The sequence below is a fragment of the Micromonospora sp. SCSIO 07396 genome, from assembly GCF_053667945.1.
The window spans coordinates 6,785,059-6,842,729 of record NZ_CM132210.1 but is presented as its reverse complement, the minus strand read 5'-3'; the positions used below and the strand labels follow the sequence as shown (position 1 = coordinate 6,842,729).

40 protein-coding genes and 2 pseudogenes (1 of these 42 running past the window's edge) are annotated in these 57,671 nt (G+C 67.2%); 11 read left to right on the top strand and 31 right to left on the bottom strand.

All coding sequences use genetic code 11. The features are described 5' to 3' along the window. From ACWCHM_RS30195 to ACWCHM_RS30185, 3 genes are all read right to left on the bottom strand, one after another. On the bottom strand, window positions 1-421 hold the 5' end (the start) of the coding sequence (locus ACWCHM_RS30195; protein WP_454220815.1) for a fatty acid desaturase family protein. 575 nt of this gene lie to the left of the window's left edge; only the first 421 of its 996 coding nucleotides appear in the window; it begins with the start codon at window positions 419-421; its stop codon lies beyond the left edge, outside the window. Between the two features lie 3 nt (window positions 422-424). After that, window positions 425-1,438 (bottom strand): amidinotransferase, encoded by a 1,014-nt coding sequence (locus tag ACWCHM_RS30190; RefSeq protein WP_454220813.1) that lies wholly within the window; start codon window positions 1,436-1,438, stop codon window positions 425-427. 141 nt (window positions 1,439-1,579) lie between these two features. Then, window positions 1,580-2,593 carry an aldo/keto reductase gene (locus tag ACWCHM_RS30185; RefSeq protein WP_204961856.1) on the bottom strand — a complete coding sequence of 338 codons (1,014 nt, stop codon included), beginning with the start codon at window positions 2,591-2,593 and terminating at the stop codon, window positions 1,580-1,582. 265 nt (window positions 2,594-2,858) lie between these two features. On the opposite strand from ACWCHM_RS30185, the gene ACWCHM_RS30180 reads away from it, so the two are divergent. Then, window positions 2,859-3,710 (top strand): alpha/beta fold hydrolase, encoded by an 852-nt coding sequence (locus tag ACWCHM_RS30180; protein ID WP_454220811.1) that lies wholly within the window; start codon window positions 2,859-2,861, stop codon window positions 3,708-3,710. On the opposite strand, the gene ACWCHM_RS30175 is transcribed toward ACWCHM_RS30180, so the two are convergent. Beyond that, window positions 3,634-5,733 (bottom strand): BTAD domain-containing putative transcriptional regulator, encoded by a 2,100-nt coding sequence (locus ACWCHM_RS30175; RefSeq protein WP_454220810.1) that lies wholly within the window; start codon window positions 5,731-5,733, stop codon window positions 3,634-3,636. The two genes, ACWCHM_RS30180 and ACWCHM_RS30175, sit on opposite strands and share 77 nt — an antisense overlap. 845 nt (window positions 5,734-6,578) lie before the next feature. Between ACWCHM_RS30175 and ACWCHM_RS30170 the strand changes: the two genes are divergently transcribed. After that, window positions 6,579-9,884 (top strand): non-ribosomal peptide synthetase, encoded by a 3,306-nt coding sequence (locus ACWCHM_RS30170; RefSeq protein ID WP_454220808.1) that lies wholly within the window; start codon window positions 6,579-6,581, stop codon window positions 9,882-9,884. 132 nt (window positions 9,885-10,016) lie between these two features. Here the strand turns inward: ACWCHM_RS30170 and leuS are convergent, their stop codons facing one another. The 3 genes and pseudogenes from leuS to ACWCHM_RS30155 all read right to left on the bottom strand — a co-directional run bounded on the left by leuS (window position 10,017) and on the right by ACWCHM_RS30155 (window position 13,273). Further along, window positions 10,017-12,482: a leucine--tRNA ligase gene (gene leuS / locus ACWCHM_RS30165; protein ID WP_307821484.1), complete on the bottom strand. Its 2,466-nt coding sequence runs from the start codon at window positions 12,480-12,482 to the stop codon at window positions 10,017-10,019. Between the two features lie 110 nt (window positions 12,483-12,592). Continuing rightward, a pseudogene (locus ACWCHM_RS30160) lies at window positions 12,593-12,691 on the bottom strand (IS5/IS1182 family transposase); the annotation flags it as partial. 207 nt (window positions 12,692-12,898) lie between these two features. Beyond that, window positions 12,899-13,273 carry a VOC family protein gene (locus ACWCHM_RS30155; RefSeq protein ID WP_204961861.1) on the bottom strand — a complete coding sequence of 125 codons (375 nt, stop codon included), beginning with the start codon at window positions 13,271-13,273 and terminating at the stop codon, window positions 12,899-12,901. 159 nt (window positions 13,274-13,432) lie between these two features. Between ACWCHM_RS30155 and ACWCHM_RS30150 the strand changes: the two genes are divergently transcribed. Next, window positions 13,433-13,972, top strand: coding sequence for a TetR/AcrR family transcriptional regulator (locus ACWCHM_RS30150; RefSeq protein WP_454220806.1), 540 nt, complete (start codon window positions 13,433-13,435; stop codon window positions 13,970-13,972). Between the two features lie 158 nt (window positions 13,973-14,130). Here ACWCHM_RS30150 and ACWCHM_RS30145 read toward each other — a convergent pair whose 3' ends face one another. Further along, window positions 14,131-15,276, bottom strand: coding sequence for an aromatic ring-hydroxylating oxygenase subunit alpha (locus tag ACWCHM_RS30145; RefSeq protein WP_454220804.1), 1,146 nt, complete (start codon window positions 15,274-15,276; stop codon window positions 14,131-14,133). Between the two features lie 149 nt (window positions 15,277-15,425). On the opposite strand from ACWCHM_RS30145, the gene ACWCHM_RS30140 reads away from it, so the two are divergent. Both ACWCHM_RS30140 and ACWCHM_RS30135 read left to right on the top strand, forming a co-directional pair. Then, entirely contained in the window at window positions 15,426-15,833 is a 408-nt protein-coding gene (locus ACWCHM_RS30140) for a PaaI family thioesterase (RefSeq protein ID WP_204961864.1), read from the top strand. A 314-nt stretch (window positions 15,834-16,147) separates the two neighbouring features. Further along, the gene (locus tag ACWCHM_RS30135; protein ID WP_454220803.1) at window positions 16,148-17,083 is read left to right on the top strand and encodes an NYN domain-containing protein; all 936 of its coding nucleotides are present in this window, start codon (window positions 16,148-16,150) and stop codon (window positions 17,081-17,083) included. 201 nt (window positions 17,084-17,284) lie between these two features. Here the strand turns inward: ACWCHM_RS30135 and gap are convergent, their stop codons facing one another. The 11 genes from gap to ACWCHM_RS30080 form a co-directional block, all read right to left on the bottom strand. Beyond that, window positions 17,285-18,295, bottom strand: a complete 1,011-nt coding sequence (gene gap / locus ACWCHM_RS30130) for a type I glyceraldehyde-3-phosphate dehydrogenase (RefSeq protein ID WP_454220802.1) — start codon at window positions 18,293-18,295, stop codon at window positions 17,285-17,287. 4 nt (window positions 18,296-18,299) lie between these two features. Further along, window positions 18,300-18,884, bottom strand: coding sequence for a TetR/AcrR family transcriptional regulator (locus tag ACWCHM_RS30125; RefSeq protein WP_454220800.1), 585 nt, complete (start codon window positions 18,882-18,884; stop codon window positions 18,300-18,302). A gap of 148 nt (window positions 18,885-19,032) precedes the next feature. Further along, window positions 19,033-19,833: an alpha/beta fold hydrolase gene (locus ACWCHM_RS30120; protein WP_454220798.1), complete on the bottom strand. Its 801-nt coding sequence runs from the start codon at window positions 19,831-19,833 to the stop codon at window positions 19,033-19,035. Between the two features lie 18 nt (window positions 19,834-19,851). After that, a complete protein-coding gene (locus tag ACWCHM_RS30115; protein WP_454220796.1) occupies window positions 19,852-21,072 on the bottom strand; it encodes an MFS transporter in 1,221 nt (406 codons plus the stop codon). 79 nt (window positions 21,073-21,151) lie between these two features. Then, window positions 21,152-21,970 carry an SAM-dependent methyltransferase gene (locus tag ACWCHM_RS30110; RefSeq protein ID WP_204961870.1) on the bottom strand — a complete coding sequence of 273 codons (819 nt, stop codon included), beginning with the start codon at window positions 21,968-21,970 and terminating at the stop codon, window positions 21,152-21,154. A 12-nt stretch (window positions 21,971-21,982) separates the two neighbouring features. Beyond that, complete coding sequence (locus tag ACWCHM_RS30105) at window positions 21,983-22,228, bottom strand: hypothetical protein (protein ID WP_204961871.1); 246 nt, start codon at window positions 22,226-22,228, stop codon at window positions 21,983-21,985. A 78-nt stretch (window positions 22,229-22,306) separates the two neighbouring features. After that, window positions 22,307-23,158: a class-II aminoacyl-tRNA synthetase family protein gene (locus ACWCHM_RS30100; RefSeq protein ID WP_421489833.1), complete on the bottom strand. Its 852-nt coding sequence runs from the start codon at window positions 23,156-23,158 to the stop codon at window positions 22,307-22,309. After that, window positions 23,155-24,054 (bottom strand): diiron oxygenase, encoded by a 900-nt coding sequence (locus ACWCHM_RS30095; RefSeq protein WP_454220793.1) that lies wholly within the window; start codon window positions 24,052-24,054, stop codon window positions 23,155-23,157. The genes ACWCHM_RS30100 and ACWCHM_RS30095 overlap by 4 nt, the downstream gene beginning before the upstream one ends. After that, window positions 24,051-25,202 carry a serine hydrolase domain-containing protein gene (locus ACWCHM_RS30090; RefSeq protein ID WP_454220791.1) on the bottom strand — a complete coding sequence of 384 codons (1,152 nt, stop codon included), beginning with the start codon at window positions 25,200-25,202 and terminating at the stop codon, window positions 24,051-24,053. Before ACWCHM_RS30090 ends, ACWCHM_RS30095 begins: the two co-directional genes overlap by 4 nt. A 1-nt stretch (window position 25,203) precedes the next feature. Further along, window positions 25,204-29,646 (bottom strand): type I polyketide synthase, encoded by a 4,443-nt coding sequence (locus tag ACWCHM_RS30085; protein ID WP_421489830.1) that lies wholly within the window; start codon window positions 29,644-29,646, stop codon window positions 25,204-25,206. 58 nt (window positions 29,647-29,704) lie between these two features. Continuing rightward, a complete protein-coding gene (locus tag ACWCHM_RS30080; protein ID WP_454220789.1) occupies window positions 29,705-31,528 on the bottom strand; it encodes a non-ribosomal peptide synthetase in 1,824 nt (607 codons plus the stop codon). Between the two features lie 797 nt (window positions 31,529-32,325). Here ACWCHM_RS30080 and ACWCHM_RS30075 point away from each other — a divergent pair. Together ACWCHM_RS30075 and ACWCHM_RS30070 are read left to right on the top strand one after the other, a co-directional pair. Next, window positions 32,326-33,243 carry a UbiA family prenyltransferase gene (locus ACWCHM_RS30075; RefSeq protein WP_454220788.1) on the top strand — a complete coding sequence of 306 codons (918 nt, stop codon included), beginning with the start codon at window positions 32,326-32,328 and terminating at the stop codon, window positions 33,241-33,243. 99 nt (window positions 33,244-33,342) lie between these two features. After that, window positions 33,343-34,020, top strand: a complete 678-nt coding sequence (locus ACWCHM_RS30070; RefSeq protein WP_454220786.1) for a helix-turn-helix transcriptional regulator — start codon at window positions 33,343-33,345, stop codon at window positions 34,018-34,020. A gap of 27 nt (window positions 34,021-34,047) precedes the next feature. Here the strand turns inward: ACWCHM_RS30070 and ACWCHM_RS30065 are convergent, their stop codons facing one another. Genes ACWCHM_RS30065 through ACWCHM_RS30055 form a run of 3 tightly spaced genes read right to left on the bottom strand, consistent with a single transcriptional unit; the run spans window position 34,048 to window position 35,601 of the window. Continuing rightward, window positions 34,048-34,629 (bottom strand): transposase, encoded by a 582-nt coding sequence (locus ACWCHM_RS30065; RefSeq protein WP_454220784.1) that lies wholly within the window; start codon window positions 34,627-34,629, stop codon window positions 34,048-34,050. Then, complete coding sequence (locus tag ACWCHM_RS30060; RefSeq protein WP_454220782.1) at window positions 34,608-35,099, bottom strand: helix-turn-helix domain-containing protein; 492 nt, start codon at window positions 35,097-35,099, stop codon at window positions 34,608-34,610. Before ACWCHM_RS30060 ends, ACWCHM_RS30065 begins: the two co-directional genes overlap by 22 nt. A gap of 31 nt (window positions 35,100-35,130) precedes the next feature. Continuing rightward, the gene (locus ACWCHM_RS30055) at window positions 35,131-35,601 is read right to left on the bottom strand and encodes a DUF4304 domain-containing protein (protein WP_454220780.1); all 471 of its coding nucleotides are present in this window, start codon (window positions 35,599-35,601) and stop codon (window positions 35,131-35,133) included. A gap of 216 nt (window positions 35,602-35,817) precedes the next feature. Between ACWCHM_RS30055 and ACWCHM_RS30050 the strand changes: the two genes are divergently transcribed. Beyond that, entirely contained in the window at window positions 35,818-36,261 is a 444-nt protein-coding gene (locus tag ACWCHM_RS30050; RefSeq protein ID WP_454220778.1) for a DUF4279 domain-containing protein, read from the top strand. A gap of 42 nt (window positions 36,262-36,303) precedes the next feature. Here ACWCHM_RS30050 and ACWCHM_RS30045 read toward each other — a convergent pair whose 3' ends face one another. The 3 genes from ACWCHM_RS30045 to ACWCHM_RS30035 all read right to left on the bottom strand — a co-directional run bounded on the left by ACWCHM_RS30045 (window position 36,304) and on the right by ACWCHM_RS30035 (window position 38,779). Then, window positions 36,304-36,684 carry an Mth938-like domain-containing protein gene (locus tag ACWCHM_RS30045; RefSeq protein ID WP_281902019.1) on the bottom strand — a complete coding sequence of 127 codons (381 nt, stop codon included), beginning with the start codon at window positions 36,682-36,684 and terminating at the stop codon, window positions 36,304-36,306. 255 nt (window positions 36,685-36,939) lie between these two features. Beyond that, complete coding sequence (locus ACWCHM_RS30040; RefSeq protein ID WP_454220776.1) at window positions 36,940-37,311, bottom strand: hypothetical protein; 372 nt, start codon at window positions 37,309-37,311, stop codon at window positions 36,940-36,942. Window positions 37,312-38,314: 1,003 nt separating this feature from the next. Then, window positions 38,315-38,779 (bottom strand): transposase, encoded by a 465-nt coding sequence (locus ACWCHM_RS30035; protein ID WP_454223223.1) that lies wholly within the window; start codon window positions 38,777-38,779, stop codon window positions 38,315-38,317. Window positions 38,780-39,067: 288 nt separating this feature from the next. Between ACWCHM_RS30035 and ACWCHM_RS30030 the strand changes: the two genes are divergently transcribed. Continuing rightward, on the top strand, window positions 39,068-39,871 hold the full coding sequence (locus tag ACWCHM_RS30030; protein ID WP_454220774.1) for a DUF6308 family protein: 804 nt from the start codon (window positions 39,068-39,070) through the stop codon (window positions 39,869-39,871). Window positions 39,872-40,014: 143 nt separating this feature from the next. On the opposite strand, the gene ACWCHM_RS30025 is transcribed toward ACWCHM_RS30030, so the two are convergent. Then, on the bottom strand, window positions 40,015-40,860 hold the full coding sequence (locus tag ACWCHM_RS30025) for an ISAs1 family transposase (RefSeq protein ID WP_454223222.1): 846 nt from the start codon (window positions 40,858-40,860) through the stop codon (window positions 40,015-40,017). Between ACWCHM_RS30025 and ACWCHM_RS30020 the strand changes: the two genes are divergently transcribed. Continuing rightward, complete coding sequence (locus tag ACWCHM_RS30020) at window positions 40,778-40,999, top strand: hypothetical protein (RefSeq protein WP_454223245.1); 222 nt, start codon at window positions 40,778-40,780, stop codon at window positions 40,997-40,999. The genes ACWCHM_RS30025 and ACWCHM_RS30020 overlap by 83 nt on opposite strands. Window positions 41,000-41,033: 34 nt before the next feature. Here the strand turns inward: ACWCHM_RS30020 and ACWCHM_RS30015 are convergent. The 5 genes and pseudogenes from ACWCHM_RS30015 to ACWCHM_RS29995 form a co-directional block, all read right to left on the bottom strand. Then, window positions 41,034-41,237: pseudogene (locus tag ACWCHM_RS30015) on the bottom strand (transposase family protein); the annotation flags it as partial. 246 nt (window positions 41,238-41,483) lie between these two features. Beyond that, window positions 41,484-42,263 (bottom strand): transposase family protein, encoded by a 780-nt coding sequence (locus ACWCHM_RS30010; protein ID WP_454220772.1) that lies wholly within the window; start codon window positions 42,261-42,263, stop codon window positions 41,484-41,486. Between the two features lie 59 nt (window positions 42,264-42,322). After that, window positions 42,323-42,601: a hypothetical protein gene (locus tag ACWCHM_RS30005; protein ID WP_454220770.1), complete on the bottom strand. Its 279-nt coding sequence runs from the start codon at window positions 42,599-42,601 to the stop codon at window positions 42,323-42,325. A gap of 30 nt (window positions 42,602-42,631) precedes the next feature. Further along, window positions 42,632-48,634, bottom strand: coding sequence for an RHS repeat-associated core domain-containing protein (locus ACWCHM_RS30000; RefSeq protein WP_454220768.1), 6,003 nt, complete (start codon window positions 48,632-48,634; stop codon window positions 42,632-42,634). Window positions 48,635-49,203: 569 nt separating this feature from the next. Then, window positions 49,204-55,683: a carboxypeptidase regulatory-like domain-containing protein gene (locus ACWCHM_RS29995; protein WP_454220766.1), complete on the bottom strand. Its 6,480-nt coding sequence runs from the start codon at window positions 55,681-55,683 to the stop codon at window positions 49,204-49,206. 472 nt (window positions 55,684-56,155) lie between these two features. Here ACWCHM_RS29995 and ACWCHM_RS29990 point away from each other — a divergent pair, with 472 nt between their 5' ends. Next, the gene (locus ACWCHM_RS29990; protein WP_454220764.1) at window positions 56,156-57,625 is read left to right on the top strand and encodes a tyrosine-type recombinase/integrase; all 1,470 of its coding nucleotides are present in this window, start codon (window positions 56,156-56,158) and stop codon (window positions 57,623-57,625) included. The last annotated feature ends 46 nt before the right edge of the window (window positions 57,626-57,671 follow it).

Here is a 57,671-nt window from a genome sequence, read left to right as displayed (position 1 = left end):
CTCCACCGACGGCGTAACTGATCAACGGCGCATGCTCACCCGCCTTACCATCCCGGTAGGTGGAGCTGAGGTCTCTGGTGGAACCGTCCGGACCCTTGACATCGTTGTTGAAACGGTGATGGTTACGCACGTGCGTCAACTGGTACGCCTGCACCGATTGTCCGACGTTGATCGAATTGATCAGCGAGACAAGCGCGTTGAGCCGTCCGGAAACGAACCACGGCTGGTGGGTGAAAAGGTGGGTGACCACAATGATGTTGTAGGTGATCAGAAAACAGGTACCGACGGCCATCGCCGCCCGCTGGCCCGTTGCGGCAGAATCCCACGCGGCAGCGAACCAGAACATCGCCAGCAGGTGCACGACGCTGTAGGCGACCAGGATCGAGTCGAGCGGTGAGTTCTTCCACACCCGCATCGTCATCTCCTAAAAGTAGGACTGCAGGCTCCCGCGTCGGCGAACGTCGACGGTTGCGCAGTGAAACGATCCGCCGAACGAATTGAAGTGACGGAAGTCGCACTTGACGGGCGTGAAGCCGTGCTTCTTGAGTACCGAGATCATCGGCTCGTCCTGCCGTTCGACCAGCACCCGGTTCTCGTCGAGTGACAGCAGGTTCATGTTGATCCATTTGCTGGTGAAGTACAGCGGGTGCGAGTCGGGCATGACGGGTTGGGGCGCCGGAATGATCTCCCAGTCCTTGAACAGCTCGGGCACCTGTGGCACCCGCTCCGGATTCACCAACAGCTTGCCGGGGGCCAGCGGCATCAGCGTCGCGTCGATGTGCATCGGGTGCGCGTCGGCGAATTCGAAGATGTGCAGGCGGTATTCCTCGCCGAGGTGCCGCGCCAGCCACTGCACACCGAAATCGTTGGTGACGTGGCTCTTCTGGCCGATGATGTCACGGCCACACCGGATGAAGTCCGCGGCGTCGAAGGTCGGCTCGAACTCGGTCACCACGAGCCGCTGCGGCTCGCCGGCACCGGGCTCGGCCCAGTCCAGGTCGTACTGCTCGTCCTTGAGCTCCGGTTTGGGGGCGGTGCTCCAGCGGGCACCGTTCCTGAAGTATTCCTTGATCAGTGGCCGGTAGGCGAGTGTCTCGTAGTAGCGCGACCGCCACGCCGTCGGACACTCGATGATCTGATCACCCAACACCAGCAGCACGTCTCGGGGCATCGCCGCGTACATGCCGGTGCTCGTCCAGTCCAGGGTCGTGTAACCGCGTCGTTGGGGCAGGGGCTCCGGGCGGCGGACGGTCACCCCCTCCGCCTCCAGGAGGCGGGCCAGCCCGTCCAACTCACGGCGCGCGGCTTCCACCAGTTCCAGGGGGAACGGCCGGCCGGCCCGATCGCGGAAGGTGCCGTGATGTTGTGCCGGCAGCACCGCCGAGAGCGTGAGGTGCCACGGGGGGAAGGTGGCGTCGTCGACGATGCCGACGATCACCTCCTCCAGTGGGTCCCACTCGTTGTGGGACATCACCGGGTTCGCCGGCTCGCACGAACGGGAGGCCCCGGGATACGGGACGGGTGACGGGTCGATCTTCAAGGGGGGCTCCTCCATGGGCCTCACACGGCCGGGTCGCCGTTACTGCGTCGGCCTGCGGACGGTGCGGTACGGCGCGAAGGTCTGCCGGTCGCCGGACCACGCGTGCCGGGGCGCCACCTCGTCCAGCCGCTCCAGGTCGGAGCGGGAGAGGTTGATCGTGGCGGCCCGGACGTTCTCTCCGAGACGGCTGCGACGGGTCGTCCCCGGAATCGGCACGACGTCATCGCCCTGCGCCAGCAGCCAGCTCAGCGCCAACTGGGCGGGGGTCACCTGCAGCTCTGCGGCGAGCTGCCGCATCCGGTCGAGAATGGCCCGGTTCCGGGCCAGGTGCTCGCCGTGCAGTCGTGGGTCGAGATGCCGGTCGTCGTCGGCGGTCAGCCGCTCCGTACCCAGGTCCGCGCCGGTCAGGAAGCCCCGGCCGAGCGGGCTGTACGGCACCAGACCGACGCCCAGACGCCGGGCCGCCGGAACCACGTCGTCCTCCGGGTCGCGCCACCACATCGACCATTCGAACTGCACAGCCGTGATCGGATGTACGGCGAAGGCCCGCGTCAGCTCCTCAGGACCGGTCTCGGACACCCCCAGATAGCGAACCTTGCCGGCGGTGACCAGCTCGGCCATCGCGCCGATGGTCTCCTCGATCGGCACCTGCGGGTCGATCCGATGCATGTAGTACAGGTCGATGTGGTCGACGTTCAAGCGCGACAACGAGGCGTCGCAGTATTTCGGAATGTCCTCCGGCCGGCAGGAAACCCGCGCCGGGCCGCCCGGCACGTCCCGGACGATGCCGAACTTGGTCGCCAGCACCACCTCGTCGCGCCGCCCCGCCAGAGCGCGTCCGACCAGGCGCTCGTTTCCACCTGCCCCGTAGCTCATCGAGGTGTCGATCAACGTGACGCCGAGGTCGACGGCACGTTGGATCGTGGCAATGCTCTCCTGCTCGTCGGCCGGCCCGTAGTCCTGCGACATACCCATGCAGCCGAGGCCGACGGGAAAGGTCGACAGACCCTGACGACCGAGCGACCGTGCTGCGTTGCCGACCCTGGTCTCCATGCGCGCCTCCGGACGAGGTAGAGATGCGGCCGGTGAGCCAGCCGCGCAGCGTTCGATCGCCTGTCTCGATGCTGCACCAGAGACCTGACGTCGAGTCGACAGCGCTGCGATGCCCCGGCCACCGCCGGGACGCTGATCAGTGATGCGACGCAGGCCCGCACGCGGGTTCGGTACGGCCGTTGTAGCGCCTACGGGGTGAGGGCCGCCCGGGTACGGGATCGCCCCCGCGGCACAATGCCTGCACTTCCGAGGGATTGGAGATCCGATGCCAGGGGTGGAGAGTGGAGGGACCCGGGAGGGCTACGTCGTCGTCAACGGCGTCCGCACGTACTACGAGGAGCGCGGCAGCGGCGAGCCGCTGCTGTTCCTGCACGGCGGGCTGTGCACCGCGGAGATGTGCCAGCCGCAGACCGTGGCGCTGGCCGCGCAGTACCGCGTGCTGGTGCCGGAGCGCCGCGGGCACGGCCGTACGCCGGACGTGCCAGGCCGGTTGTCGTACGAGATGATGGCTCGCGACACGACAGCGTTCATGGATGCGCTCGGCATCTCCACCGCGCACCTGGTGGGCTGGAGCGACGGCGCCCTGGTCGGGCTCCTGGTCGCCATGGGTGAGCCCGAGCGGGTCCGCCGCCTGGTGTTCATGGGACAGGCGCTGAACCTGGATGGCCTGCGGCCCGGCACGGTGGAATACATGTCCGGTCTGACCGCGAGGGCGATACCCGCCTACACCGAGGCGTACGAGAGGTTGTCGCCCGACGGTCCCGATCACTTCGCCGTGGTGCTCGACAAGCTGAAGCGGCTGTGGTGCGCCCCGACCGGGTTGACCCTGGATCGGCTCGCCGGCGTACGGTCACCAACCCTGATCCTGATCGGCGACAACGACATCGTCGACGTGGCGCACGCCGCGGCGATGTACCAGGCGCTGCCGGAGGGCCGGTTGGGGGTGGTGCCCAACGGCTCCCATCACCTGCCGATGGAAAGACCGGACGTAGTGAACCAGTTCATGCTCGCCTTCCTTTCCGAGGACGAGCCCGCACCGGTCACGCCGCCGCGAGTTCGGCAGCGTACGCATGCATCAGACGGTGCAGTGCGTACCGTCGGGGACGGTACTCCTTGATGAGTTGCCCACGGGTCAGCTCGCCGAGGTGCTGGCGGATCCGGTCGACCGGGCCGCCGACGAGGGCGGCCGCGTCGGCCAGGCCGATCTCCGGCTCGCGACGGGTGCCCAGGGCCCGGAACAGGCCGGCGGTCGCCCCGTCCAGCGCGAGGTACGACCAGGAGAACACCCGACGCAGATCGGTCGCGGCGTCGCCGTGCCGGAGCGCGTCGAGCACACGTTCCGTCCGCAGGTCCTCGACCAGGTAGGCAAGGGGCAGGTCGGCGTTGGTGGCGGCTCGGGCAGCCACGATGGCCAGGGCTAGCGGTAGCCGGGCACACAGCTCGATCAACTCGTTCGCCGCATCGGGCTCCACGGCCAGCCGGTCGGCGCGGAGCCGGCTGCGCAGCAGGGCCCGCGCCTCCCCCACGCTCATCAGATCGACCAGCAACGGCGTCGCCGCTTCGATCACCGCCATGCCGGGCAGGGAATCCCGGCTGGTGACCACTATGAAGCAGTCGGCAGAGCCGGGCAGGAGCGGGCGGACCTGCTCCGCGTCGCGGGCGTTGTCGAGCACGACGAGCATCCGCCTGCGCGCCAACAGGCTGCGGAACGCCACCGTACGCTCGGCCAGCGTCGGCGGCACCGGCGCTCGGCTGTCCAAGGACCTGATGAAGCTCTCCAGTACCTGGCTGGACTGGGCCGGGGTGGCATCCGGTCCGAATCCGCCCAGATTCGCGTAGAGCTGCCCGTCGGGGAACCGGCGGGCCACCTGGTGTGCCCAGTGCACCGCCAGGGTGGTCTTTCCGACGCCCGCTGTGCCCGAGATCAACGCGATCGGTGTCCCCGTGGTCTGGTGGCATGCCGCCTCCAGCATCGCGTCGAGTTGAGCCAGAGCCGCCGCCCGGCCGACAAAGCCGAACGAGTCGGGTGGCAGTTGGGTGGGTACGGTCAGGGTGGTGTCGTCGGCACGATCCGTCACCTCTATCGGCGACGGCGGATCGGCGGGCGCGTCCTCGCCCGGAGTGTGGCCGCTCAGGATCGTCTGGTACACCTTTTGGATATCGGGTGCCGGGTCGACGCCCAACTCACCGGCGAGTCGTTCGCGCAGGCCGGAATACACGCCGAGAGCGGCGGCCGGTTGGCCGGTGGCGGCCAGCGCGACCATGAGCCGCGCGTGCGCCGGCTCGTGCAGCGCATTGGCCTCGACCATCCGGTACAGCAAGGGCAACGCCTGCTCGTGCTGGTTGATCGCGGCGGCCGTGTCGGCGTAGTCGAGGATCGCCGCATGCAGCTGGCGCACCAGGGCAGCGACCGGCGGCTCAAGGTGTAGGACGGGCAGGTCGGCCAGCGGGTCTCCGCGCCACATGGCCATCGCCCGCTGGTATGCCTTGAGGGCGGACTCCAACTGGCCGTCATACCGATCGCAACGGGCCCGTTCGAGCTCGCTCTCGAAGACAAGGTGGTCGATCTGGTTGTCCTCCACCGAGAGCAGATAGCCGCCACGGTTGGCGAGCAGCACACCGCTACCGCTCCCCGGAGAGCGGCTGGACCGCAGCTTACGCCGCAGTCGCGAAACCTGGGACCGCAACAGGTCCACGGCCGTTGGCGGCGGGGTGGCGCCCCAGATCAGTTCCACCAGCGATTCGACGCTCACCACCGTGTTGGGTCTGGCCGCCAGCGCGCCCAGCAGGATCCGTTGCGGCTCCGAGCCGAGGTCCACCGGCACCCGGTCCACCTCGACGGTCAGCGGCCCGAGCACCCTGATGAGCAGGTGGTGGGCGAGCAACGGATCGCCCTGACCCAGCCGCATCAACTCGTGCGCTTCCGCCGGGGACTGGCACAGCACGGCCACGATCCGACGCAGCGTGCTGGCGCGCGGCTGGGTGACCCGGTCCTGCTCCAGGTCACGCAGGGCCCCGAGGCTGATCCTCGCCTCCGCCGCCAACTCCTCCTGAGTCCGGCCGACCCGGCGTCGCAGTGCCCGGACCCGCTGCCCGACCGAGTCCGGCGAACCCGCGGCACGCCGTTGGGTGGCGCTCATCGGCCGATACCCCGCCGAGCCCCGACACCCTTTATCGGCGGTTCAGATTCGGAATAACCAGACTTGCCCGAATAATGGCAAAATGCGCTCAGCATATTGCTACCCCCGTGCTCTGCTGATTCGGTTGCAGACATTACAGTTGATCTATGCTTATGTCAATGAGAGGAAGGTCCCACCACTCCGACGATGGCCGGCGGCATAACCTTCTGCACGGTGTAAACTCGGACTGGTCCGGTGGGCGTTAGGAGACTCCCCACCGACCTAAAGGGATGTCTCGAAATCCCAACCTCGATCATTCATCGCTGAGGTCGGCGCTTTCGGCCCTGCGTTGTTGATCGCTGTTGTTCGATGCGGTTAGGTCGAGGGCGTGCCTGCGGGCCGCCTGTCGTGGCGGTGGGCGTGATCCCCTTGTGGTCCTCCGGTTGTCGGGACAGGGCTGAGCTGGTCGGCCGGGGACGGGAAGCGCCACGATCCGACCACCACCCGCGACGCCCCGCCCCGGTGGAGACCGACCACGGATCCACCCCGACATACTGCCGGCCGGCCGACAAGGCGTACCCGTCCGAGGCCCATGGCCGCCGACCTCCTCAACACCGTCCTGGCCGGCCGACCACCGACCCGGTTCCAGGCACGCCTTCACCCTGACCTTCAGGCACCAGCGGATCGCTTTCCCGTACGGCACCGGCAGTGAGTCCGTAAGTCGCCCGTACCGATGCGCCACCGATCGCCATGAGCAGTGTTTTCAGTCGTCCGTTCGGAGCCGCTCGTGTCCCTTCCCGGTCAACTTTCCGGGCGTGGGGGTCTCCATGATGGGAACGGGGCCACGGATCCGCAGGGGAGGAACGGTGGGGCAGGGGCGCGACATCGACCAGCCGATGACATGGCGACTGCCAATCCACCTCCAAGCGTTATGGCGGCAGCTTCGGCTGTTTCCGCAATCCCCGGCGGAACACCTGTTCCGCGGCTACGTGCTGTCTGGTCCGCTCGATATCGAACGGTTGCGTGATGCAGTTGGGTGCGTCGTCCGACGGCACGCGATACTGCGCACCACCTTTCGTGAGCACGACGACGGTGCGCCGGTCGCCATAGCCTGCGACGAAAGCGTCGTCGACTTCGCCGTCATCAACGAAGCCGGCAGCCCCCGCAGCACGTGGCAGGAGATCCTCCGCCGGCACGCCCATCAGGCGACCTGGCAGCCGTTCAACCTCGACACCGAGCCACCTCTGCGGACCCGGGTGGTACGGCTGGGCACCGACCGACACGGTCTACTGCTGATCATGCACGGGTTGGTGGCCGACGAACGGTCCGTGGACATCATCTGTGGGGAGATCTCGACCTTCTACCGAGCGGGGACGAAGCGCGACGTGGCCACGCTCCTGCCACCACCGGTGCAATACGCCGCCGTGACGCTCCACCCGGGCACTGCTGCCGTCCCCCCGCGCCCGGCCGCACCCCACCAGGGGCAGCCTTGGCCGGCCGGCACACCGGAGCCGGTCCGGCTGCTCGCCGACCATCCACGGCGGGACATTCCCGACGCGGCCGGTCGGCGACGTAGGTTCAGCGTCGCGCATGGCACCCTGACACGGTTGACCGCTGCGGCCGGTCCGGGGATCGAGCCCGGGGCGGCCCGGCCCGAAGACCACGACGCGGTGCTGCTGGCCGTGGTCTGCATCCTTCTGGGCCGGCTCAACGGGCAGCGCGACATTCTGCTCGGATACCTGGTGGACGGCCGCAACCAGGCCGGCGACGCCCCGTTGATCGGTCGACTGGCCGGACCGGTACCGGTCCGGCTGGACCTGTCCGGCGTCAGACGTCTCGCCGACGCCGTCGACCTGGCCGCCGACGTGCTGGCCTCTCGGTCCACCTCCGCTGGTGTGGCCGCCGGCTCACTCTCGGGCGCAGCGTCGGAGACCTGGCCGATTCTTCCGGTGACGGTAGACATCGCGGCGGAGCGGCCCCACCCGATCCGGCTTCCCGGAATCACGGTACGGCCGCTGGATCTCGACGATGTCATCGCTCGATCCGAGCTAGCCCTGACGCTACGCCGAGGGTCACACGGGGTGTCCGGCACGATCGACTATCAGGCGGCCCGCTTCAGCGACGCCACCGTCGCCCGATGGTCGGGACACCTGAAGACGCTGATCGCCAAGCTCGCGGACGATCCACGCCGACCGCTGGACGAAACGTCGATCCTGTCCGCAGCGGAACATCGTCGGCAGATCACGGAGTGGACAGCGACGGCACGGGAGCACCCCGTGCAGACCGTCCCGGAACTCGTCGCCCTCCGGACAGCCACCTGCCCGGATGCGATCGCCGTGATCGACGGGCGGGAGGCGATGACCTACGCGCAGCTCGCTGAGCGCGCCCGCCGGCTCGCCGGGCGCCTGCGTACGCTGGGGGTGGGTCCGGACGTGCCGGTGGCGGTACGTCTGCCGCGCACTGCGGACCTGGTTGTGGCGCTGCTGGCCGTCCTTCAGGCCGGCGGAGCATACGTGCCGGTGGACACCGGCTATCCCGTCGTGCGGCAGGAACAGATCCTGACCGACAGCGGGGCCCGCGCCGTGATAACCACAGTCGAGCTTGATGACCACCTGCCGCACCCGGCCGACCGGGTGGTCTTACACGTCGACCGGGACGCGTCCGCCGACGAATCGCCGACCGTAGGTGATCCCGGTCCGCATCCCGATCCGGCCAACCTCGCCTACATCCTGTACACCTCCGGATCGACCGGGCGGCCCAAGGGTGTCGCGGTGCCCCACGCCGGGCTCAGCAACCTGGTGGCATGGCACGTCGAGCGCTACGGGCTGACGGCAGGTGACCACACCACACAGGTGGCCGCAGCGGGGTTCGACGCGTCGGTGTGGGAGATCTGGCCCACGTTGACGGCCGGCGCAACCCTGCACATTGCCGACGACGAGCACCGGCTGCGGCCGGACCTGCTGCTCAATTGGCTGGCGCGGCAGCGGATCACCGCCAGTTTCCTGCCGACGCCGCTGGCCGATAAGGTCCTGCGGTTGCCGCCGCCCTCCGGTCTGGCGCTACGCGCGCTTCTCGTCGGGGGAGACGTGTTGCGCGGGAGACCTCGCCCCGACTGCGGATACACGGTGGTCAACCACTACGGTCCGACTGAAGCCAGCGTTGTCACGACAATGGCCGTTGTCTCGCCGGCAAGCGCCGGTACGTCGCCCGACCGCCCCCCTCCGATCGGGCGTCCGATCGACAACCTGCGAACCTACGTGCTCGACGACAACCTACTTCCGGCCCCCGTCGGGGTTCCGGGTGAACTGCACATCGCCGGTGCCGGACTGGCCCGCGGCTATCTCGGGCGGCCCGGCCACACGGCCGAGCGGTTCGTCCCCGACCCCTTCTCCCCGGTGCCGGGCGGACGTCTCTACCGCACGGGCGATCGGGTCCGGTACACGCCCACCGGGGACATCGAGTTCCTCGGCCGGCTGGACCACCAGATCAAGCTCCGGGGGCACCGGATCGAGGCCGCGGAGGTGGAGGTCGCGCTCCGTGCGCACCCGGGCATCGAGGACGCCGTGGTGACACCGTACGAGGACGAGCAGGGCCAGACCCGCCTCGTCGGCTACATCACCGGACCGGGCGCGGCCGGGCTCGCGACCGATACGTTGCGCGAGCATCTCGCCAACCGTCTACCCGACTACATGATTCCCTCCACCTTCGTCCCGCTGGACCAATTGCCGAACACGGCACATGGCAAGATCGACCGGCATTCGCTGCCCCCCGTCCGGACGGCCACCCGGACGGTCAGGCAGCATCCCCGAGACGCCGTCGAGGCGGTGATCGCCGCCACCTGGACCCAGGTCCTGGGCCAAGCTGGCGACATCGATGTCCATGACGACTTCGTCGCTCTCGGTGGTCACTCGTTACTCGCCGGGCAGGTGGTCTCCCGGGTCAACGCGATGTTCGGTGTCGACCTTTCCATCCGGGCCCTGTTCGACGCGTCGACGGTGGAGACCTTCGCGACGGTGGTGCGGCAGACCGGTGGAGCCGACCGGGTCACCGACGTCGCCCGGCTCATTCAACAGATCGACCAACTCTCCGACCACGACGTGGCGAGACTGCTCGTCGAGGTCGGAGAGGACAGCGGCGACGCGAATAGGATCCACCACGACGGCAGGGCATGAGGGACGGCACCCGGGACACCCTGATTCGGCGGTGACCACAGCAGTGTCCCGGTCGCTGTCCGGCGGGCATCAGCGGCTCGCTCCATACCGCGCATACGGATGCCGCCGTGCACGCCGAGCTGTGGTGCCGACTCAGTGCGGTGCGGACACCACATTGACCACCCGGGGCGGGCGGACGATGACATTCGCGACGGCAGCCCCCTGCAGCACGTGCCGGACCTTCTGCGAAGCCAGCGCAAGGCTGCGCAGCGCATCCGCGGAAACATCCACCGGTACGTCAATTCGATCCCGCAACTTGCCGTCCACCTGGACGATGCAGGTGATGGTTTCCGTCGCGACCAGATCCGGATCCGCCTCCGGCCAGCCGGCCCAGCAGACTGAGGGTTGCCGGCCAAGCCGCTCCCACGCCTCCTCGGCCGTGAACGGTGCAAAGCAGGAGAGCATGCGCGTCAGGGACTCGGTTCCCTCCCGCACCGCCGGGTCGGCCGGTCCGCATCCCCGATCGACAGCCCGCCGCAGCACCGAGGTGAGTTCCATCAAGCGGGCGATCGCCACGTTGAGCCGCTTGCTCTCCATCATCGCGGTCGCGTCGTTGATCAGGCGGTGGACTGCCTGACGTACATCCCTGTCACCCTGAGCTGGATCGGCATCGATGGTCGCCGGATCAACCTCGCCAGCCAGCCGCCACACCCGGGTCAGCCACTTCACGGCGCCGGTTGGTGACACGTCCGCCCAGTCGATGTCCTCCTCAGGGGGGCCAGCGAAGACCATTGTCACCCGGACCGCGTCCGGGCCATACTGCGCGATCTGATCCTGAAGGTTGACCAGATTGCCGAGGCTCTTGCTCATCGCCTTACCGTTCATGATTACCTGGCCCTGGTTGGTGAGCCTTACGAACGGTTCGACGAAGGGCAGATGCCCCAGGTCGTGAAGAACCTTGGTGAGAAAACGGGCGTACATCAGATGGCCGGTGGCGTGTTCCTTGCCGCCGATGTACTCGTGCACCGGCAACCAGCGTTGGATGCCGGCCGGGTCGAAGGGCCCGTCCTGGTAGTGCGGGTTGGGATAGCGCAAGAAGTACCACGACGAGTCGACGAAAGTGTCCATCGTGTCGGTGTCGCGATGCGCGGGCTGGCCGCAACTGGGGCACGCGACCTCGACCCAGTCCTTCGCGCTGGCCAACGGCGACTGCCCGGTATCGGACCGCAACTGGTAACCGGACTCTGGCAACCGGACCGGCAACTCTTCGTCCGGCACCGCCACCTCGCCGCAATTTTCGCAGTGGACGATGGGAATGGGCGTCCCCCAGTATCGCTGCCGCGACAGCAGCCAGTCGCGCAGCCGGTAGGTCACGGCTGGTTCGCCGAAGCCCCGCTCGGCGAGTTCACGCACGATCGCCGCCGCTGCGACGTCGGATGACATGCCGTCGAAATGGCGGGAACGGACGAGCGTGCCGCCGCCGGAGGTCGCCGCCCCGGTCTCGGCTGGTTCGGGCTGCCCGGTGTCCACGACCACGCGCACCGGAAGTCCCAACGCCCGGGCGAAATCGAGATCGCGCTGGTCGTGTGCCGGCACTGCCATGACCGCCCCGGTGCCGTAGCTGGCGAGCACATAGTCCGCAGCGTAGATCGGAATCTGTTCCTCGTTGGCCGGATTGATAGCGTAGCGGCCGAGGAAGACCCCCGTCTTGGGTCGGTCGGTGGCGAGCCGGTCAGCCTCCGAGGTCGTCCGCAGCCCGGCCCGGTACGCCTCGAACTCCGCTCGTCGCTGCGGCGCGCACAACTCGTCGGCGAGCGGCGAATCGGCCGCCACGACGAAGAACGTAACTCCAAAGATCGTGTCCGGGCGGGTCGTGAAGACCCGCACCGGCTCGTCCCGTCCAACGATGGCGAAGTCGATGTGGGCGCCTTCGGACCGCCCGATCCAGTTCCGCTGCATCGCCAGCACGTCCGCCGGCCAGGTTTCCTTCAGCTCACTCATGTCGTCGAGCAGGCGCTGCGCGTACGCGGTCGTGCGGAAAAACCACTGTGTCAGGTCACGCGTCTCAACCTGGCTGCCGCACCGCTCGCAACAACCGGCGACGACCTGTTCGTTGGCCAACACGGTCCGGTCCACCGGGCACCAGTTGACCGGGGCGGAACGGCGGTAGGCCAGACCACGCTCGAACATACGCAGGAACAACCACTGGTTCCACCGGTAGTACTCGGGGTCAGACGTGTGAAAGCGAGTGCGCCAGTCGAACGATACGCCCAGCTTACGAAATGACTCCGCTTGGACCTCAATATTGCGATACGTCCAGTCGCGCGGGTCGAGATTCCTTTTGAATGCCGCGTTTTCGGCAGGGAGACCAAACGAGTCCCAGCCGATGGGATGCAACACGTTCATCCCTCGCATGCGAAGGAACCGAGCGATGCCGTCACTGATCGAGTACACCTCGGCGTGGCCCATGTGAAGATCGCCCGATGGGTACGGGAACATGCTCACGACATAGGAGCGGGGCCGATCGTCGGGGAGCCCTTCCGCCTCGAAGACGCGCTGATCAGCCCAAACCTTCTGCCACCTATCAACGGAAGCATGGGGGTTATAGCTCTCCTCCACGTGCGCTGACTCCTCACGGCTCAATGGGTACGCGGATCGGCAACGGCTCGCCCCATGCCACTGTAGGTCAGTATCTCGGCGGGCTGACGAGCAGGGTCAATGAGTCATTCTCATCCTGCGTAGCGGTCGGCTTCGACGTGGTGCAGGACGAGGACGGCCTGCATGATCGCGGTCGCTCGGTGTGGGCAGCAGCGTAGCTTGACCAGGATTGGACGGAACTGCCACTGTGGCGCACCGACCACGGTGTCGACGTCCAGGCGTTCGGCGCGGATGTCGGCGAGCCGGTCGGCGCGGCGGCCCGCCGACGATGACGGTGTTACCCCGTTGCCGCAGTCGTACGGCGAGGCCGAGTCCGATGCCGGAGGTGGCGCCGGCGATGAAGAGTGTTGCCGCTGATTTTCATCTACCCGGGCCGTTCAGTGGCCGATGGAATAGAGGTTGATGAGGTTGCCGTCGGGGTCGCGCAAGAGCATCGACCGGTTGCCCCACGGCTGGGTGGTGGGTTCCTGAACCCAGTCGGTGACCTGCTCGCTCAGGCGGGCGCGTTCGGCATCGACGTCGTCGACCTCGAACTCGAGGATCGCGGACCGGTTGGCGGCGGCCTCGGCCGCTCCGTTGTTGTAACGCTTGACCGCGGTGCCGTCGGCCAGCGCGACGATGCCGCCCTCGGTGTGCAGTTCGGCATAGTCGGGCCCGAAGGGCGTCACCGGCTCGGTGTTCGTCAGCGCGGCGTAGAAAGCGACCAGGGCGGGCAGGTCGTCGGTAACGAGACGGACCGAGGCGAACTTCATGGCGTTCTCCCGACTATCTTCGGTGAGCCGGACCATCCAGCCCTCAGAAACGCTACGCTACCGTAGCGTACTGTTTCCGGTCATGAAAGATGGGGAGATCACAAGGTGGCCCGATCCGGGGACTCCGTCGACGTCCGCGTCCAGCGATCCAAGGCGGCAGTGCTCGCCCAGACGTACGAGCTGCTGACGGCCGGCGGCATCGGCGGCGTCAGCATCGACGAGGTGTCACGACGTTCCGGCGTGGCCAAAACCACGATCTACCGCCACTGGCCGTCGCGTGCCGCGCTGCTGGTTGAGGCCTGCTCGACGATCGGGTCGACCTCAGCGGTTCCCGACACCGGCAGCTTCGACGGCGATCTCACCGCTTTGACCGAGGAACTGGCCGAGCAGCTGCGAAGTGCGCGCTGGGCGACGGTTCTTCCCTCTATCGTGGATGTTGCCGAGCGGGATCCCGAGTTGGCCGGGCTCCATGCGGATCTGCATTCCCGGTTGCTGGCTCCGTTCGGTGTGGTGACCGAACGCGCGCGAGCTCGGGGTGAGCTCACTGCGGACCGTGGACCGGCTGACGTCACCGCCGCCGTCGCCGGCCCGCTGTTCTACCGTCGCTGGTTCTCCCGCGAGCCACTCGACGCGGTGTTCGTCGCGCGCGTCGTCGAGGATGCCCTCGGCCTTCTCGGCGTTCAGCCTCGCCCGGCATAAGGGGCGGGTACCGAAGGCCCTCATCGTTGGCTTTCTTGGAGGTTTCGCGAGGTCGGGGCGGTTTCGCCGGTGCCCTTCCGCCCCAGGGGCGGCCGTGACCGGGCGAGCGCGGCGCGAACGGCCCCGACGCCAGCGCGTCGGGGCCGTTCGTCGGTTTCTCAGCGCAGGCGGTCGTCGATGCTCTGCTGGAAGATGGCGAGCAGACCCTCCGCCAGGCCCAGGGTGTGCACCTCGTTGGCACCGTAGCGGAGGTTCTCCTGGACGTCCTCGGCCACCGCGAAGTCTTCCCCGCCGAACACCACGTCGTTGGTGAAGGCGAAGCGCTTGGCCAGCGCCGCCTGTCCCTCCTCGCCCGGGAAGTCGGCGGCCCGGTACATCATTTCGTGGGTCCAGATGGTCCGGTCCGGTGCCTCCGGCCAGAAGATGTTGATCGAGACGTAGTCCGGGTGCATGATGAAGAAGGTGTTCGGGAAGAGCACGTAGTAGACCGAGGCGTATTCGAGGATTCGCCACGAGTCGGGCTCGGTCGTCAGGGCTTCCTCGATATTCGACCGGGCGGCGCACATGCGGATGTGCGGACCGTCCTCAAAATAGGAGAGCACGCCCTTCCGGAATGCCTTCGACAGGGTGTTGCGGTGCAGATACGGGACGTGGTAACCCTCGAGATAGGTCTTGATCAGCAGTTTCCAGTTCGCATTCTTCACCACCTTGGTCTTGCGATACCGGACGAGTTGGTCGACCTCGAATTCCACCAGGTCGTCCAGCATCCGGCCCAGGTACGCCCGCAGGTCGAGGTTGCCCGCCGGGTCCGGGTGCACCCAGATCAGGCCGCCCGCCTCGGTGACCGGCAACTCCTTCAGGCCGTACTGGTCGGGGTCGATGCCGGGGAAGTCCTCCTGCCGGCTGATCGAGCGTAGCGAGCCGTCGAGGTCGTACACCCAGTTGTGGAACGGGCAGACGAACGCCTTGAGTTGCTTCTCGTCCCCCTTCACCAGTCGGGCGCCCCGGTGTCGGCACTGGTTGAGGAAGGCGCGCAGCCGGCCCTGCCGATCGCGGGTCACCACGTAGGGGATCCGGTTCCAGTCGCTCAACAGGTAGGAACCCGGTTCGGCGACGTTCGAGACGTGCCCGGCCACCAGAGGGTAGTCGCGGAAGACGCCAGCCAGTTCGCGGTCGAGGATGTCGGCGTTCGTGTAGTTGCTCACCGGCACCTCGACGACCCGGCCGAGCATTTCCTGATCGCGGCCCTGTTCGCGCAGTGCGAAAAGGCCCTTCATAATTTCTACCTGTTCCTGGTGATTCATCAGACACGTTCCTTAGATCCGGGGCCCGCCGCCGGTGGGCGGCGGGTCGATGTGCCCTGTTAGAATCCAATCGGGAGTCGTCAGCACACTTTTCACCGATTATCGCTGGTGAGCGCACCCTGTCAATGTGGCCGGTGTCCGGAGGAACGATGGATCTCGAGCAGTTCGCGCACAGCGTGTTCGACGCGCAGCCGTTCAGTCAGTACCTCGGCGCGCGGCTCACCGGGGTCGGTCAGACCAGCGCGGAGTTGTCGGTGACCATCACCGACCAGCTCAAGCAGCAGCACGGGTACGTGCACGGCGGCGTGCTCAGCTACCTGGCCGACAACTCGATCACCTTCGCCGGTGGGCTGGCACTGGGCGGCAACGCGCTGACCTCCGAATTCAAGATCAACTATTTGAAGCCAGCCACGGGGGCGGTCCTGGTCGGCCGCGCGGTGGCCAAGGGCGTCGGCAAGCGGCAGGCCGTCTGCCAGTGCGAGATCTACTCGGTGCAGGACGACCAGGAGACCCTCTGCGCGATCGCCCAGGGCACGGTGGTCTCCGCCCGGTCGTAGTTCTCGACTGACGGTTCCGGAGACCAACGACCGCGGCGGCCCAACAGCTCGGGGCTTGGTCAACTGCGCCAGCGCCGGCGGCCGGCTGCTGGGCGTCGTTCCTGAAACGATCCCTCATCGCCGGCTTGGCCGTCCGCTTGGTCCTGTCCTTGATCAATGCGTGGTGCTACGCCCCGACCCCAGGACGGCGCGATGTCAAGATCGCGGATGCCATTGCCTGCGGGCACCGCAGCTGCACCGCTGGGCTGCGGCCTCGATGGTTGCGGCACGGGGGTGGCATCCTGTGGATCGTGAGGCCTAAATGCTCCCTGTACGTGGACGTCGGTTACCTGCTCAGCGCCGCAGCGGTCCGGGTGACGGGGACGTCGCTGCGGAACGGGATTCAGGTCGACTACGAGTCACTGATCGACGCGCTGGTCCAGCAGTCCGAGGCGCTGTCGGAGCTGCCGATGTTGCGCGTGCACTGGTACGACTCCGCGAAAGACGGTGTACCCGACGGCTCGCAGCAGTTCATCGGTGAACTACCCAACGTCAAGCTGCGACTCGGCCGGTTCGGCGTGGACGGCCAGCAGAAGGGTGTCGACCTGCGCATTGGGCTCGACCTGGTGATGCACGCACGCAACGCGGTTGCGGACGTCTTCGTCCTCGTCTCGGGCGACGACGATCTGACCGAGGCCGTGGAGGAGGCCCAGGTGCACGGGGTACAGGTCATCCTGCTCGCCGTCCCCAACGGGCAGGACCGGCCCCATGGCATCAGCCGGCATCTGATCCGGGCGGCCGACGGGCTCAAGATCATATTCCCGGACGCCATCGACACCGCCGTGACGAAGATGGAGACACCCTCGGCGGTGCCGTCACCGATGGCGGTGTCGCTGGGCGGGCACCAGCGCGCCAAGGCCCCGTTGACGGACTTCACCGCACAGGACGGCTCACCAGCACCCCACCTGTCATCCGCGCCCGCCGCCAGCGGAGCCCTGGATGTCAGGACAGGCACGACGAATCACGAGGAGCCTCCTGACCTCGCCGAACAGATCGGCTCGGTCGTCACCAACGTCCTGACGACTTTCCGCAGTTCCGCCACGCCGGAGGCCCTGGCGGAACTCACCGCCGGCAAACCATCGATCCCACGCGACATCGACAAAGCCCTACTGACCGACCTGTCGGAACGGCTCGGTGAAGTCGATCTGAGTGAAGCCGTGCGACACCAGCTTCGGGCACGGTTTTGGGAGCAGTATGACCAGGCATGGTAACGCTTTGTTAGGTTCTGTGGCGTTTGCTGCGGTGTAAGGGTTTCACGGGTTGGTGGCAGGTGAGGCAGGTGCCGGTCCAGGTCCCGCGGAGCCGCCGGTAAACCGGGGAACCTCACCACCTGGCGACGACAAACCAGATGCCTGGCTCACAGCCTCGATTCATTGCCTCCCTGCCGATCTGACGTCGTGTGGTCTTCGGCGTCAGGCCACTGCGGTCGCGGCGATCCGCTCGGAGAATTCGACGAGACGGTTGGAGAATGCCCACTCGTTGTCGTACCAGCCACACACCTTGACCTGGTTGCCGACGACCGCCGTCAGCGGCGCGTCGAAGATGGACGAGTAGGGGTTGCCGACGATGTCCGCCGAAACCAGCGGCGCCTCGGAGTACTGAAGGTAGTGCCGTAGCCGCGGGGAGTTGGCCGCCTCGCGGAACGCCGCGTTGACCTCCTCGACATCGGCACTCCGACGGAGGACCACGGTGAGATCGGTGACTGAGCCCGCCGGAATGGGGACGCGTAGAGCGGCCCCGGTGAGACGCCCGTCGAGTTCCGGGATGACCTTTCCGATAGCCTTCGCCGCACCCGACGACGTGGGAACGATCGACAGGGCTGCTGCGCGGGCCCGGCGAAGATCGGAGTGCGGGCCATCGTGGAGCCGCTGGTCGCTCGTGTAGGCGTGGACCGTCGTCATCAGTCCTGATTCGATGCCGAACGAGTCGTTGAGCACCTTCGCCAACGGCGCGAGCGAGTTCGTGGTGCACGAGCCGTTGGAGAAGACGTCGTGGCCTTCCGGATCGAGCCTGTCGTCGTTCACCCCGAGCACGATCGTGGGCACGTCCCCCTTGGCCGGGGCCGAGATGATGACCTTCCTCGCGCCCCCTTTGAGGTGGGCCGCCGCGGCGGAGCCGTCGGTGAAGTGGCCGGTGGACTCGATGACGACGTCGGCACCCACCTCGCCCCAGGGGATGGCGGCCGGATCGGACTGTGCGAAAACCCTGATGCGCGTGCCTTGAACAACTATCGCGTCGCCGTCGAAGGCGACATCGTCGAGGTGGCCGGAAACCGAGTCCCACTCGAGCAGTGCGGCCAGCGTACGGGCGTCGGTGAGGTCGTTGACCGCGACCACCTCGACGTCGGCGTTGTTCGCCAGGGCAGCGCGCAGATAGCTACGCCCGATCCGTCCGAACCCGTTGATGCCGATGCGTACCGTCATGGCTTCAGTTCCTTTCTTGGTTGAGCACGGAAGGCGACGCGGCCCGGAGCAGGTCGATGGCACCGGCGCGGGCGTCGTCGAACGGGCCCGGATCCTGCTGGGCGATAGCGAGCACGTACCCGCCCTGCAGGACGGCCATCAGGGTGTGGGCGAGTTGCTCGGGGTTGAGGTCGTCCCGCAGTTCGCGTGCGGCGATCGCTTCCCGCAGCACGCCGACCAGGTTGGCGTGTGCCTGAGCGAACGCGCGCGACACCGGGGCAAGTAGCACCGGGTCCTCCCGGACCTGCGGATCCTGGGTCATCCGGCCGACCTTGCAGCCCTTGAGGACGTCGCGTGGGCGCATCAGGTACGCCTCGATCCGGGCCATCGGGTCGCCCAGGCCGTCGAGTTCAGACCCGGCCGGCACCAGGTCGTCGACGTTACGCTCAAGCGCGGCGAGCGCCAGATCCCGCTTGGTCGGGAAGTGGTGGTACATGCTGCCCTGGCCGACGCCTGACCGTTCGCGCACGTCGCGCGGGCTGGTGTCGGAGTAGCCGCGCTCCCACATGAGTTCACTCATCGTGTCGACCAGGAGCTTCCTCGAATCCACCGGACCAGTGTACCTACTAGTAGGTACAGGTGCCCCGGAACGGCCCGACTGAGTCGTCGTCGCTGACCAGCCAGGGCGGTCAGGCCCATGCGGTTGCGCCAGCCGGAGGTCCACGCGGCCCTACACGCCAATCGGACAGGACCCGGAGTCAGGCGAGGAACTCTTCGATGATCTTGAGGAGCTCTGCCGGCCTCTCCATGGCTGCGGCGTGCCCGCAGTCCAGCTCTACGTACTCGCTACCTGCGATGGCGTCGCGGAACTCGCGGGCGTAGCGGACGGGCACGAGCTGGTCCTGCCGCATACCAACGACAAGCGTGGGGCACCTGATGTTGCGCACGTGCTCACTGATGTCCAGCCTGTTGATCAGCTCTAGCAGGGCGACCAGGCCCTCCGACGGCATCAGGCCCGACCGTAGCCGCAGCCGCTCGCCGGGGCTCATCGAATCGATGAACGTGTCCGAGACGACGTGTAGGAGAGTGAACTCGGCGAAGGCATTCCCGTCGAGCTTGGCCAGACTCAGCCAGGTACGCATGAGCAGCCGCTGCCAGGGCTGGCGGAAGTGCTCGAACCCGCCCAGCAGGACCGCCCGGCGTACGAGATCCGGCCGTTTGCCGGCCAACGCGGCGGCGACGACGGCGCCCGTGGAGATTCCAAAGACGTCCGCCGGGCCTTCTGCACCGGCCTCGAGCGCCCCCGCCACCTGGTCGACCAGCATGTCGACGGTGAGCTCGTGCGGGGGGAGCGGGGTGAGGTTGCTGCCCGAGTAACCCGGCACGATCGTCCGACGGCGCCCGGTGAAGTGCTCCAGCAGGCTGGCGAAACTGGTTTCCGGGTGCCCGGTGCCACCGTGCACAAGGACGAGCTCCGGGCCCGGTCCCTCCCCGGCGACGTGGTAGCCAACCGGGATACCCGCGACGTCGACACTGCGTTGCGTCGTGATGCTCAACATGCGCTTTCCTCTCGTTGTCTACTTCGCGGCGGTGGCGACTGCCCCGGGTTCGGCGGCAGCCTCCCATCGCGGCCGGGACAGCGCCCACGTGAGCAGCGCGGCCAGCCCCGCGAAGCCCGCTGCGGCTGGCAACAAGGTGGCGGCGCCGGTGGTGGAGATCAGACCCGCGCCGATGACGCCGGACAGGAACTGGCCGAGATAGCCGGTCGAGGTGTTGAGCGAGGTGACCAACGGTGCCCCGCCGGGCGGCGCGAACGCGATGATGCGGTACTGCTGTGGCCCGATGACCGAGTAAGACACGACGCCGCTGAGCGCCTCGGCGACCACCACGAGGAGGAACTGGTCTCGGACCGCGAGCATCAGCAGGCACACCACAGCGATGCCCACGGTGGCACCGATGACGACCTGGCGCGGGCCGTACCGGTCGGCCAGCCACCCCGCCGTGAGGTTGCCGGCCGTCGCGGCGACGCCGAACACCAGTAGCAGCAGGGCGAGCCGGGATTCGTGGCCGTCGAGGGCCGGCGCGAAGACGGCGCTCATGTAGGTGAAGGGCAGGAAGACCCCGATGAACGCGAGCAGTGTGACGACCAGGATCCGCAGCACCCGCCCGTCGGTCAGCGGCGTGAGGCGCTGTCGCAGGGACGCGCTCCGGTCGGGCTCGATCGCCGGAACCAGGAAGCTGAGTACGACCGCGACGACTGCGGCGACCCCGGCGACGAACCAGATCGCCCGCTGCCAGCCCCACGCCCCACCGATGAGCGTGCCCAGCGGCGCACCGAGCACCAGCGACAGGGTGGCCCCGGCGGTCACCATCGAGATCGCTCGACCGCGGCGTTCCTCGCCGGCGAGGAACGCCGCGGTCGCCACGGCACTCGCCACGAAAAGCGCCGCACCGCATCCGGCGAGCACACGTGACGCGAGGACCAGCCAGTACGCGTGCGCCGAGGCGGTCACGGCGTTGCCGACGGCGAGCAGCGCGATCCCGGTCACCAGGGTCCGGCGACGCGGCCAGCGCCCGGTCAGTACGGCGAGGACCGGGCCCAGAAGCGCGTACGCGATGGCGAAGGCGCTCACCATCTGGCCGGCCGCCGCAATGCTGATCCCCAGCGTTTGGTGGATTTCCGGCAAGAGGCCGACGATGATGAATCCGTCGGTTCCGACGACGAACGTGCCGAGCGTCAGAACCAGTATGCGCGCCTGCCAGGGCAGGCCACCGGATCTATTTCCAGACTTGATCATCTCACTACCATATTCAGCGAAGTAACGTGATTTTCTGAGATTCGGGGTCGCGCCGTTTCGAGGCCAGCGGGAAAGACGTTCAGGAAAGATCGGCGCTGACCAGCCAGCTCCGTGGGACGCCGCGTGCCTCGCGCGGCGCGACCGGGTACGGCCAACGCCCTTCGCCGGCGCCCGGCTCGCCCGGCTGCCGCAGGTCCCGGACGGTCCAGCCGTGCGCGGCCAGAAACTCCGCCGGATGGTCGGTGCCGAACTGCCATGGCGTGCCATCGTCGCGCAGACGCTGCAGGAACGACTGGGTCATCGGGTGGCGCAGCAGCGCTGCGCTGGCCAGATCGAGAACCAGGCGGCTGCCCGGCTGGCTCGCGCCGGCCACCCCCCTGAGCAGCCGCCCAGCCTGCGCCTCGGTGAGGAAGAAGATCAGCCCTTCGGCGATCCACAACGTACGCTCGTCGGGCACGAACCCTGCCGACGTCAGCACCGTCAGCCAGTCGCCGGCCAGATCGGCCCCGATCGACACGATGTTAACCTGCGGCTCGGCGTCGAGCTCGGCCAGGCGCCGCTGTTTCTCGTCGAGCAGGGCATCGTGGTCGACCTCGTACACCGTGACGCCGGGCGGCCACCTGAGGCGGTGGGTGCGAACGTCCATGCCGTTGGCGAGCATAACGACCTGCTGGATGCCGGTTTCGGCGAGTAGGCGTACGAGCGCGTCATCGATGTAGCGGGTGCGCACGGCGACGAAGTCGACCACCCCGGCGCCCCGGTAGTGTTCGAGCAGTTCGAAACCGCGCGGCTCGGCCAACTGCCGGGCGTACTCGTCGCGGACGATGCCGTCGGGCCGCTCCGTCTCCTGTGCGCGGGCGGCGGCGGTCCATTGGGCGGTGTAGGAGATCTGGTCCACCGGTTCACCTTTCTATGCGGCCAGGAAATGCTTCTGGATGGCGGAGAGGGTGCGAACCTCACCGATGTCGAGCGTGTCCATGTCGATCTCGATACCGCTTACCTCCGAGATGAGAAAGACGAACTCGACGAACGACAGCGAGTCGACGAGGCGATTGTCGATCAGATCCTCGTCGGCGGCGAGTTCGACGCGGTCCTCGTGCTTGGCGAGGATCCATTCCTTGATCCGGTTGATCGGGGTCGTTGTCTGCTGGGTCATCTCCGAGATTCCCTTCACCTGTCGACATGGCGGCGGCCACCGACGATCAGCACGATGTCCATATCGATCCGCAGGGCGCTAGACGGACTGCCGCTCACGAATCGTCCGTTCGACCATCTCGTGTGCGCGACCGGCCGACCTATACCGATCGGTCAGCACGCTCACCCACCGCTCCAGCCCGAAAGCGACGCAGCCGGTGAAGGCCGTGCTCCCGGTCGTGCCATCCGGCAGGTCGATGCCGATGCGGCAGCGCTCGCCGAAGAAGTTGCGATGCGTATTGACCGAGGCGATCGCGAGGCCGTCGACGCTGAACTCGTACTTCACCGGCTGCATCCGCTGGAGCAGGGCGCGAGCGCCGCCCTTCTCGAAGAAGGGGTCGGAAGCAGCGTCCACGGTGAACTCCAGCGAAAGCTCGCCGAGCAGTTTCTCGATTCTGCTCCGGTAACGGGCGATCACCTCCTGCGTGTGCTGATACGACCCGAGCGCAACGATCTCGCGCATCTGGAAGGTGAGTAGGCGACGTAGGCCATCGAAGTGCTCCTCGCTGCGAAAGCAGCGGTTGACGAGCGTCACCAGGGTGTCCGCCGGCACGATTCGGTCCTGGAAGTAGAGGTACGCGCCGAAGCAGGTCGCCGTGGACAGCCCAAGCCGGGCAGGGGCGACCTGGTCGGCTGCGAAGTGGTCACCGTCGGGACCGGAAACCGGTGCGCGCAGGCCGCCGGCGACCAGCGCGAGATGCGGAAAGTTGGTGTAGACGTCGAAGTTCGCCAGCTCGTCCACGGCATAGACCGGCGGCGCGGAGAGCTCGAGGCCACCCTCCTCCGTCGCCCAGCCGCGGAAGGTGTCGTCCAGCAGCCGCAGCAGGGCGGTCTCGGCAGGCCCCAGGATGGCCCGGCCGCCGGTGATCCGGTGGCACCCCGCGTCGCTCATCGGACGGCCCCGGTTCCCGCCGCGCCGACCGCGACGAGTCCGTGCCGGGTCAGGAACGAGTTGGTCTTGCGGAACACCTGCGCCTCGAACTCAGCCCGACGCGGGTCGTCGAGCAAGCGTCGCCGTATCTCCAGGGGGTTGGGGATGCCTGCGTCCTTGTAGACCTGCGGGTTGTACAGCGACTCGAAACTGTAGGTCAGGTAGCGGCTCAGGTAGTCGGCGACCTGGGCCAGTTCCTCCGGCGTAGCCCGCTCGCGGAACCCGTCGAAGAGCAGCCGGACCAACTCCCGCCCGAACGCGATGTGGCGGGACTCGTCTTGGTGGTGAATCTGGTTGATCTTCCGAATGGTGACGTCCAGGCGGTCGTCGAGCGCCATCTTGGCGTTGAAGTGGTCCACCAGTTCCTCGAAGATCAGGATGCGGGCGAAGACGAGCAGACTCGCCGCGTCGCTCGGCGGAATGGTCTCGGCACCACCACGCGGCTGCTTGTAGAGCTTGCCGCCATAGCGCAGGCAGAACTGGGCGAAGAACCACATATGCTCGTTCTCTTCACCGATGAAATGGTGGAAGAACTCCGACGGCGTAGCGAACTCGACGGTGTGTATCCGGCGGGTGACCTCGATGAGCAACTCGCGGATCCCGTGCACGTTGAGGCTGTAGAAGTTGAGACTCTCGTACTTCGAGAGCCGGTACAGCTGTTCCTCGCTCAGCTCGCGCGCGACCTCCGTGTCGTACGTGGTCGTCAGCTCGGGGCTCATCCACCACGCACGCTCCGGGAGTGCTTGTGGCCACTCGAACATCTGGTAGGGGTTGTAGTAGTCCTCGACAGACTTCGAGCTGAGCCGGTTCAGGACTTCTCGGAGCCGCTCGCTGGTGTCGATGAGCGTAGACGTCATGATCGACATACCCTCCTGGTTCTTGCCGATTCCAGGGCCAGCCGGCCCAGCCGGTCCATGCGGTCGTCGGTCCTCGTGTACTGGTCGATTCGGCGGTTGAGCTGAGTGGTCGTGTACGCGAAGGCCAGGTTCTCGGCCGGCACGGCGAAGACCAGCGCACAGTCCTGCCCGTAGTGACCGAACGAGTCGACCGTCAGACCCGCCTGCGGTAGGTGGGGGCCAGGCAACATGAACCCGAGCGCGTACGCGCGCTCCCGGGCGAAGACCCGGTCCGGCCCGCGCCGCCGTAGCCGGGTGGCGCGTCGCAGGGTCGACTCGTTCCACAGGCGTACGCCGTCGACGGTGCCGATCGTGGCGGCGAGGATCCTCGCAAGTGCGCTTGCGGAGGAGACAGCGTTGCAGGCGGGCACCTCGGCGCCCAGGTACCGCAGAGAGTTCTCCACACCCGTCAGGTTCGGGTTGCGCTGGGAGCGGCTCAACAACGAGGTGCGGTCGCCGAGCAGGGCCAGGATGTCCGCGGCGGTGCTGGTGCCGGTCGGCTGTGTCTGGCGGAACGGTGCGAAGCGAGTCAGGTCGTTGATGCCGATGCGAACCTCGGCACCGAGCCGCTCGCGGAAGTGCTCCTGGAAGAGCTCGTCCACACGCTTGCCCGTGGCCCGCCGCAGGAATTCGCCGACGCCCCACCCGAAGGTCAGGTCGTGGTAGCCGTGGTCGGTTCCCGGCTCCCAGTAGGGGCGCTGCGCCGCGAGGGCATCAACGGCCGGATACCAGTCAAGCACGTCATCGACGGAGAGCCGACGATCGACGCCTACCAGACCCGCCTGGTGAGCGAGGAAGGTGGCCAGCGTCAGCGAGGTCTTGCCGGCCGCGGCGAACTCCGGCCAGACCTCGGCCATCGGGGAATCGATGTCGATCGCGCCCCGCTCGTGCAGCGCGTGCGTGATGACGGCAAGCAGGGCCTTGCTGACCGAGCGTACGTTCTGCACCTGGTCGTGTGTGCGCTGCGCGGAGCGCAGCCGGACCCGCTCCTCGCCGTCCACGTACACGCAGAGCTCGCTGTGGGAGTCCAGCCCTTCACGGTGGATCCGGTCGAACTCCTCAGCCAACGGGAGGAACTCTTCGGTGTGGGTGCCGACGATGTGTTCCAAATCAGGCCCCCTCCCGCATCCGCCGCTCGATCTCCTCGGCCAGCTCGCCCACGGTTGGTCTGTCGAAGCAGATCGAGGGAGGCAGCGGTACCGACAGACGGCGCTGCAGCCGGTTGCGGATGGTGAGGGCATTGAGTGAGTCCATGCCCGCCCGCGCCAGGTCGAGCCCGTCGATCTCGTCGCGGTCGAAACCCAGTTCCCGCGCTACGACCTCCACACAACAGGCCAGTACGTCCTCCGGGGCCGCCTCGGGCGCGGCGACGGTGAGCGCGGGCAGCGCACCGGTCAGGTCGCCGGTGAGCGGGTTGGAGGCGAGGTGGTGCTCCGGGTCGAGATCCTTCCAACGGACCGCCAACAGCCCCACCTGTCCCGAAGACCGGCTGGCCATCACGGCACGCAGCAGTGGGCGCCCCTCGGCGCTGGTGAACGTGCCGAGGCCCTGCTCGTCGAGCCGGAGCAGGAACGCGGTTTTACCGGCCAGATAGCCGACGTCCGACCAGGAACCCAGGTTGATCGACAAGCCAGGGAGGCCGAGTGCCCGACGATGCCCGGCCAACGCGTCCAGGTAGGCGCAGGCTGCCGCGTGCGCCGCCTGCCCGGGATTACCGAACAGCCCCGTGAAGGAGGACGTCATGACAAACAGGTCGAGGGCGGGCGCGTGCTCGGCGGCACTACGGTGCAGGTTCCATGCACCCTCCACCTTCGGTGCCAGCACCCCTTCGATGCCGCGCCAATCCGTCCGGTCGATGGTCGCATCGTCGATGACGCCCGCCGCGTGCACGACGCCCCGGATGCCCGCGCCCGTCCCGCCGTAGCTGACGAAGAGCCGGTCGACCTGCTGTGCAGAGGTGACGTCCACCCTCTCGGTCAGGATCTCCGCCCCAAACTCCTCGGCCAGTCTCCGTAGCCGCCGCTCCTGCTCCGGGCGGGGTGCCGACCGGCCACCGAGGACCAACCGCCGGCCACCGAGCTCCAGCAGCGCATGCGCGCACTCCAGGCCGACACCGGACAGTCCGCCGACGACCAGATACCAGCCCTCCGGATCGAGACGGGACGGCCCGGCCTGCACGGGCACCGGGGTATGCCGGAGTCGGGGCAGCAGCACCCGGTCACCGCGCAGCGCCAACTCGGCGTCACCGGAGCCGACGGTGAGGGAACCGAGGACGGCGGCGAACGACGACATCGTCGCGGTCCACCGTTGCTTGGTCGCGGCCGCGTCGAGATCAACGAGAACGTGCCGGACGGCCGGGAACTCCGTACGCGCGGTTCGGGCCAAACCGATGATCGCGCCCTGCGCGGAGACCACGTCGTCTGAGGTCAGGACGCGACGGGCACCAGCAGTCACGGTGTAGACGACGGCGGGCAGGTTCGCCCTGGCCAGCGCCTGGAAGAGTTGCAGGGTGACCGCTCCCCCGGCCGCGGCCACCTCGTCGAGGGCCGAACCCGTACGGGTGGAAAGCTCACCCAGGTCGGTCTGCCGCTTGCGCAGCACGGGAACGGCGTTGACGACCGTCGCCGGCCGAAGGCTGGTCAGCACCCGCACGGTGTCCGCCACCGCGTCGTCGGTGTGGACGTGGACCAGAACCTCGGCTCCGAGGCGCTCCAGCTCCCGGGTCAGTTCGGCGGCCGAATGTACGGACGGGGCGACGACTAGGACCCGGCCCGGCGCTCGGGTCAGCGGGATCGCCGGCGCGTCGGCCCAGGTGACCGAGTAGAGGGCGGGACCGTCCTGAGCTACCCCGTCGGGGCTCTCCGGGAGGTCGTCATCAACGCGCCCGACCGCCGTGTCCCCACCGGTCGGCACCGCCTCGACCCAGTGCCGCCCCCGCTGGAAGGGATAGGTGGGCAGGGTGACGGTACGGCCGCCGGGCGAAACGGACGACCAGTCCACCTCCAGTCCCGCCGTGTACGCACCGGCCAGCGCGAGCCGGGTGGAGGCGACGTCGTTGCGATCCCAGCGCAGCGTTTCGAGGCAGGTCGGCTCGTTCCGGGGGTCGGTGCCGAGGGTGAGCTGGGACAGGCCGGTGAGGGTGTCGGCCAGGCCGATCTCGAGCAGGATGCCGGGCACCTCCCCGACGGCTGCGCGGATCGCGGCGACGAACCGGACCGGCTGGCGCAGTTGCCGCAGCCAGTATTCGGGCGTCGCGATCTCCGCCGTGGCCGGTGCGCCGGTGAGCGTGGACACGAGCGTATGCACCGGCGGGCGCAGGTCAACGGCGTCCAGTACGGCGGCGTAGGCGTCGAGGATCGCGTCGACCTGCCGGGAGTGCGCGGCGCGGCCGACCCGCAGGGGCTTACAGATGATGCCGCGCCGCTCGGCCTCCGCAGTGGCGGCTCGGACGGCGGCGCCGTCACCGGAGATCACGGTACGGTTCGGCGCGTTGACCGCCGCGAGGTCGACCTGATCATGCTCGGCCAGCAGCTCCCGCACCCAACGCTCGTCGGCGAAGACGGCGGCCATAGCACCGGACTCGGGCAGGGTGCTGAACAGCCGGGCACGCTCGGACACGAGATACAGCCCGGTCGTGAAGTCGAAGACGCCCGCACCGTACGCCGCCGCGTACTCGCCGAGGCTGTGGCCGACGTACCCGTCCGGCTCGATGCCCCAGTGGCGCCAGAGGGTGAGCAGCGCCGCCTGCAGGGTGTAGACGACCGGCTGGGCCAGCCGGAAGTCGGTGATCGGCATCCCCCGGCGCGCCTCATCCTGATAGAGGAAACTGGAGAGGCGGTGGCCGATGAGCTGCTGGTAGTGCGGGTCGACACGTTCGATGAAGCTGCGGAACACGGGCTCGGTCAGGTAGAGATCGCGACAGGCCTCCAGGTATTCGGCACCGTGCCCGGAGAAGAGCGCGGTCAGCCGGGGTACGGCGTCACGGGCGACGCCGGAGTGGAGCCCGATCTCTCCATCGAACCCGTCTGCCGCGTCCGCCTCGCCATTCGTCACGGCATCCAGCAGCATGGCGAGCGTCTTGCGGTCTGAACCGACGACCGCCGCCCGGTACGGGAAGTGTCGACGCCCCGTGCCGAGGGTGAACGCGGCGTCAGCGGCGCTCGGCGCGGCCTCGCCCAGCAGGGCCGTACCGATCCGCGACGCCAGCTCACGCACTGCGGGCTCGGACTCGCCGGAGAGGGGTAGTACCTGGATTCTGGCGTCGGTGCCGGTTTCGGCGGGACCGGGTGGTGCCTCCTCCAGGATCGCGTGCGCGTTCGTGCCACCCAGGCCGAAGGCGCTGACCCCGGCCCGACGCGGTGTCCCACCGGACTCCCACCCCGCGGTCTCGGACTGTACGAAGAAGGGCGACCCGGCGAAGTCGATGCCCGGATTAGGCTCCCGGTAGTGCAACGAGGCCGGCAGCGTCCGGTGCCAGAGAGCGAGCGCCGTTTTGATCAGCCCGGCGATGCCGGCGGCCCAGCTCAGATGCCCGATATTGGTCTTGACCGAGCCCAGGGCACAGGAGCCGGGCGGGACCCCTCCGAACACCTCGGTTAACGCCGCGACCTCGATGGGATCGCCGGTCGGTGTCGCGGTGCCGTGCGCCTCGACGTAGGAGATCGAGCCGGGCTCGACGTCGGCGGCGGCGAGCGCCTGACGGATCACTGCGGCCTGACCCGACAGGCTCGGGGAGCTGAACCCCGGTTTGCCGGACCCATCGTTGTTGATCGCGGTACTGCGGACTACCGCATACACCCGGTCGCCGTCGGCCATCGCCCGGTCGAACGGCTTGAGCAGGACTGCGCCGACGCCGCTGCCGAAGATCGTCCCGGTGGCACCCGCATCGAAGGTCCGGCAGTGCCCGTCCGCGGAGAGCACCAGACCGGGCTCTGGCTGATAACGATCGATCTGCGGCACCGGTACGTGCGCCGCGCCGGCGAGGGCCATGTCGCACTCGCCCGCCAGCAACGCCTGGCAAGCCAGGTGCAGCGCGTAGAGGCCGGTGGCGCAGGCGGCATGGACGCTCACGCTGGGACCGTTGAGATCGAGTTTGTACGACACCCGGCTGGTCAGGAAGTCGCCTCCGGCGGCCATGATCAGCTGTAGGTCCTGCGCCGAGTCAAGAAAGTTCGGCAGCGGCTTGCTCGCCTGCCGCCCGAGGTGGTGCATCAGGTAGAGGCTGGTGCCGCAGCCGCCGTACACGCCGACATCCGGCGTGCCCCGCTGACCCGCCGCGCCGCCATCCTCGAGTGCCTCCCAGCAGACCTCGAGGAAGAGCCGCTGCTGTGGGTCGAGTAGCGCCGCTTCGCGTGGGCTGTAGCCGAAGAAGCCGGCGTCGAACCGGTCGATGCCGTCCAAGAGGGCCGAAGCGTGTATCCACCCGGACGGCCCGTCGGTCACAGTGATCGACTCCACGCCCCCCACCAGGTTCGACCAGAACCTCTCAAGGGTGTCCGCGCCGGGAAACCGGCAGGCCATTCCGATGATCGCTACGCTGTCCTCGTAGCTCATTGACCGGATCCTCCCGTGGGTGGTGCCGTCTCTTTCTGCTCCTACCTCGCACGCTGCCCTACGTCGCCCGCCGGGCCAGACGCCTCCGTTCCGCCGCGCTCGACGCGCCACCCGGACGAACCCAGCCGCCGGCCCGGTGCGGTGTGGGCGCGGGTGTACGCAGTCGTGCCGCCATCGCGGCGACGGTTGGGTGCCGATAGAGGTCGATCAGCCGCAGGTCCGCCTCGGGGACAGCGTTGACCAGCTGGGTGAAGACCGAGCCGAGCTGTGCCGAGTTGCCGCCGACGTCGAAGAACCGCTCGTCAGTGGCGAACGACCGATCCGTGCCGAGCACCGTGGCCCAGGCATCGGCGACAATCTGTTCGTAGGAACGGCCCTCCCGGCCGGCGTGGGCTGCCCCGGGGCCGCTGCCGGCCAGTAACCGTTCCACCGCCCGTCGGTCCACCTTGCCGCTCACGGCAAGCGGCAGCGCGGACATGATCCGCACCAGGTGCGGTACCGCGTACCACGGAAGGGACTCACCGAGCCGGGTCCTGACCGTGTCTGCCGTGAGACCGGGTGCGGCAGGTTTCACCGCCGCGACAAGCCCGCTCACCCTGCCGGCGTCATCCCGGACGGGCAGCACGACGGCCTCCCCGACCTCAGCCATCGCACGGATCGTCGCCTCGATTTCGCCAAGCTCGATTCGATAGCCCCGCACCTTGACCTGACCGTCAATCCGGCCGTGGTAGCGCAGGGTGGCGTCGGCACCGACACTGACCAGGTCGCCGCTGCGATACCAGCGCCGCCGGTCCTCTCCATCGCCCAGGACGGGAAACTTGCGGGCGGTGAGCTCTGGGTCGTTGACGTAACCCCGGGCGAGGCCGGGACCGGCGATCAGCAGCTCACCAGGTTCGCCCTGAGAGCATTCCCGCCCAGCCTCGTCAACGACACGCACGGTGTAGCCGTGCAGGGGCCGCCCGATCGGTACGTAGCCGGTGTCACGGTCGGAGCACTCGTGCAGTGTCGTCGCTACGGTGGCCTCGGTCGGGCCGTAGGCGTTGTAGACGTGTTCCACCGCGCTGAGCTGGCCGACCAGCCCGGGCTGGACGATCTCGCCGCCCAGGATCAGCACCCGCAGCTTGCTGATACCGCCGGCGATCGCGCGGTCCTGCAGCATGAGCTGCACCAGCGAGGGCGTCACGAAGAAGTGGGTGACCCGCCCGCTGGTCAGCATGCTGTTGAGCACCTCGACACCGTCACTGTTCCTGCCGGCCAGGGAATCGGAAGCGGCGAGCATGACGGGGATACCCCGGGTCAACGGCCAGAACAATTCCACAACCGACAGATCGAAGCAGATGCTGGCCGCGGCGAGCCAGCATTCCTCCGGCCAACTGCGCGGTCTCGGCAACACCAGGTCCAGTGCCGCGAACAGGTTCTCGACACCGCCGTGCTCGATAGCGACGCACTTCGGCTCGCCCGTCGATCCGGAGGTGAAGATGAGGTACGCCAGGTCGGCGCTCCCCGGCTCGACGACAGCGGCTCCGCCCTGATCGGGTGAGCATGGCAAGGGGTTCAGGAGCCGGTACGGCAGCGCAGCGAAGCTCTTCTCGGTTGTTTCGTCGACGAGGACACACCCCACGTCGGCCGCGTCGGCCATGGAGCGAATCCTGGAATCGGGGTAGTGCGGGTCGACCGGGACGTACGGCGCGCCGATCCCCATCACGGCAAGCATCGCCACCAGACGATTCACCGTCGGTGCCATGCAGATCGCGATCGGGCGGGCGGGCCCGCAGCCGGCAGCGCGCAACACGCCGGCGGTCGCCTCTACCCGGTGCCAGAAATCCGCCCAGGATAAGGATTCCGTGGCGTCGGCCACGGCCACCGCGTCGGGCGTGCTCATCGCTCGCCGACGGCACTGTTCGACAATCGACCGACGACCACTGTTCACGAACGACGCCGATGGCATAACAACTCCCCGTAGTCGACCGTAAGCTCAGACAACGCAAAGATCAAAAGCGTGACGATTCCAGAAGGTCGTCCCGACGCTAACAAGGGCCACTTTTTCAGTCAACACCGACCCACTCGTTCGAAAGGATTACGGCCATCATTCCGCAGTAATCCCTCAACGACCGACAACTGCACGTACAAACGCGATCCAGCTGGTCGGATCGGCGTTTGGCACGCAGCCGCCCAATTGCCACCTGACCAGGGAACAACCGCTATTCAGCCGGGGTGCTCTGGCGGCACCGGCGGGCACGGGTCTGACGACGGCGTCGCCGGGCTCGCCCGTGGGCGGCCTGGCCCAGCAGGCCCGGATGCTGGGGGTCGATGGCGGAAGGATCGCTTGACCCATGGCACGACATGCCGCGCGACCGCCGTGACCCGTGCGACGCTCCGAGCGATCATGATGGAAAGCTTCGTTCTGATTGTTGCGGGCCGGGATTCCCCTGCCGGGTCACCTGCAACCGCAAGCTCAGACGGTGAGCCAGGTTGTTACCAGAACCGAGAGCAACCGGCAGCTTACTATCGCCTCGCCGGTGTCAGACCTGACTGCCACCACCGTTGGCGTGACTCGCGCCGCGCGTCGTGGAGTCGCCACCCCCGCAAGCGGGCCTCCTCTGGACATTCCTTAATTGAGGAACGAGGCTGGTGCTGCATTGCTTTCATCGGGTCAGCGTGAAAACGGGGTTCACGAAAATGACGCAGAACGATCGCCGAAAATCCACATTTCCAGTCGAGGTGCTCAACGCGACCAGCGCCGCAGGTCACACGTTGGCCATGGGGCTGCTGGAGTCCCGGCCACTGGTCCAGGTGATGTTCCTCAGCCGCTTCTTGGCCGGGGCGGCGCTTGCCGGCCAGGCGCGTGCCCACCTCGACGCGATCGCCGTCGGCGCCGTGGCGTGGTTCTCGGCCGCCGTCGCCGTCTACATCTTCAACGGAGTCATGGACGTCGCCGAGGACCGCGGTAACGGCTCGCGGCGCCCTGTCGCGTCGGGGCGACTGCCCCGGTCGAGCGCGGCGGTGCTGACAGGCGGCATGGCCACCCTGGCGCTCGGCGCCGGCGCGGTGGCCGGCATCGAGGTCGAAGTACTGGTCTTCCTGGGCCTGGGGTTTGCCTACTCGGGTCCTCCGTTCCCGGCCAAGCACCAGGGGGTGGCCACCTCGGCCGTCGTCACCGGCCTGGGGCTGCTGACCTTCCTGGGGGGCATGGGTGTCGCGCAGGGCTTCAGCACCGCCGCGATCGTCTTCGGCCTGATCATGTCATCGTGGATGGGGCTGGTGGGTGCCCTGGCCAAGGATCTGACGGACGTGCCGGGTGACACCCTGGCGGGACGGCGCACGTTCGCGGTGCGGCACGGGGTCAATCCCGTCGCTCGGTACACCGCCGTACTAGCGGTCGGGGTCGCGGCGACGGGCCTCACGGCGGCCACCTTGGCAGCACCGATCCTGCTACCGTCCATGCTGGTACTCACAGCGGCGGCGTCCCGCCTCGCCCGCGACTGCCGCTCACTCACCGCCGACTCCCTCGGTCACCCCTACCGCAGCTTCATGGTCGGTCAATATGGAGCTATCGTCGCGCTAGGAATTTCCCTTGTCTGCCGCAACACGTTCTGACCACAACAAAAGATGTTGCGTCGTGGGATATCCTCAGAGAAGCTGTGTGCAGATTCCTGGTCCAAAGGTCGTACGAGGCAGAGGATTACGAGGCACAGGGTGTCGCTGGTCGACAGTTTCCGAGCGCATACCGTCGAGATCCTCGCCCGCTACGAGCGGGCTCTGCGCGACGCTGACAGCCCTCTCGTCGCCACGGCCGACCGTTGGGATCAGACCCGCCGTCAAGCCGAAGAGATACTCGGCGAATGCCTGCACCTGCTCGGCCCGATCGCCCAGGAACGACCCGACCCGCAGGCCGCCACCCGCGAACTCGGCATCGACCGGGCCCGCCAGAAGATCCTCGTCGCCGACTCGATCCGCGCGGGCATCCTGCTGTGGCGCGCGGCGGTGCCCGTCCTACGCGAGGTGGCGATGTCGGAAAGCCCCGACCGCCTACCCGACATGTTCGACCGCCTGCACGAGGCGATCAGCATCCGGCTCTATATCGGCAGCGTGGCGCACGAACACGTCCGGCTCGCCAACCGGGCCGCTGCGGCAGGGAACGATCAGCGCAGCGAGCCCGAGGGGGTCACGCGCCCGGACAACATCACCGAGCGCGAGTGGGAGGTGCTCAAGTGTGTCGGCCGCGCCTACTCCAACCGCGAGATCGCCAAGGAACTCGCGATCAGCGAACCCACCGTGAAAGCTCATTTGCGCAAGATATTCCGCAAGCTGGCGGCAACTTCGCGCGTGGATGCGATCAACAAGGTGGGCCTGCCGCACCGCTACAGATCCTGAATTGTCAGGTTGTGTCGGGTTCAAGGGTCAGTCCGGTGTGAGCGAGGAACCCGTCGAGTAGGTCGGTGCGTACTGGATGCTCTGGAGCCGGTTCTTGATGATCGCGAGGAGGTGGTTGACGCCGGTGACGGCGAGGTTGCCGATGCTGCGTTTGAGGTGGGACCACACGGCCTCGGTGGGGTTCAGGTCCGGGGCGTAGGCCGGTAGCCGGATCACGGTCAGCCAGTCCCGGGCGTCGATCATCTGCCGCATGGCGGCGGAAACGTGGGTGTTCAGGTTGTGCCAGACCAGCACGACCGGGCCGTCGATCTGTTGGTGGGCGGCATCGAGGAGGGCCATGTAGTCGCGTTCGCTGAAGCTGCGGCGCTCGTTCTTGCGGCCGCGATGGGTGGTCGTGCGGTAGATCAGTCGGGACCGCTGGCCGGGCCGGTAGCAGGTCAGCCCGGCGAGCGAGACGCGGCCGGAGCCCTTCCCCGACACCGGGACCACGGGGGTGTGCCCGCGTGGTCCCCAGGTGCGTGCCTTCGGTGGGCGCAGCGTCTGACCGGCCTCATCTTCGAAGACCAGCCACGCCTGCCGCTGCGCCGCTACCGTTTTCCCGCTGGCCACGTCTCCCGCCGCCACGTGGTGACCGCGGCCTCGTCACGCTCGACCGCCCGATGCGCGGGGACCTGCACCGACCAACCCAGCCGGTACATGATGTTCGCCGTCCCCCACAGCGTGTGCCGGGTGCGGAACATCCGGGCAATCAGGTCCGACACCCGCGCCCGGGTCCCCCGCTGATCCCTACCGAACCCGTGCGCCGCCAGCCCCTGCTCCAGAGCATCGGCCAGCCGCCGCAACCGACCCTCATCCAGCCGGCACCGAGACCCGCCAGGCCCTTTCGACGCCAGAGTCTGTTCACCACCGGCCTGCCATCGCTTGCGCCAGCCGTACACCGCAGTCTGCGACACCCGCAGCCTGCACGCGATCTCCGGCACCGACACATCCTGGGCGAACCACCCGGCAGCCTGCCGCCGTACCGCCTCACGCTTCGCCCGCCCCCGCGCGGACAACCCACCTCCATCGGGATACCTCATCACCCCGGCCTACAACGACCACCAACGAAGATCACGCCGACGCGCCGACGCACAGTGGACGACCCGGCCATTCAAGATCTGTAGCAGCCCGATCGAGCGCCGGCAGCACCACCGGCAGGATCTCGTCCAGCCGCCTCCGGATCAGGGCCGACACCTCAACCGCGCTCGCCTCATCCGTGACCCGCCACTGATCACCACCGGAGAAACCGGAGAAACCGATTCGGCGCCGCCAAAGACCGTGCACTTCCCGAGGCCTCGCCGACTCGGGGAGTCTGCAGCGCAGCCGATCCCGCTCCCACTTGGGTGCCAGCACCAACGCCACGTTGACGTAGAACACCTTCTCGGCCCTGCTCGAGTAGTCGGACGTCTGGAACTCGATGATCAACACATCACCCTCGGGTGAAGACCGACGGAAGATCATCTTGTCGCGCTCGAAACCGTACCCTGCGAGTTGATCGGCGACCTCCTTGACGAGCCTGCCGAACAGCGATTGCGCAGACACCTGGGCATCACCTCTCTCGTCCAACAGCAAGCTCCCCTCTGGGGAGAGGCAGGCACGGGCTCAGTACACGACAACTATCGACATCTGCGAGTGCGGCTCCGACCGCGCCCACCCTAGAAGATCAACTACAGTCAGTCATGTTGGTCGACCCGGCGGCGTCCGGATCTAGCCGAATTGAGTGCACGCCCACGGGTCCGAACGCATAGGTTGGCGTACATGGTGAACGGGCCGTGGAAGGTTCAGCAGTACTGCTACTTCTGGCTCGACAGCGAGGCGGTGACAGCCGAACAGATCACGGAATGTCTCGGGCTTGAACCGGATCGGACCGCCGCCATGGGAAGCCGTCGCACATCGCCGGGGCCGGTCCCGGCAGCTCATCGGTGGGAGATCCGCTGTGAGACGCACGGACGAATCGACGAGCAGGCGTCCACCGTGCTCGCCCGTATCGCCCCGGCGGCCGATCGGGTGCGGGCCCTCGTCGACGGCGGCGACGTCGACGCACGTCTGATGATGGTTCGCTGGTTCGACGACCCAGACGGCGGCTACAACGCGATGGGCTGGTGGCTGAGCTGTGAGCAGATCCAACTGCTCGCACGGATGGGCGCTAGCGTCGAATCGGATGAGTACGCGGGAGACTTTACCGCCCATTCGAGCCGATGACCGTCCTCATCTGCCGCTGCAAGCGTGTCTCGATCGTTGCGTTCAGCAGGTCGAGTGGAACAGCCCTGCGACTGCGGTGCCACTGGTGGCGAGGTCGTTGTAGATCTGGACTGCCTCGGTGGTCTCGGCCACGTGGACGGTCACCCCGCACTCCTCCAACAGTCTGAGGGTACGCGGGTCGACCTGCAGCTGCAGTTGCATGCCACGCGACAGCACGACGGTCGTTGCGCCGTGGGCCAGAAGCTCTTGGACATCGTCGGGCTGAACACCGGGGCTGTGGCGGGTACCGGTTTCGGACCAGTCCCACGGACGGCCACCGCCGGGGTGCAGCTTGAAGTCCTTGCCAACTCCAACGTCCTCGACGTCCATATGGCCCCATGAGATCGCCAGCACGAGCGGCGAACGAGTTGTTTCGCTGGACATGGCGGCCCCTCGTTGGACGGAGCCGCGTCGGCCGCGGCTGAACGTTCTGTGCAGGCTGCCAGACCTTACGCTCATGCCGCGATCCGCATGCTTTACCGGGATCGTCGTGCGTCGAGCCGGCCCGGGCGTACGGAGCCGGACAGGAGGACGAAGTTCAGCCGATGACGGCGGCGAGAGTGGGATTCGCAGCCCGCGTCGCAGTCGACGGCTGCGGCGAGCAGGCTGGCGGTTGCTGAAGAAGCTGGGACTGCTGTTTCACCTGCCCGTTCGCCGGGAGCCGGGGCGCCGACCCCTACCCGCAGACCCGGAACTGCGGCGTCGGGTCGGCTGATCAGCCGGTCCGTCGACGGCACCAGGGCTGGAGAACGACACCAAAGGCGCTGCAGGACGGGAAGACTCCGGTGGCGGCCATTGCGACGCCGCGATCTGGGCCCCGGTGACCGGCAGGGTGGGCGAGACCTGGTCGAGCAAGCGCTGCGCCACGGTGGCGTCGATCTCGACGTCTGCGCTGATGCGAACATCGGCCGTGGTCGCCAGGTCCACGACGTCGTCGCTGGTAAACGCATCAGCTCCGAGAGTACTCAACCGTCGCGCGAACTCCTGGACATTGATCATTTGCAGCCTCATCGTCGGATTGTTAATCATCCACCGTAACCCCCCAGCCCCGGCAAAGTCGTGACGGTGTCTGACTTGTGAGCCTTGGAGTAGAAGCGCCGCTGTTGGTAGTAGCAAGACGGGCATGACCGACTCGAAAGATCCGTCGGCCCGCAGGAACGACTCACACTGCGCCCACAAAACCCGGTCCACGACCTGCCGACCCCGCTCGACATTCGCGACCGTGCTCCGAGTGCTGTGCGCCCACCGCGACATCGTCCTGCGTCAACCCACGCCGCGAACGCCACCCAGCCAGCAGCCGCCCAAGCGCCCGTTTCACATCACTGAGTTGCTGCGGATCCACGACGACATCCCGCCACTGACATCGGACTACTGACCACCGCCCGCCACAACGCCCACGGTGAACCGACCATAACGGAAAGCAGCGACAACGGTGACCCCAAAACCCCGCTGCCACACAAGACCGGAAACCCACCCCAACCACGACCACGGACACGCCTGGACCCAGCAGCAACCCGTCCGACAGGACCGGACGTGAGGGATGCTCGTCGCACGAGCACCCACCGAGCACCCAACCGACCACAAGGGACAGAAAAACAAAGGGGCCTGACCGCCATATCGGCAGGTCAGACCCCTCATGATCTTGTGCGCCCGAAGGGACTCGAACCCCTAACCTTCTGATCCGTAGTCGGCAGCCCTGTAGGCGGATTCATCCGGATAGCACTCTATCAAAGTTGGTCCGAGTGTCTAGCCCTGGATCCTGGTGGGTCCGGCCGGATAACCGCAGTTCCATGCCCCTGCCGGACCACGAGCCGTGTAGCACTACTTCCCGCGACCGGGGGCAGGGGCCCAACTTCCGCGCCAGTCCGAGGGGGTGCATGCCAGTTCCCCGACGTCCGAGCACCCATGGAGCACCCAGGGAACTCCGGCCCGGCTGGTCGACATCGCGCTCCACGACGTGCGGCAGCATCCCGCGTCGCGAAGCGGCGCGGGATGGGTCTTGTTAGGCGGTGCGTTAGGCGGCGAGGTCGAGGGTGACGCGGTAGCCGAGGGCTTCGAGTTGACGGATGTGGTTGCGTTTGCGGCGCTCGGTGTCGGTGCGGCTGAGGTAGAAGTCGGCGCCGAGATCACGGAAGCCGGCTGCGGGGTCGGACAGCAGGTGCCAGATGATCGTCAGGACCGAGCGGCCGACCGCGACGATGGCGCGTTTGGCGCCGCGTCTTCGGGCGATGCGCCGGTAGCGTTCGCCGAGGAACGTGCTGGTGCGGGCGGCGGAGACCGCGATCTGCCCGAGAACGCGGGCGAGGTAGCGGTTGCCGTGCCCGGTCGATCCGGTGCCTTTGCGGCGGCCGGCTGATTCCTTGACGCCGAGCGCGAACTTGGCCCAGCCGGCGAGGTGGGCCGGGGTGGGGAAGCGGGTCATGTCCACGCCGATCTCGGCGATGATCGTGGCAGCGGCGGCCGGGCCGATCCCGGGGATCTCAAGCAGCCGGATCGCCGCCGGGGCGAAAGGGGCCAGTTGCGCCTCGACCCGGGCGTCGACCTCGCGGATGTCGGCCTAACAGCCCCTCCAACGAGATCCGACTCGGACGGCCACGGGTGGATACCCCACCCCGCCACCAGGCAATCCAGCTCAGATATCACGTATCGGTGCAGGAGACCTGGGGTCGGAGTGACGATTGGCTACTACGTAGCATCTACCTCTCGACGGCCTTACGCGGCAAGGTCGCCCGTCGATTCTTAGGGGGCCAGCCCGTACGGTGTCGCTGTGACTACTGACCTTCCCGAGATGGTCATCGACCCGGCAGCGGCAGGATTCGACGGTGACGTACTGGCTCCGGTGCCCGTGACGGATGCGGCCCGACGAGTGCTTGCCTTCTGCACCGAGCCACGCAGCGGATGGGTCACCTATCATCTCGCCGCCCGCAGCACCCGCGCCTCCGGCCTGTTCGATCAGGTCACCACCTGGTCGCTGCTCTACGCCAACGCGCTCGCCGGCCGAGTGGACATCGAAGACGTGGCCGGATTCTCCCGGTCCCGCCGACGCGACTTCGCAGCCCGACTTGCCGCCGTGCCGGAGGACACCGACCTGCACACCATGGACGACGACGGCGTAGTCACGGTTGTCGACCTGTGCTACTTCGGGTACCACGGTGTCTGGGGACCCAAGATCACCAAGATGGCTGCCCTGTACCGGCCCCGCGCGGTTCCCGTGCTCGACGGACACGTCGCGGAAGTGTTCGGCTTCAACCGTGGGGGCTTCTCAAACAAGGCACGCCAGCACGGCCTCGACCGCCACGAGCGCATCGACAAGGTCGTTCGGGCCCTGGCGATCTGGATTCGCATCCACCGCGCTGAGATAGCGGCTCTGCGGGATGCCGTGACACCGACTGTTCCCGAGATCCACGACCTACCAGACCTTCAGCTGATCGACATCGTCTTATGGACATCGCAGGACGACAAGCCGACATACCGGCGGCCCGGCCAAGGCGAACGATGGATCAACCGGCCAGTCGGCCAACATGTCACAGCAGAGGAGCTACGGCCTGAACCGATCCCCGCAGCCGAATAGGCAAACGCTGGTAGCATCTCGGATCCTCGTACGCAGCCTTGCTCAACCGGTAGAAGCCCAGGCTGCTGTCTTATATAGATCCCCGCCCTCATCGATTTCCCAGGGCCATTGCGTTGTCGGGTAGCTGCTGGTCACGGCGGTGATCAGGTCGTGTGAGCGGCGGTTGGCTTGGCGGGTGGCGCGGGCGATGTTGGTCGCGCCGGTGGTGCGGTGCCAGCCGATCGCGGTGTTACGCAGTGTGGCGATGACGGCGGGTCCGGTGCCGGTCCGGGCTGGTGGAGGTCTTCACGGAACGTCACGTCGCGGACGTGATGGAGGCGGTTCTCGATGTGCCAGTGGCGGCGGATCCAGCTCTGCAGGTTGCGGGGCAGGGCTTGGCCTGCGGGCAGTGACACGGTCAGGTAGGCGGTCTCGCGGCTGGTCCTACCAGCGACGATACGGGTTCGGGTGATCCGCATGGCTTGCTGGGCGTGCGGGAAGGCGATGCCGCCGGGCGTGGCGACGGTGACGGCTTTGACGGTGCGGGTCTCGCGGCGGCCGTGACCGTGGTCGCGGGTGCGGTCACCGACCGGGATCTGGGCCCAGGGCAGCCGTTTCACCTGGTGGAACAGGGTCGGCTGGTTTGCCTTGACCTGCACGAGCAGGTGCGCTCGGCGGGCGGTGACCTCGTCGGCGTGACCGGTCTGGGTGTGCAGGGCATCGGCGATGAACAGCACCCCGGCCAGGGTGCCGAGCACAGTCTCGACGGCGTCGAGCAGCGGCGCGAACGACGTGATCTCATTGCTCTTGGTGTCCACGGTGACCTGGGCGAGCACGATCCCGGTGGTGGTGTCCAGCGCGGACAGCAGGTGCACCTGGCGGCCGTCAGCTCTTCGGGCGCCGCGCAGGGTCTTGCCGTCGATGGCGATGACCGTGCGGTACCGGCTCGGCCTGGTCACCTCGACGGGAACGCGGGTGCGCAGCCAGCCGGCCAGGACGGTGCCGAGCAGCGTGTCGTCCAGGCGCGTCAGCAGCCGCCAGACGGTGCTGCCCGACCGGCACTCCTGCGGTGAACCCGAGCCGTTGCTGAGCTTGTTCGTCCAGGTCGTGCAGCCAATTGTCGGGGTACGGCCTGGAGTGCAGAGCTAGGTACAGCCGAACACCAATCGGTGATCGCGGCGAACGACGACGCCCCGGCCATGACGGCACAGACCGCCACCGCCAGTAGCGGGGTCAGCGGGTAACGCACGCCACGTGGGTCGCGTGGATCAGGAACAGCGGCGAGCGCCTGCAGCAGCCCGCCGTGTTCACCGTCGGTGACTGGCACTGCCTCGGCGGTGGAGGCGGGTGCTGCTACGGCCAGCGCGGGGATGAGAGATGATGCCATCGGCGGGTGGGGTCTTCCTCGGAGTCGTGAAGCGTCGCAACTCCATGATCACCGATGCGGCCTCACCCGCTTCTTACGCCTCCACAGGGGCCGAACTCGCCTCGGAACTCCTGGTCAGCGGCCCGCCGGCCGACTATGCAATCGCCCTGATCGATTTCCGGGCTTGCTGTGTCCGCTTGAACTGCAAGTTCAGCTAAAGGATGTCTCGTAACTCGGTGATGGCGTTGCCGGCCAACGGTGTCGGTGTCATCCGAGCAGGATGATGTTGTGGAGGTGGGCGATGCCGGAAGCGGTGTCGGTCAATGTGCTGGCGGCGCGTTGGTAGTCCCGGAGGATCTTGAAGGTCTTCATGCGGGCCAGGGCGTGTTCGACCTGCGCGCGGACGGTGCGGTGGTGCTTGTTCAGGTTCTTCTTCCAGTCGGGTAGTTCGCTGCCGTCGGTGGGTTTGCGGTACGGGATGATCACGTCGGGGTTGCCGCGGTAGGCGCCGTCGGCCATGACCGGCCGTCCGGCCAGCTTCTGGTCGATGCCGGAAGTGCGATAGACGATCGTGTCGTTGCGGTTGCCCGGCTGCGGGTCACCCAAGGCGACGACCAGGTGGGTGTGGGCGTCGATGGCGACCTGCAGGTTCGTCGAGTAGCGGTAGTTCTTGCTCGGGGCGGCCAGCCGGTGGTCCCGGGTCGGGACCAGGGTGCCGTCGACGATCGCTATCTGTTCGACCCGGCGTCGGCGGACCGGGGCCAGGGCGAGCATGGGGCCGAGGGTGTCGATGACCCGGTGGGCGGCGGAGTGCGACACCCCGAACAGCGGACCGATCTGCCGCATGGTCAGGTTCGTGCGCCAGTAGGCGGCGACCAGCAGCACCCGGTCGGCGAGGTCGAGGGACCACTGCCGGCCCGGCCGCCCATCAACGATGGCGTCCCCGCCACGTTCGGCGACCAGCCTGACCAGCCTGCGGAACTGGGCGGGCTGCAGCCCGGTGAACGGGAAGATCCACTCCGAGCGCGCCGCCGTGATCACCTGCACCACAACATGATCCACCATGGACCCGCCACCGAGTTACGAGACATCCCTTAGAAGGATCATTAGAAGGGGAAATCGTTATTCCACGGCGCATCCAGATCGGCAGGGTCCACGCCAGCCTCTCGCGCCGCCGCATCTACCTCGCCGATTTCATCAACGATTCTTACATACGGTGTGCTCATATCTTCTTCATAGAAGCATGCGTCATCGTTAACCAACTGCTTAGGAACTTCGATCGCGGCGACCCGAAACCTGCCGTCAGGCAGGGGTAATACCCACACCCACGAATAGCAACCTTCCGCGCCGCTCAATCTTCGAGCCGAAACAACGGACTTGGTCATCATTAGACGATTTCTAGCCTGAGTCTTCACTTAACCACCCCAAAATATCCGGACAATTGGGCCCTCGAGAGTATGGACCTGAAGGTGAGGAAATGCTCCGTCTGCATTTCCAGGGCCATGACCGACTACCCTGCCATCAGCCCCAAGTGTGTCATCCCAGTGATAGGTGCCAACCTTCGACCCGAAGTACTGTTTCGTTCCGACTCCATCAAAGCCAGTGGCATTTCGGTACCCCTGACCTAGGTACATGCCGAGAAGCAACTCCTCTGCCTCTGAGCGGGATCTAACCATGATACTTGTGCTGCCACTTGCGATGGACCTGGCGGCGCTGCTGACACTGCCACTCGTCCATGGAATGCGCGAAGCTGGGACTCGACCCCCGGTCGCTGCCGAGAATACTGCCGCCAAGGCTACGGCTTGGGTGTCCTCGCAGTCGTCCATACACTGACCGGCTATGCCAGCGATCGCCCCGGCGGCGAGTAGGCAGGCTGGGCCGGTCTCGGCGCAGAGGACTGCGCCGACGGTGGCTACGACCGTGGTGACCACCGTCTGGTCTAGCGCCTCCCAGTAGTCCTTGAAACTGGGTGTGCCGTAAAGGGCGCGCTTGATGCGGACCATGATGGCGTTATAAGCAGGCGAGCCTGGCATATTCCATGTGTCCGGATTCTGGTCGATCACCAGCCGAATGTAGTTGTCAAGTTGCCGCCTCTTTTCTGGCGGGATGGTCGGCAGGTTGGCCGAGGGGTTGTTGCCGGACCCTGTGCCACCGGTGGCTTCCCCTGCGCTTGTGTTCTGCCCGTTGCCTTGGTTTTCCTCACAGTGACGCTGGGCGACCCCAGTGTAGTTATAGCATTCGTCCTTGGGTGGCTGGCCTACTCCTTCATCGGTGCCGCTGCAGGTATAGAACCCCGCGCATTCTTTTAGCCCGCTGGGGTCGCTGGAGGTTATCGGTGAGCCGCTGGTGTAGCCGTAGCCGGTCCAGGACTGCGGGTTCTGCTGGTCGAAGACTGGGTCGACGGAGACGAACCGGCCGATGGTCGGGTCGTACTCCCGGGCGCCGAGGTGGGTCAGCCCGGTGTTGTCCTTCGTGCCGCCGACGAAGCCCTTGTCGTTGGCCCAGGTCGGGCTGCCCCCGCGTGGGTTGCCGTAGGGATTCTGGCGGCGGACCGTGGCTGTCTGCGCGGCGGTGGCGCTGACGGAGACGTTCGCGGTGCCTTGGTGATCGGCGGCTAGCCACGTTAGTCCTGCGCTGGTGCGGGAGGCGACCGTGGACCCGCCGTAGGCGTAGTAGCGGGTGCAGGTGGTGTTTCCGGTACTGGTGGTGTACCGCAGTTCCTGTCCGGGCAGGTAGAGCGTCTTGCCGGTCGGGTCCCGGCGTACGAGTCGGTTGCCGTCCGCGTCGTAGATGTAGGTGGTGGTGCCTGTCGAGTCGGTGCTGGTTTCGAGGTGTCCCTCGGAATCCCAAGTGAGCACCTGAGAGCCGGTGCCACTCGGGCAGGTATTCGCGGCCGTCCCGGTGGGCCGACAGGTCGTGTTGCCCGATTCGTCGTATCGGTAGTTCTGCGTTATCGAGCCAGTCGTGGTGGTCGACAACGCATGGGGTCGCGATGCTTGGGCAGCGGGGTATTCGTAGGTCGTGGTGGTGTTGCTGGATGTGGTGTGCACTGTCTGGGTTTCGCGGTTGCCCACGAGGTCGAATGACCAGGAGTGCCAGTATGGTGCAGGACCGCCAAGGGAGGTAGCCACCGGATCGGCGTCGCAGTCGCTGTTGGTCGGGGTCCAGGCGTGCCTGAGGCGGCGAAGGTGGTCGTATCTGAAGCACTGGGTGTCGTCGACCGGGTCCGGTGCGGTGTCCATCGCCTTGGTGATGTTGCCGGCCTTGTCGTACGTGTAGCGGATGTCGGACAGCGTGTTCGGCGCGACCGTGTCCCGATCTACCCGGACTCCGGTCAGCCGTCCTGTCTCGAGTTCATGGGTGAAAGCCTGCAGTACTCTCCCGCCAGCGGTGTTGTCGGTGTCGAGTGTGAGTTGATTGAGTTCACCAAGGGCGTTGTACGTCGTGCCCACCACATAGGACAAGTTTGCCGCGCCGTACAGCGAGGTCATCGTGGTCGGCTGACCCAGTGAGTCGTAGGTGTAGGAGAGTGTCTCGGCCGGCAAGTCACCCCCGGTGGACGGCAGACCGGTCGAAGCGACGCTGCCGTCGACGTTATAGGTGTTGGAGAAAGTATAGGTGCCGGCTAGGTTGCTCTCTGCCGTCGGGATCACCACCTCGATCCCGTTCGGTTGATATTGGTCGGTGTAGCTGGTGACCTTGGTCTGGTAGGCGGCGCTGCCCACGAACCGGGTCGACTGAGAGAGGCGGCCCTTGGCGATCGTGTCGTAGACCCACTGGGCCCGCATTGTGCCACCGACTGCGTTGTCGTACACCGCCCGTTTACGGCCTAGCGCGTCATATAGGTATACCAACTTTTTACTGCGGGCGTCGGTGGATGAAGTGACGCGGTCCCCCGCGTCATAGGTGAAGGTAGTGACACCAGTGTCGGGATCGGTCTGCCTAGTGCGACGGCCCTGCAGGTCGTACTCGTAGAGCCACTGGTTATTCATGGAATCGGCGACGCTGGCGAGTTGGCCCTTGCGGGTGTAGGCGTAGGACGTGGTGTCCCACGAGCCGACCGTGTTTGGTGTCGGGCTCGCGCCGTGGTACTGGCGCACCGAGACGGTCCGGCCGAGCGCGTCGGTCAGTTTGGAGGTGGCGGTGCCACCTGCGGGTGGGGTCACGTCGGCACGGTCACCGGCGTAGTAGACGGACGTCCGCCAGCGTTCCGCGTCGTAGGGTTGGAAGACCGATGCGGTTGGGCGTCCCGCGCCGTCGAAGATCGTTCGATTCTGGTTCGGGACGAATGCCCGATCGGTGGCGGTGTCCAGCGTCGTGCCGGGCGCCCCGGTTGCGTGGTAGCTGCCGAACGTCTTCACCTCTCGACCGGCGGTGTCGTAGAAGGTGTCCGTGAGCAGCCGGCCGCCGGAAGGTGATGGAGTCTGGGTCTGCCGTGGGCGGAGCAGGCCGTCGTATAGGGCGTACATCGTGTTGTATGCACCGGCCGGGTTCAGCCGGGAGGTGGATACCACGGTGGCGGCGTCGTTGCGGATCAGGTAGTTGAAGGTGGCGGTGGCTGTCTGGGTCGCCTTATTCCGGCCGGGGAGCCACACTGCGGTCAGCCGGCCCAGGCCGTCGTAGGCGAGGTCGGTCCGCTTGTTGTTGGGGTCGATGATCGCGGAGTTGTTGCCCCATGCCGGGTTCACCGTGGTCGAGGCCACGTGCAGCAAGGGGTTGGTGACCGTGGTTGCGGTCACCGGGCCACCGGTGGTGGGGGTGTACTCTGTGGTGGTCTTGGCGTTCAACGCGTCCCAGGCCGCAGTCACTCGCCCGTTCTCGTCAAAAGTGCCTCGCGAGACCGTTGCGAAGGTTGGCGCGCCGGCATTCCAGGAAGCCATCTTCTCGGTCTTTGTTGCGAGGCCGCGGATGGGTGCCGTCCCGAACGTCTGGCCGTCGAAACTGGTCCGTTCTTCGGAGATGACGTCCGCGTCTGCCAGGGCCGCGGTGGGTGTCGTGGCCGAGCACTGAACTGCGTACGTCTGTGTGCGTTGCACCTTGTCCACGAGCCATTTTGTGGTGTTTCGGGGTTCGTAGTCGATCTTCTTGCACTGCTCGTCGCCAGCGACTCCGTCGTGGCCGAAGTCGTCGATTTTCGTGGGCATGCCGAGGGAGTCGAAGCTGGTCGTGGTCTTGGTGGCGCGCTCACCACGCCCGTTGTCCAGGGTGGTGTATTTGCGGGTCGTGGTGGTTCGAGCGAAGCGCGCGGTCACCGTGTCACCGTTGATGGTGCGGGTGGCGGTCGCGGCAGAGCCCCACGGATCGTTGGTCTCGCGGGACACTACCGCCCCATTCGGACCGTTGAGCGTCTTGGCCTCGCGGGTCATGCCGGCGTACCAGTCTGCGTCGGTGAACCCGTCGATGGTGACTGTCTTGGTGCCCCCCGAGGGGGCCGCCCTGTCGCCGTCCATGCCCCGGAAGTAGCGGGTCTCGGTGTAGGTCTGCTCTCCCGGGTCGCCGGTTGTCACTCCGACCCGACCGTAGCCACGGAAGCTCGACCAGGTCTTGTACTTCTTCTCGATTAGGCCGTCGTCGTCGCTGTAGTGCCAGGCCGCGCCGTCGAGGTAGGAGTACTTGTACACCGTGCGAGGGCTGCCCTGCGGTGGCGTCCCCCCTGTGTTGTCCTGTTCGTAGACGGTGGTGACCACATACTTGTGGAACCAGTCGGTCACCGGGTTGGCGTAGCCCTCCGGAGTCCAGACAGACGGGTAGCAGCGCTTGGTGTTGGTTTCTGCCGTCGGAGTCTGGCCGGCCACGCAGTCCGGGCCGGAGTAGGTGACGCTGATGGTGCCGCCGGTCTCGTTCCGGATCTTGGCGATTCGCCACCAGTTCATCGCCGCCGCGAAGTCGATCGTGTCCACCCGGTTGGCCAGTTGCACCCCGGTGAACTCGATATCCGGGACAGCGGTGGTCGTGCCGACCAGGCCGGCATGGGAGATCTTGGACAGCCACAGGCCGGCGCGGGTGCCGTCCCCGGGGTCTGGGAACGTGTGGGTCAGCGTCCAGCGCTCCACGTCGGAGTAGGCACCGCCGGAGCGGATCTGGGTGGTCACCGACGCCAACCGCTTCTTGGTCCAGAAAGTGGGCGAGTACACCGTGCCGCAGTTCGACCCGGTGCACTGCTGGTCCCACGGAGTATCGGGCCAGTGCGCGGCATCATGGGTAGTGCAATTGGACAGGCAGCGGTCGGCAACCTCGAAGACCACCTGCGCCGGCGCCGGGGTACTCAGCACTGAATCGACATCGTTGCTACGCCGAGTGCCGTAGGCAATATGGTCGAGATAGCCGGCCCGGTCATACGAAGCGGCGTCGTCGGCGTCGAGATTACGGCCGTACTTGTTGGTCTCCTTGACGTACCAGTACGAGGCGGAGTTACCGTGGACGTCCACCACATAGTCGAGGTTCCACCGCCATGCCTGTGTACAGTCGGAGTCGATGAACGCGGCGGCGTGGCACGGCTCATTCGGTTCGTTGCCGAACACCGGGGCAGTGAGGGTGGAGTTCGTCACCGGTTTGTCGGAGACCCAGCCGGGCAACTGGTTTAACCCGAACCAGTACTGGGTTCCATCGGTGGTGGTGACCACCCAGTGCTCGCCGTCGTTGTCGTCATTACTCGCGCCGGTCTTGTGCGCGATTCGCGAACCGTCGTCCGACCGCAGGTGCCAACGGTCCTCGGTCGCGTTGTAGATCAGCTCGCCGGAGTGTCCACCTAGGGAGAGCGTGGCGTTGCTGGTCTCCCAGCACAGGTCACTGGTCTTCTTGCTGTTATTGGCTGAACCTTCCATGTCCTGGCCGCAGCCGACGTATCGCCGCTCAATGAACCCGCCGGGGTTAGCCTCGAAGCCCTCGCCTGCCCAGGAGGGCTGGTTGTTGCTGGCCGCTTGCCGGCCGTCCACGGATTGCGAGGAGTACGAAAGCGCCAGGGTCGGTGCCGGCCCGCCGAGCGACGGCGGTACCCGCATGGGGTACGACCAGGTGAACGCCCCGGAGTTCCCGCCAGCGCTCCAAGTCGACGACGGCTTGAGCGAGGTGGCCTTGTAGTCACCCGCAGGGCTGGAGTCGCCGGCCGTCAACGCCACCAGGACGCTGCTCCCGGACACCGGCACCGCCGCCGACACGTCGTGCGTCCTCAGGTTGTTAGTTGACCGCAGTGGGGTGCCTGCACATGCCTGTGCCTCCGCCTGTTCGGGGGCGCAGGCCGACATCGACACCATACGCAGCCGCGACGCCCAGTCGCCGCCGTAGGCAGACGCGAATGCCCCGTAGTTCACCGTCAGCTGTAGGCTGCCCGCGCTTGCAGCACCGTCGGCTCGGCCCACCCTGAGCAGGAGCCCACGGACTCCCGCCTTCTCGGTGGCTGCCCGGTTCAGCAACTCCACCCGGACCCGGGTTGGGGTCGTGGCAGGAGCGAGTGTTCGGCCGGTCGCGGACACCGCGGGCGAGGACGCCGAGGCGACCCGAACTGGCAGTGCTCCTGCCGTGACAGGAGTGGAGGTCCTCCCGGCGATGTCGACCTCTACGGTCCCCGCTGCGGGCCACACCGGTGCGGGCTGGCGGCCCGCGTCGGGCATTACCGCTCGCGGTCCCGGTGTGCTGGGTACTACAGGAGCCACTGGAACAGTCGGCACCTTCTGCGGTGCCGGTGGCTGATAGCGCTTCGCGCCCGCAGCCGACGTCGGTGCACCAATGAGCGTCGCGGCCATCAGCGCTGCGGTTGCGGCTGCTATGACCATGCGGGTTCTACCGAGTCCACGGAATCGGCGGAGTGGGCGAGTCGAGTCCATCGTGTGCTCCCCGAGGTTATCCGTGATCGTCATGAGTGTGGATCTTGGGTACCCGCGGCCCCAGATAGGTTGCGGTCCGAGCCTGGTTCGGCTCGCCGACTGCTGATGTGCACTTCCTGGCAGTCCGGTGGCGGCCGCCCCGACGGCGCTGAGGAAACGGCCCGTCATGGGGTGGGTGGGCTCAGCCGCAGACCGAGGCCGGGGCGGAGGACCGGCTGGCGGTAGGTGTATTGGACGGCGGTGGTGCCGTCGGTGTTCTCGATGCCGATGGTGGCGGCGCCGCCGCGTTCGAGGAAGGTGCCGTCGTTGTCGGTGTAGGTGAAGCTGTAGCCGCCGGTTTCGTCGAGAATGACCTGGAAGGTGATTCGGGTGAGGGGGTCTTCGTAGGAGTGGACGTTGCGCCATTCGATGACGAACTGCCGGCTTCCTGTGCTGCCGCGGACGGTGGTGCGGATGCTGGCGTTGCTGTCGACGACCCAGTCGTGCCAGAAGGGGTAGAGGGCGGCGTTGGGTTCTTCGGGGCTGTCCGGTGAGGGGATCGGCCAGGCGTCGGGTGAGGGTTCTCCGGGGTCGATGAAGCTGATCACGCCGTTGATGTCGACCCAGCCGGTGTTGTAGGTCTGGCCGTAGAGGTTCACGGGGAAGGGCAGGGTGACGGGGGTGTAGGCGTCGTCTCCGGTGAGTGGCAGCACTGTGGTGTTGGCGGGGATGTAGGGCACGGCTTGTTCGGCCAGCGTGTAGCCACCGCCTGTGGGCGTGGCCGCCAGGGTGAAGTCGGCGAGCGCCTGGGCGCTGGTGCCGACTGCGACCTGTCTCACGTCGGAGCCTTTGCAGGCACCGGCGGTCACGGTGCTGATCGCCGCCCAGGTTCCGGCGGGTACGGCGTCGACCTGGTAGGTGCCGTCCGTTGCGGTTGTCGCGGTCTTGCCGGCCACCGCGATGGTCGCTGAGGCGATGGGGGTGCCCTGGCAGGTGACGGTCCCGGCGAGGCTGCCCTGTCCTGGCGGGTTGGGCTTGAAGGTCACGCCTTGGCCGCTGGCCAGCCAGTTCTCCCGGTGCAGGTACTGGAAGCCGATGGACCCGTCGGCGTTCTCGATTCCGACGGTGGACTCGCCGCCCCGCTCGATCGGTTTGGTGGGGTCGATGCCGTTGTAGGCGAGGGTGATGTCGCCGCCTTCGGTGAAGATGACTTCGAAGGTGGTTCGGGTGGTCGTGTCGCCGTGGGCGTGGACGTTGCGCCATTCCACGATCCACTGCCGGTTGGGGGCGGTGCCGCTGATCTTGGTGGCGATCGCTGCCTGGGAGTCGATGACCCAGTCGTCCCAGTGGACGTAGACGGCGGCGTTCGGGGAGCCTTCGGCGGCTGGCGAGGGGATGGTGCCCGGTGCGGAGCCGATCCAGCCGAAGTACGCCGGGTCTTTGAAGCTGACCAGACCGTTGGCGCTGATCCAGGCCGAGGTGTATGACTCGCCGTAGAGCTTGACCGGGAATGGTGGGTTCTTCTGCCATACGGTGTCGTCGCCGCTCCAGCCTTCGGTGACGTCGCCGGGGACGAATGTCTGTGTGCCGGTGGTGCACTTGTAGCCGAACTCGTCGCCGTCGACCATGACCGACAGGTCGACGTCGGAGGTGCCGCCGGGGTGGTTGATGGTTTCCTTGGCGTACTGGCCGGTGCAGCGGTTGTCACCGGTCGAGGCGGCGACCACGTATTCGCCCACTGGTACGGCGGTGAACTGGTAGCTGCCGTCCGCGCCGGTGGTGGTGCTGCGGTTGCCGGGGTTCATGGTGATCGTCGCTCCGGCGACCGGTTGGCCGGTCACGGCGGTGGTGAGCAGGCCGGTGACGGTCCCGGCGGGGGCGGGGGTGTAGGTGATCGAGGTGTTGCCGGGCAGGGCCGCTTCCTGGAAGGAGTAGAGGGCCGCCACGGTGCCGGAGGCGTTCTCCAGGCCGACGGTCGCGCCTGCGCCCTGCTGGGTCGGGGTCGACATGGTGCCGTAGTGGAAGGCGATCCGTCCGTCCTCGTGGAAGATGACCTCGAAGGTCAGCCGCTCCGTCTTGGTGGGGCGGAATCCGACGTTGCGCCACTCCACCACGTAGGACCGGTTCGGGGTGGCACCGAAGGTCTGCGTGCGCACGCTCGCGGAGGTGTCGACCTCGAAGTCGTCCCAGAACGGGGCCACCACCGCGTTGGGGGCGGTCGCCGTCGGCATGGTCGGGTTGGCCCAGGTTTCCGGCAGGCCGGAGGCCGCGCCGAAGCTGACCAGGCCGTTGGTGTGCACCAGGCCGGTGGTGTACGACTGGCCGTGGAACTGCACCGGGAAGGGCAACGTCACCGATGTCGCCGCGTCGTCGCCGGTCAGGGCGAGCACGGTCGACGCCGCCTGGAAGCCGGAGGCGCCGGTAGCGCATGCGTACCCCATGCCGCCGTAGTCGGGGCCGAGTTGGAAGTTACGGACGGTGTCGGTCGAGAGCTCCACCTGGTTGCGGGCCATGGCTCCGCACCGGCCGGCGAGTTTGGCCGATACGGTGTAGCTGTCGGCGACCAGGCCGGTGAAGCTGTACGCCCCGCCCGCGCCGGTGGTGGCGGTCAGGCCGCTCGGGTCGAGCGAGACCGTGGCGCCCACGACCGGGGTGCCCGCAGTGTCGGTCAGCGCCCCGGAGAGGTTGTGCGTCTCCAGCCCACCGGCGACGTCCGGGCGGACGAAGGTGATCGACCGGGCGTTCGCCAGGGCAGGCTCGTTCGCGGAGTACGTCAGGCCGTCCTCGCCGGCGTCCGCCTCGATGCCGACGATCGCGTTGGCGCCCTTCTCGGCGGCGTTGTCGAGTTGGTCGTAGTTGGTGGTCACCGTGCCGTCCGGGGCCAGGATCGCCTCGAACGACAGACGCTGGGTGGTGTCGCCCTTACGGTGCACGTTGCGCCACTCGACGATGAACCGCTGTGCGCTGCCGGCGCCCGTGGTCGCTGTCCGCACGCTGGCGGAGCCATCGACCACCAGGTCGTCCCAGAACGGGGCGACCACGGTGTTCGGTTCCGTCGGAGCGGGCAGCTGACCACCACCGGTGTACGGGTGCGAGCCGCCGGGGTCGGTGAACGAGAGCAGGCCGTTGGTGTCGACCCAGGCGCTGCGGTACGCCCCGCCGTAGAACGGGAAGGCGAAGGGCAGTTGCACCGTGGTGACGGCGTCGTCGCCGGTCAGTGCCAGAACGCTGTTGGCGGCGGTGAAGGCCGTGTTCTGTTCGGTACAGGTGCTACCGAGGTCGTCGCTGATCGCGGCGAGGAAGATGTCGAGCGTCAGCCCTTGACCGTCGATCTCGAGGGGCTGGTTGAACGCCAGCCCGCAACGGCCGCCGAAAGTAACGGTGACCGCATACAGCCCGGGCGGGAACCCTGTCAGGGTGTAGCTGCCGTCGACGCCGGAAGTGGCCTGGTGTCCGCCGGGCTGGAGTTGGACGACGGCTCCGGCCTGAGGCAGGAAGTTCGGGTCCCACACAGTGCCGGACAGGCTTGCCGCGGACGTCACGGTGAACTCACTCTGGTTCATGTCGCTGATCCGGTTGCCGTCGTCGACCGCGACGGCGTAGACCGGTCGTGCACCGGTAGTGGCACCGACGTTGATCGTGACGGTTGCCGTGCCGCCCGCCGTGATGGCGTTAACCGTGCTGCCCAGGCTGGTGCCGTCGATGCTGTACTTGAACTTCGTGACGTTCGTGTCGCCGCCGGCGTCGAACGTGACGGCGAGGGTCCCGCCGGGGGTGACGTCGCTGCCGTTCGGGAAGGTGATCTTCGGCTGCAGGGGCACCGCCAGCTTCGCCAGGTTGGTAGGCGTCTCGATGAAGTGGTAGAACCTTGCGTCGTCGATCGATCCGGTGAAGAAGCTGTCGGCGCCGCCGTTCCACATGCGTTTGCCGATGGCCACCTCGGTGGTGGCGTTGAAGCCGCCGGAGAGAGTCGCGGTGGCGGTCTGGGCCACCCCGTTGACGTAGAGCGTCAGCTTCTTGGTTGACGCGTCGTACACGCCGGCGAGGTGGGTCCACTTGCCCGCTGTGGGCGCCACGTCGGAGGAGACGCTGTGCAGGCCGGCGTTGTCGGTGTCGGCGGCGGCCATCGCGAACCGCCAGCGTTGGTTGCTACCGGCGTAGCCGAGGTGATAGGCGGACATGCGGGATCCGCTGGCACTCATCACTGTCTGGACCCCGGTTCCCGAGATTGAGTTGATCTTCACCCAGGCGGTGACAGTGAAGCTTGAGTCCGTCCGCGCGGGCGTGGCGACCCCGGTGTCCGGGTGGGGATAGGTGACGGCGCCGGTCTTGGTCACCGCGGTGGTCCCCGGCAGCGACAGGGCCGTGCCGACGCCGGAGCGACCCGCGACCCGGGTGGCGGGCGTGCCGAGGGTCAAAGTGTTGCCGTGGCCGGAGACATCGGTGCCGGTGGTGCCGGTTTCCTCGAAGGTCCACTCCGCGGCCGGGCCGGAGCCGGCACGGACGCTGAAGGTGTACGTCACCGGGGATGAGAACCGGGTGGCGTGGTCCTTCGACCACACGTAGAGCGTGTTGACCCCATCGTGCAGTGGCGCAAGCGTGATCGACGCGCCGTAGTCCGTACTGCGCGCCGGCACGGTCTTGGCCGCGGTCAGCACGCCGGAGTCGAGGCTGTACGCGTACTCCTTCACCTCGTGCGGGCGGGTGGCCGGGGCGGCGACGCTGAAGGTGCCGCTGAGGCCGACACCGCCGCGCGGCACTCCATCGTTGGTGTAGTTGGTCGACGAGACGCTCGCGGGCGCAGGCGGCGCTGTCGCGTCGACGGTGAACTCACACGTGCCCGACCAGGGTCCGTAGTGTGAACCGTCCCAGGTTCGGGCCTGCCACACGTAACTCGCGCCATCGGTCAGCTTGCCCGCGGGTATCGCTTTCGACGTGGTGGACGGGTTGCCCGCGGCCTGCGAGATCTTGTTGGTCTCGTTCCGCGTGCCGCCTACCGGCCACCAGTAGAAGTAGGTGGTCAACGACTGTTGCGAGCTGTCCGGGTCGGAGTGCTTGGCGGCCAGGACCGGTGTGGGGGTCAGCACGTACGGCCGGGAAGCGCCGGTGGCGCAGGCCTTGCCATCGGACTTGCGGTCGCCCGGCGCGTTCGGATCGCTGTTGAAGGTGATCGCCAGCTTCGGTGAGGCGTGGTTGAACCGCTTCCACTGGTCCTTGGTGCCCTCGTCGACCGCCCGCAGCCCCACCGTCAGGTTCGGCCACTTGCTCGCCGCCGCCTTCGCCACCATCGAGGTCACGTTGAACTCGATCGTGCCGGTTCCGAGGCAACCGTGCGCGGAGCCGTACTTGCGGTTGCCAACGCTCTGCGCCGTGTAGGTGCTGTGCCAGGTCGGCTGGTTGTTCCACGTCGTGCCCGACGAGATCGACCCGGTCATCCACAGCTTCGCGTTCGACTTCGGGCTGCACGTCCACGACCACCGCTGCTCCACCCGGAACTGCGCGCTCAGGATGTGCTTGCCCGCCACCGCCGAGGTGTTCATGCGGAACAATGACCGGATGATGTGATCGGCGCAGCCCGAGCAGTCCTCGGTGCGTCCCGCACCAGCCGAGCCGATGATCTTCCCGTTGTACAGCGCCGTGGTGTTCTGCCAGAAGGAACTCGACTTGTGCTTGCTCCATACGGAGGTCCAGGCGTTGCTCGCGATCCCCCCGGTCCACGACGGATCGATGTAGATCGGCAACCTCGTCCGCTGATCGGTCAACATGGCCTTGTCCGGAACCACCGTCACCGACTTGTCATCGACCCTTACGGGCATCACCGCCCTACGGGCAGCCTCCGGCACCTCATCCCGGCCTGCCGCACCGCCGACCCTGGCACCAGCGGCGCCAGCCTCGGCCGCTGTCGGCTTGCGCGACGGGCTGACGGCAGGCTGCCCCTTGTCCTTCTCAACCGCTCCGCCGGCAGGTTCCCCGACTTCGGACGAGTCCCACATCAGGGGCGCCGGCGCGGCGAAGACGATGCCACCCTTGCTATCCCGCGCGGCGAGCCCGCCACCGGCGGACGGGCCGACCGTGACGCCCTTCGTCTCGACTCCGAACGTCAGCGTCGCCAGTTTCGGGTTCGCGGCAGCGGCGCGGGTCTTGACGACCAACACCTGCGAGAAGCCGAGAGGCTGAGCGGTGACCTGAAGATCCACATCCGGAAGCACGTTCCGGTAGGTCGCCGTCGGACCGCTAAGCACCGGAGCCGGCAGCTTCCCAGGCCAGGACACGCCCAGCTCGCGACTATCGTCACGCAACCGCACGAACGGACCCCTGCCCTTGCCGGAGAAGACCATCGGCAGGACCGTGGCCCGCGGCACAACCCCCTCGGAGGTCAACTTCAGCGTCGTGTCCACGGGCACCCACGACCCGCCCTTACGCACCCGGGTCGGCTCGATCGTCTGCTCCAACGTCTGCGACCCATCGACGTTCAGGAACGTCTGCGACCACTCCGTTCGAGCCGAAATGTCCTCCACCCGCCGACCACAGACCACCAACATGCGTCGGGCCGCGGCCGCGTCCGGCTGCTCATCGACGCAGGAACCCTTCGGTGGTGTGACAGCCGCAGCAGCGGCGATGGCGGGGACCGAAAGCCCTGGAACGGTCGTGGCCAAGACCACCACGGCCGCACACCAGCGCCGCAGGGAGAGAGACCTTCTCTGTGACGCACGTGCATGCAAGACCAAACCAGCCACGCTGACCCCCGTGCCCACGACCGACAGTGGACACGACCCTAGAGATAAAGGATGCTCTATGTAAAGACTCAACTACTGAAGGTGACCACAAGTCGGGCATTGCACTGTCAAATCCAGGAGCCCATCACGCAACGTCGATCAGGCTCTCCAGGCAGTCGAGCTGGTTTGCAACGGCTCCCGCGCCGATGCCGAGAAGATCACCCAGCCCAACTCAGACACCAACGGCGCAGCTCTGGAAGCAGACAGTCCTGCTTCCAGCCATCGCACGTCCATATCCCACATCCTGATGACGTACGCCGGTGACGAGGGGAGCGCGACGATGGGCGAACCAGGGGTGATCTTCAAACGGTGCGGATGCCGAGACATTCACCGCCGACGACTTGAACAGTCCTGTCCCCGCTTGGCGGAGCGTGGGCATGGCAGCTGGTACTTCCATTGCTCCGCGACGAACCTGCTCGGGCGCCGCGAGCGCGTCCGCCGTGGTGGCTACCGGTCGCAGGCCGCCGCACGTCGGGCCCGTGACGAGTGGCTGGCAGGCACTGCTGCTGACCGCACCGCCGCCGGCTGGACCGTCGAGCGGTGGCTGCGGCACTGGCTCGACACCCGCACGAAGATCCGGCCCACCACCCGCTTCCACTACACCCGCGACGTCGACAACATTCTCATCCCTCGTCTCGGCCGCTATCTGCTGGCCGACCTCGACGCACCACTGCTGCGGACGGTCTTCGCGCAGATCGCCGCCACGACCAACAGCAAGGGCCGACCACAGTCGGCCTCGGCGATGCAGCACCTGCGGACCACCCTGCGCGCCGCACTCAACCTCGCCGTCCGCGAGGGGCTGATCGACTGCAACCCCGCCCGGCACATCGAGGTCAGCGGCTACCAGCAGCCCCACGCGAAGGTATGGACCGACGCCCGCGTCGAACAGTGGGAACGCACCGGTGACGGGCCGCCGGTGGCGGTCTGGACCGCCGAGCAACTCGCCGAGTTCCTCGGCGACGTGACCGACGACTCGCTGTTCGCGTTCTGGTGGCTCACGGCCCTGCGCGGCCTGCGCCGCGGCGAGATGTGCGGACTGCGGTGGACCGACGTCAACCTCGACCAGGGCGTCCTCACCATCGAACGCAACCGCACCACCGCCGGCTACACCATCGTCGAAGGCGACCCCAAGACCCCCGCCGGCCGCCGCGCCGTCGCCCTCGACAAACGCACCGTCCAGGTCCTGCGCGCACACCGTCGCCGCCAGCTCGACCAGAAGACCGCAGCCGCCGAGAACGGCAAGGCGTGGACCGACACCGGGTATGTGTTCACCCGCGCCGATGGCCTGCCGATCAACCCGAACTACGCCACGACCCGGTTCCGCAAACTCGTCCAGCGCGCCGGACTGCCCCCGGTGCGGCTGCACGATCTGCGCCACGGTGCCGCGTCCCTCGCCCACCAGGCCGGCGCCGACCTGAAGACCCTGCAAGATCTGCTCGGCCACTCCAGCATCGTGATCACCGCCGACACCTACACCAGCGTCCTGCCCGACGTACAGCGACACTGCGCCGACGCCACCGCCCACCTCGTCCTGGCCGCAGCCCGCCGCACCCGGAAAAAGATCAAGAACAAGGCTTGGAAGAACCGACCCACCCGCCGGCCGAAAACAGGTGCTCCGATCCTCAGCGCCCCGGGCACGGCGTCGAAGCCGCAGGCCAGAACCACAAAGCGCGAGAAGAAATCACCTTCAGGGGTGACACCCACATCGCACCCACGTGACACCCACCGTCCGCACAGGGCGGACAGCAGGAGGGGTCTGACCGCCGTTTCGGCAGGTCAGACCCCTCCTGATCTTGTGCGCCCGAAGGGACTCGAACCCCTAACCTTCTGATCCGTAGGGCAGCCCTGGAGGCAAAGTCATACAAATAACACTCTAT

What these genes read in the sequence shown, in the direction of transcription:
- ACWCHM_RS30060 (WP_454220782.1), bottom strand. Translation starts at nt 35,099, where the DNA reads ATGAGGTATCCCGATGGAGGTGGGTTGTCCGCGCGGGGGCGGGCGAAG.
- ACWCHM_RS30185 (WP_204961856.1), bottom strand. Translation starts at nt 2,593, where the DNA reads ATGGAGACCAGGGTCGGCAACGCAGCACGGTCGCTCGGTCGTCAGGGT.
- ACWCHM_RS30045 (WP_281902019.1), bottom strand. Translation starts at nt 36,684, where the DNA reads ATGTCCAGCGAAACAACTCGTTCGCCGCTCGTGCTGGCGATCTCATGG.
- ACWCHM_RS30120 (WP_454220798.1), bottom strand. Translation starts at nt 19,833, where the DNA reads ATGTTGAGCATCACGACGCAACGCAGTGTCGACGTCGCGGGTATCCCG.
- ACWCHM_RS30050 (WP_454220778.1), top strand. Translation starts at nt 35,818, where the DNA reads ATGGTGAACGGGCCGTGGAAGGTTCAGCAGTACTGCTACTTCTGGCTC.
- ACWCHM_RS30175 (WP_454220810.1), bottom strand. Translation starts at nt 5,733, where the DNA reads ATGAGCGCCACCCAACGGCGTGCCGCGGGTTCGCCGGACTCGGTCGGG.
- ACWCHM_RS30020 (WP_454223245.1), top strand. Translation starts at nt 40,778, where the DNA reads ATGACCGTGCGGTACCGGCTCGGCCTGGTCACCTCGACGGGAACGCGG.
- ACWCHM_RS30040 (WP_454220776.1), bottom strand. Translation starts at nt 37,311, where the DNA reads ATGAGGCTGCAAATGATCAATGTCCAGGAGTTCGCGCGACGGTTGAGT.
- ACWCHM_RS30180 (WP_454220811.1), top strand. Translation starts at nt 2,859, where the DNA reads ATGCCAGGGGTGGAGAGTGGAGGGACCCGGGAGGGCTACGTCGTCGTC.
- ACWCHM_RS30080 (WP_454220789.1), bottom strand. Translation starts at nt 31,528, where the DNA reads ATGAGCACGCCCGACGCGGTGGCCGTGGCCGACGCCACGGAATCCTTA.
- ACWCHM_RS30085 (WP_421489830.1), bottom strand. Translation starts at nt 29,646, where the DNA reads ATGAGCTACGAGGACAGCGTAGCGATCATCGGAATGGCCTGCCGGTTT.
- ACWCHM_RS30105 (WP_204961871.1), bottom strand. Translation starts at nt 22,228, where the DNA reads ATGACCCAGCAGACAACGACCCCGATCAACCGGATCAAGGAATGGATC.
- ACWCHM_RS30115 (WP_454220796.1), bottom strand. Translation starts at nt 21,072, where the DNA reads ATGATCAAGTCTGGAAATAGATCCGGTGGCCTGCCCTGGCAGGCGCGC.
- ACWCHM_RS30095 (WP_454220793.1), bottom strand. Translation starts at nt 24,054, where the DNA reads ATGACGTCTACGCTCATCGACACCAGCGAGCGGCTCCGAGAAGTCCTG.
- ACWCHM_RS30140 (WP_204961864.1), top strand. Translation starts at nt 15,426, where the DNA reads ATGGATCTCGAGCAGTTCGCGCACAGCGTGTTCGACGCGCAGCCGTTC.
- ACWCHM_RS30100 (WP_421489833.1), bottom strand. Translation starts at nt 23,158, where the DNA reads ATGAGCGACGCGGGGTGCCACCGGATCACCGGCGGCCGGGCCATCCTG.
- ACWCHM_RS30145 (WP_454220804.1), bottom strand. Translation starts at nt 15,276, where the DNA reads ATGAATCACCAGGAACAGGTAGAAATTATGAAGGGCCTTTTCGCACTG.
- gap (WP_454220802.1), bottom strand. Translation starts at nt 18,295, where the DNA reads ATGACGGTACGCATCGGCATCAACGGGTTCGGACGGATCGGGCGTAGC.
- ACWCHM_RS30075 (WP_454220788.1), top strand. Translation starts at nt 32,326, where the DNA reads ATGACGCAGAACGATCGCCGAAAATCCACATTTCCAGTCGAGGTGCTC.
- ACWCHM_RS30155 (WP_204961861.1), bottom strand. Translation starts at nt 13,273, where the DNA reads ATGAAGTTCGCCTCGGTCCGTCTCGTTACCGACGACCTGCCCGCCCTG.
- ACWCHM_RS30005 (WP_454220770.1), bottom strand. Translation starts at nt 42,601, where the DNA reads ATGACCAAGTCCGTTGTTTCGGCTCGAAGATTGAGCGGCGCGGAAGGT.